43 protein-coding genes, 2 pseudogenes and 1 riboswitch are annotated in these 51,858 nt (G+C 65.2%); of the genes and pseudogenes, 33 read left to right on the top strand and 12 right to left on the bottom strand.

The features are described 5' to 3' along the window. From GBJ34_RS18920 to lexA, 8 genes and pseudogenes are all read left to right on the top strand, one after another. Window positions 1-1,623, top strand: a pseudogene (locus GBJ34_RS18920) (hypothetical protein); the annotation flags it as partial. A 366-nt stretch (window positions 1,624-1,989) separates the two neighbouring features. Further along, the gene (locus tag GBJ34_RS18915) at window positions 1,990-2,571 is read left to right on the top strand and encodes an anthranilate synthase component II (RefSeq protein ID WP_151720749.1); all 582 of its coding nucleotides are present in this window, start codon (window positions 1,990-1,992) and stop codon (window positions 2,569-2,571) included. Beyond that, entirely contained in the window at window positions 2,568-3,584 is a 1,017-nt protein-coding gene (gene trpD / locus GBJ34_RS18910) for an anthranilate phosphoribosyltransferase (protein WP_151720748.1), read from the top strand. Before GBJ34_RS18915 ends, trpD begins: the two co-directional genes overlap by 4 nt. After that, the gene (locus tag GBJ34_RS18905; protein ID WP_318843235.1) at window positions 3,581-4,240 is read left to right on the top strand and encodes a uracil-DNA glycosylase; all 660 of its coding nucleotides are present in this window, start codon (window positions 3,581-3,583) and stop codon (window positions 4,238-4,240) included. Before trpD ends, GBJ34_RS18905 begins: the two co-directional genes overlap by 4 nt. Window positions 4,241-4,302: 62 nt before the next feature. Further along, window positions 4,303-5,115, top strand: a complete 813-nt coding sequence (gene trpC, locus GBJ34_RS18900) for an indole-3-glycerol phosphate synthase TrpC (RefSeq protein ID WP_151720747.1) — start codon at window positions 4,303-4,305, stop codon at window positions 5,113-5,115. Then, window positions 5,112-5,591 carry a cyclic pyranopterin monophosphate synthase MoaC gene (moaC, locus tag GBJ34_RS18895; protein ID WP_192931294.1) on the top strand — a complete coding sequence of 160 codons (480 nt, stop codon included), beginning with the start codon at window positions 5,112-5,114 and terminating at the stop codon, window positions 5,589-5,591. Before trpC ends, moaC begins: the two co-directional genes overlap by 4 nt. Further along, the gene (locus tag GBJ34_RS18890; RefSeq protein WP_151720745.1) at window positions 5,588-6,763 is read left to right on the top strand and encodes a molybdopterin molybdotransferase MoeA; all 1,176 of its coding nucleotides are present in this window, start codon (window positions 5,588-5,590) and stop codon (window positions 6,761-6,763) included. Before moaC ends, GBJ34_RS18890 begins: the two co-directional genes overlap by 4 nt. An 80-nt stretch (window positions 6,764-6,843) precedes the next feature. Beyond that, window positions 6,844-7,533 (top strand): transcriptional repressor LexA, encoded by a 690-nt coding sequence (lexA, locus tag GBJ34_RS18885; RefSeq protein ID WP_151720744.1) that lies wholly within the window; start codon window positions 6,844-6,846, stop codon window positions 7,531-7,533. 128 nt (window positions 7,534-7,661) lie between these two features. Here lexA and GBJ34_RS18880 read toward each other — a convergent pair whose 3' ends face one another. Continuing rightward, entirely contained in the window at window positions 7,662-9,884 is a 2,223-nt protein-coding gene (locus GBJ34_RS18880) for a ComEC/Rec2 family competence protein (protein WP_226341276.1), read from the bottom strand. A 79-nt stretch (window positions 9,885-9,963) separates the two neighbouring features. Here GBJ34_RS18880 and gltX point away from each other — a divergent pair, with 79 nt between their 5' ends. The 4 genes from gltX (at window position 9,964) to GBJ34_RS18860 (ending at window position 14,187) form a co-directional block, all read left to right on the top strand. Next, the gene (gene gltX / locus GBJ34_RS18875) at window positions 9,964-11,364 is read left to right on the top strand and encodes a glutamate--tRNA ligase (RefSeq protein WP_151720743.1); all 1,401 of its coding nucleotides are present in this window, start codon (window positions 9,964-9,966) and stop codon (window positions 11,362-11,364) included. A gap of 81 nt (window positions 11,365-11,445) precedes the next feature. Then, on the top strand, window positions 11,446-12,741 hold the full coding sequence (gene gltA / locus GBJ34_RS18870; protein ID WP_151720742.1) for a citrate synthase: 1,296 nt from the start codon (window positions 11,446-11,448) through the stop codon (window positions 12,739-12,741). 176 nt (window positions 12,742-12,917) lie between these two features. Beyond that, window positions 12,918-13,637 carry a heparan-alpha-glucosaminide N-acetyltransferase gene (locus GBJ34_RS18865; protein ID WP_151720741.1) on the top strand — a complete coding sequence of 240 codons (720 nt, stop codon included), beginning with the start codon at window positions 12,918-12,920 and terminating at the stop codon, window positions 13,635-13,637. A gap of 61 nt (window positions 13,638-13,698) precedes the next feature. After that, window positions 13,699-14,187 carry a PaaI family thioesterase gene (locus GBJ34_RS18860; RefSeq protein WP_151720740.1) on the top strand — a complete coding sequence of 163 codons (489 nt, stop codon included), beginning with the start codon at window positions 13,699-13,701 and terminating at the stop codon, window positions 14,185-14,187. 712 nt (window positions 14,188-14,899) lie between these two features. Here GBJ34_RS18860 and GBJ34_RS18855 read toward each other — a convergent pair. Further along, window positions 14,900-16,003: pseudogene (locus GBJ34_RS18855) on the bottom strand (DUF2235 domain-containing protein); the annotation flags it as partial. A 392-nt stretch (window positions 16,004-16,395) separates the two neighbouring features. Further along, complete coding sequence (locus GBJ34_RS18845; RefSeq protein WP_151720738.1) at window positions 16,396-17,541, bottom strand: type III PLP-dependent enzyme; 1,146 nt, start codon at window positions 17,539-17,541, stop codon at window positions 16,396-16,398. 215 nt (window positions 17,542-17,756) lie between these two features. Here GBJ34_RS18845 and GBJ34_RS18840 point away from each other — a divergent pair, with 215 nt between their 5' ends. Further along, a complete protein-coding gene (locus tag GBJ34_RS18840; protein ID WP_151720737.1) occupies window positions 17,757-18,188 on the top strand; it encodes an Lrp/AsnC family transcriptional regulator in 432 nt (143 codons plus the stop codon). Window positions 18,189-18,270: 82 nt separating this feature from the next. On the opposite strand, the gene GBJ34_RS18835 is transcribed toward GBJ34_RS18840, so the two are convergent. Next, window positions 18,271-18,909, bottom strand: a complete 639-nt coding sequence (locus tag GBJ34_RS18835; protein WP_151720736.1) for a winged helix-turn-helix transcriptional regulator — start codon at window positions 18,907-18,909, stop codon at window positions 18,271-18,273. A 77-nt stretch (window positions 18,910-18,986) separates the two neighbouring features. On the opposite strand from GBJ34_RS18835, the gene GBJ34_RS18830 reads away from it, so the two are divergent. The 5 genes from GBJ34_RS18830 to GBJ34_RS18810 all read left to right on the top strand — a co-directional run bounded on the left by GBJ34_RS18830 (window position 18,987) and on the right by GBJ34_RS18810 (window position 26,070). After that, a complete protein-coding gene (locus tag GBJ34_RS18830; RefSeq protein ID WP_151720735.1) occupies window positions 18,987-19,349 on the top strand; it encodes a DUF1428 domain-containing protein in 363 nt (120 codons plus the stop codon). A gap of 1 nt (window position 19,350) precedes the next feature. Beyond that, entirely contained in the window at window positions 19,351-20,103 is a 753-nt protein-coding gene (locus tag GBJ34_RS18825) for a VOC family protein (RefSeq protein WP_151720734.1), read from the top strand. 166 nt (window positions 20,104-20,269) lie between these two features. After that, complete coding sequence (locus tag GBJ34_RS18820; RefSeq protein WP_151720733.1) at window positions 20,270-23,272, top strand: valine--tRNA ligase; 3,003 nt, start codon at window positions 20,270-20,272, stop codon at window positions 23,270-23,272. Window positions 23,273-23,418: 146 nt separating this feature from the next. Beyond that, entirely contained in the window at window positions 23,419-24,873 is a 1,455-nt protein-coding gene (locus GBJ34_RS20955; RefSeq protein ID WP_226341275.1) for a calcium-binding protein, read from the top strand. Window positions 24,874-24,954: 81 nt separating this feature from the next. After that, the gene (locus tag GBJ34_RS18810) at window positions 24,955-26,070 is read left to right on the top strand and encodes a pyridoxal phosphate-dependent aminotransferase (protein ID WP_151720732.1); all 1,116 of its coding nucleotides are present in this window, start codon (window positions 24,955-24,957) and stop codon (window positions 26,068-26,070) included. 5 nt (window positions 26,071-26,075) lie between these two features. On the opposite strand, the gene GBJ34_RS18805 is transcribed toward GBJ34_RS18810, so the two are convergent. Further along, the gene (locus GBJ34_RS18805) at window positions 26,076-26,504 is read right to left on the bottom strand and encodes a DUF4177 domain-containing protein (RefSeq protein WP_151720731.1); all 429 of its coding nucleotides are present in this window, start codon (window positions 26,502-26,504) and stop codon (window positions 26,076-26,078) included. Between the two features lie 237 nt (window positions 26,505-26,741). Between GBJ34_RS18805 and GBJ34_RS18800 the strand changes: the two genes are divergently transcribed. Further along, window positions 26,742-28,097, top strand: a complete 1,356-nt coding sequence (locus GBJ34_RS18800) for a dicarboxylate/amino acid:cation symporter (RefSeq protein ID WP_151720730.1) — start codon at window positions 26,742-26,744, stop codon at window positions 28,095-28,097. Window positions 28,098-28,174: 77 nt separating this feature from the next. Here GBJ34_RS18800 and gatB read toward each other — a convergent pair whose 3' ends face one another. Next, entirely contained in the window at window positions 28,175-29,686 is a 1,512-nt protein-coding gene (gene gatB, locus GBJ34_RS18795; protein WP_151720729.1) for an Asp-tRNA(Asn)/Glu-tRNA(Gln) amidotransferase subunit GatB, read from the bottom strand. 210 nt (window positions 29,687-29,896) lie between these two features. On the opposite strand from gatB, the gene GBJ34_RS18790 reads away from it, so the two are divergent. Next, window positions 29,897-30,472: a transglycosylase SLT domain-containing protein gene (locus GBJ34_RS18790; protein WP_151720728.1), complete on the top strand. Its 576-nt coding sequence runs from the start codon at window positions 29,897-29,899 to the stop codon at window positions 30,470-30,472. 237 nt (window positions 30,473-30,709) lie between these two features. On the opposite strand, the gene GBJ34_RS18785 is transcribed toward GBJ34_RS18790, so the two are convergent. From GBJ34_RS18785 to cobO, 5 genes are all read right to left on the bottom strand, one after another. Further along, the gene (locus GBJ34_RS18785; RefSeq protein WP_151720727.1) at window positions 30,710-31,237 is read right to left on the bottom strand and encodes a hypothetical protein; all 528 of its coding nucleotides are present in this window, start codon (window positions 31,235-31,237) and stop codon (window positions 30,710-30,712) included. A 300-nt stretch (window positions 31,238-31,537) separates the two neighbouring features. Then, the gene (gene pepN, locus GBJ34_RS18780; protein ID WP_151720726.1) at window positions 31,538-34,114 is read right to left on the bottom strand and encodes an aminopeptidase N; all 2,577 of its coding nucleotides are present in this window, start codon (window positions 34,112-34,114) and stop codon (window positions 31,538-31,540) included. 183 nt (window positions 34,115-34,297) lie between these two features. Beyond that, window positions 34,298-35,752 carry a cobyric acid synthase gene (locus GBJ34_RS18775; RefSeq protein WP_151720725.1) on the bottom strand — a complete coding sequence of 485 codons (1,455 nt, stop codon included), beginning with the start codon at window positions 35,750-35,752 and terminating at the stop codon, window positions 34,298-34,300. Between the two features lie 87 nt (window positions 35,753-35,839). Beyond that, a complete protein-coding gene (locus GBJ34_RS18770) occupies window positions 35,840-36,520 on the bottom strand; it encodes a potassium channel family protein (RefSeq protein ID WP_192931292.1) in 681 nt (226 codons plus the stop codon). Window positions 36,521-36,780: 260 nt separating this feature from the next. Further along, a complete protein-coding gene (gene cobO, locus GBJ34_RS18765; RefSeq protein WP_151720723.1) occupies window positions 36,781-37,425 on the bottom strand; it encodes a cob(I)yrinic acid a,c-diamide adenosyltransferase in 645 nt (214 codons plus the stop codon). A 40-nt stretch (window positions 37,426-37,465) separates the two neighbouring features. Then, a riboswitch (cobalamin riboswitch) is annotated at window positions 37,466-37,689 on the top strand. A gap of 98 nt (window positions 37,690-37,787) precedes the next feature. Here cobO and GBJ34_RS18760 point away from each other — a divergent pair. From GBJ34_RS18760 to cobJ, 7 genes are read left to right on the top strand one after another with little or no spacing between them, the layout of a single operon-like run. After that, complete coding sequence (locus GBJ34_RS18760; protein WP_151720722.1) at window positions 37,788-38,156, top strand: DUF1636 domain-containing protein; 369 nt, start codon at window positions 37,788-37,790, stop codon at window positions 38,154-38,156. 21 nt (window positions 38,157-38,177) lie between these two features. After that, a complete protein-coding gene (gene cobW / locus GBJ34_RS18755) occupies window positions 38,178-39,194 on the top strand; it encodes a cobalamin biosynthesis protein CobW (RefSeq protein ID WP_151720752.1) in 1,017 nt (338 codons plus the stop codon). Window positions 39,195-39,203: 9 nt separating this feature from the next. Then, entirely contained in the window at window positions 39,204-42,452 is a 3,249-nt protein-coding gene (gene cobN / locus GBJ34_RS18750; RefSeq protein ID WP_151720721.1) for a cobaltochelatase subunit CobN, read from the top strand. Further along, complete coding sequence (gene cobG, locus GBJ34_RS18745; RefSeq protein ID WP_151720720.1) at window positions 42,445-43,608, top strand: precorrin-3B synthase; 1,164 nt, start codon at window positions 42,445-42,447, stop codon at window positions 43,606-43,608. The genes cobN and cobG overlap by 8 nt, the downstream gene beginning before the upstream one ends. After that, a complete protein-coding gene (locus GBJ34_RS18740) occupies window positions 43,608-44,237 on the top strand; it encodes a precorrin-8X methylmutase (RefSeq protein ID WP_151720719.1) in 630 nt (209 codons plus the stop codon). Before cobG ends, GBJ34_RS18740 begins: the two co-directional genes overlap by 1 nt. A gap of 2 nt (window positions 44,238-44,239) precedes the next feature. After that, window positions 44,240-45,001 (top strand): precorrin-2 C(20)-methyltransferase, encoded by a 762-nt coding sequence (locus GBJ34_RS18735; RefSeq protein WP_151720718.1) that lies wholly within the window; start codon window positions 44,240-44,242, stop codon window positions 44,999-45,001. Then, complete coding sequence (gene cobJ / locus GBJ34_RS18730) at window positions 44,998-45,741, top strand: precorrin-3B C(17)-methyltransferase (protein WP_151720717.1); 744 nt, start codon at window positions 44,998-45,000, stop codon at window positions 45,739-45,741. Before GBJ34_RS18735 ends, cobJ begins: the two co-directional genes overlap by 4 nt. Here cobJ and GBJ34_RS18725 read toward each other — a convergent pair. Next, window positions 45,711-46,469 (bottom strand): cobalt-precorrin-6A reductase, encoded by a 759-nt coding sequence (locus GBJ34_RS18725; RefSeq protein ID WP_151720716.1) that lies wholly within the window; start codon window positions 46,467-46,469, stop codon window positions 45,711-45,713. The genes cobJ and GBJ34_RS18725 overlap by 31 nt on opposite strands. Between GBJ34_RS18725 and cbiE the strand changes: the two genes are divergently transcribed. From cbiE to cobF, 6 genes are read left to right on the top strand one after another with little or no spacing between them, the layout of a single operon-like run. Then, window positions 46,468-47,646, top strand: coding sequence for a precorrin-6y C5,15-methyltransferase (decarboxylating) subunit CbiE (cbiE, locus tag GBJ34_RS18720; RefSeq protein WP_151720715.1), 1,179 nt, complete (start codon window positions 46,468-46,470; stop codon window positions 47,644-47,646). The two genes, GBJ34_RS18725 and cbiE, sit on opposite strands and share 2 nt — an antisense overlap. Continuing rightward, complete coding sequence (locus GBJ34_RS18715; protein WP_151720714.1) at window positions 47,643-48,017, top strand: cobalamin biosynthesis protein; 375 nt, start codon at window positions 47,643-47,645, stop codon at window positions 48,015-48,017. Before cbiE ends, GBJ34_RS18715 begins: the two co-directional genes overlap by 4 nt. After that, on the top strand, window positions 48,014-48,793 hold the full coding sequence (cobM, locus tag GBJ34_RS18710; protein WP_151720713.1) for a precorrin-4 C(11)-methyltransferase: 780 nt from the start codon (window positions 48,014-48,016) through the stop codon (window positions 48,791-48,793). The genes GBJ34_RS18715 and cobM overlap by 4 nt, the downstream gene beginning before the upstream one ends. Beyond that, on the top strand, window positions 48,790-50,148 hold the full coding sequence (locus GBJ34_RS18705) for a cobyrinate a,c-diamide synthase (RefSeq protein ID WP_226341273.1): 1,359 nt from the start codon (window positions 48,790-48,792) through the stop codon (window positions 50,146-50,148). The genes cobM and GBJ34_RS18705 overlap by 4 nt, the downstream gene beginning before the upstream one ends. Further along, a complete protein-coding gene (gene cobA, locus GBJ34_RS18700; RefSeq protein ID WP_151720712.1) occupies window positions 50,145-50,891 on the top strand; it encodes a uroporphyrinogen-III C-methyltransferase in 747 nt (248 codons plus the stop codon). The genes GBJ34_RS18705 and cobA overlap by 4 nt, the downstream gene beginning before the upstream one ends. A gap of 10 nt (window positions 50,892-50,901) precedes the next feature. Further along, window positions 50,902-51,660: a precorrin-6A synthase (deacetylating) gene (cobF, locus tag GBJ34_RS18695; RefSeq protein WP_151720750.1), complete on the top strand. Its 759-nt coding sequence runs from the start codon at window positions 50,902-50,904 to the stop codon at window positions 51,658-51,660. Window positions 51,661-51,858: the final 198 nt, after the last annotated feature.

Genomic DNA, 51,858 nt, shown 5'->3' with positions numbered 1-51,858 from the left:
TTGGCACACATTGCGAAACGCACTCCCCATCAGCCGATGAAAAGGACTTCGCAGCAGCGCGTCAGCCACGCAACGTGGGGTTCAGACGCCGCTTACCTTGATGCGATGATCCGAGGCGTTCCTCGTTGGAACGATGGCTGGGCGAAATCAACGGTCACCGAGCGTGGTTCCCATTTCGGATATGTCGGAATTGACGAGAGCCCCGAAGCCGTGTTGGACCTTCCTGTGAACGAGATTGTGGCGCGCGCCAAGGATGATCTTAATCGAGACTTCGACAGCTTCACCGAAAAGCGCCCATTCACTGGGCTAGTGAGGACCAACCCCCGCAAGGCCTTGTCTGCCCTTACCCTTGCAGGCAAAGGCAACGACTACCCGCAGTTCCTCTGGTCATCCATGATCAACGAACTGCCTGATGACATTTCCCCCCGGCTGAGAAGGGTCTTTTTGCACCGGCTGACCAGACTTCCAGCCGCAGCAGTCGCAGAGCTGGCTCACACACTGGGGCGATGGCTCGAAATCAACCTGTCGGCAATCTTAGCGTTTGATGAGCAGCTTGGATGGACCGTCTACGATCATGTCGTTGACGGTATCCTGAGCGGCGGAGCGGATGCAGCCAAGAGTGGACTCGGAGAAGTGAGCGTCAGGGCCGAAGTCGTGGAGCGGTCCAGGCGGACGCATGGACATGCGATCAACGGCCCATTCGGCATGTGTACCGAGGCCCTTTATCGCATCGTCCCCGAACAGAAGCAGGAAACCGGTTTTCTCTTGCCGGATCATATCAAGAACCGACTGGAACGCCTCTTCGCTGCACCTGGGGAAGGTTCGGACCACGCGGTTTCGATCACGATGAGAAGGCTCAACTGGCTCATGTTCCTCGACCCACAATGGGCTGAGGACCGCCTTGTTCCGATGCTTGCGTTCGATCATCCGGCATCGGAACCCGCGTGGAATGGCTTCCTGTGTGGTAACCAAAATCCTTTGCTGCCGCTGGCCGAGGTCATCAAGCCGCTCCTGCTTGAGCTGTTTCCTTGGATCGAGGGACTTTCTTGGGATAGCGATCTCTCGAAAATTGCCGCCCAATGGCTAGGCTTCATGCGGGTGTTCCGTCCAGACGAACCCGCTGGCCTCTCAGGAAAGGAAATGCGTTCGGTCCTTCGGTCGATGTCTGATGACACACGAAACCAGTTCGTTTTTTGGTTGGGCATGGTGGGGCAGAACAACGACGACGGCTGGGCCAAATTTGTCGTCCCGTTCATTAATGAGGTCTGGCCGAGAGAACACAGATATCGAACATCTGCTGCGATGCGGGCGTGGATCGGCCTTCTCGATGATACCGGCGACAGCTTTCCGGAAGTATATGAGTCCGTGAAGAAGTTCCTCGCCCCGGTCGAGACGAACGACCATCCCTTCGACAGGTTCACACGCGACATCTATAACGAAGACCCCATAACAGTGCGATACCCTGAGACTACCTTAGATTTGATGAACAGGGTCACCCCACAGACTTTAGCTCGAACATCGTATGCGTTGCCGAAAATTCTGGCCCTGATCGCCGAGGCTGACCCCAAACTGACATCCGACGGGCGCTACCTGCGCCTCATTGATCTGGTTGAGAGTAGTTAGTTCCTAAACAATCTGAACGGCAGACCACCTGCAGAATCCTGACACTGTCAACAAGTACGACATTCTGCCCCCCCGGAGAGCTTTGAATGGAGCACGACTGCTCCGGCCGGGCAGTTCAGGCAGCGCTGCGCTGTGAAACCCTCGAGTTCGCGCATCCTCTCATGCAGGATGCTCCGTCCCAACTGCCGGGTCTGAACAAAGCATAGGACACTCGCAACCTTCGATATTGCCCCTGACAGGGCACGGGCGTAGGGTCCGCGCAACGCAACAGGGCGCTATAGCGCGACGAAATGTGAGTACGGATGTGAGTATCAATCCAGAACTCAAGAAGTTATTTCGTTAAAAATCAAAGCACTAGGTTCAAATATGCTGCTTCTGATCGACAACTATGACAGCTTCACCTACAACCTCGTCCACTATTTCGGCGAGCTGGGGGCGGATATCCGCGTCATCCGCAATGATGCGATGGATGTGCAGGAAGCCATGGGTCTGCGCCCCGAGGCGATCGTGCTGAGCCCCGGCCCCTGCGATCCGGCACAGGCGGGGATCTGCATCCCGTTGACCAACGCGGCGGCCGAGGCAGGTATCCCGCTTTTGGGCGTCTGCCTTGGTCACCAGACCATCGGCGAGGCCTTTGGCGGCAAGGTGGTGCGCTGCCACGAGATCGTCCATGGCAAGATGGGCACCATGCTGCATGAGGGCAAAGGCGTGTTCCGGGGCCTGCCCTCGCCTTTCCTTGCCACCCGCTATCACAGCCTGGTGGTGGAGCGCGAGAGCCTGCCCGATTGCCTTGAGGTCACCGCATGGCTGGAAGACGGCACGATCATGGGCCTGCGCCACAAGACGCTGCCGATTGAAGGCGTGCAGTTCCACCCGGAAAGCATCGCGTCGGAACACGGGCACCAGATCCTGCGCAACTTCCTCGACAGCGCCAAGGTGGCAGCATGAGCGAACGTCTGAAACCGCTGATCGGCTTTGCTGCCACCCGCCCCTTGAGCGCCGATGAAGCCCGCACCGCCTTTGCCGCGCTGTTTGAAGGCGAGGCCACGCCTGCCCAGATGGGTGGCTTTCTGATGGCGCTGCGCACGCGGGGCGAAACGGTGGAGGAATATGCCGCCGCCGCCCATGTGATGCGGTCCAAATGCAATCCGGTGCGCGCACCACAGGGCGCGATGGATATCGTCGGCACCGGCGGTGACGGCAAGGGCACGCTGAACATCTCCACCGCGACGGCCTTTGTGGTCGCGGGCGCGGGCGTGCCGGTGGCCAAGCATGGCAATCGCAACCTTTCGTCCAAATCCGGCGCGGCGGATGCGCTGAGCGAGATGGGCATCAATGTGATGGTCGGCCCCGAAGTGGTCGAACGCTGTCTGGCCGAAGCCGGGATCGGCTTCATGATGGCCCCCATGCACCACCCGGCCATGCGCCATGTCGGCCCGGTGCGGGCGGAACTGGGCACCCGCACGATCTTCAACATTCTCGGGCCGCTGACCAACCCCGCCGGAGTGAAGCGCCAGCTGACCGGCACGTTCAGCAATGACCTGCTGCGCCCGATGGCCGAGACGCTGCAATTGCTGGGGGCGGAAAAAGCATGGCTTGTGCATGGCGGCGACGGCACCGATGAGGTGTCGATTGCCGAACCCAGTCGGGTGGCCGCGCTGGAAGGCGGCGCGATCCGCGAATTTGAGGTGCACCCGGAGGATGCGGGCCTGTCGCCCCATCCGTTCGAGGCGATTGTCGGCGGCACGCCTGCCGAGAACGGCGCGGCCTTCCGCCGACTTCTGGAAGGGGAGACCGGTGCCTATCGCGACGCGGTGCTGTTGAATGCGGCGGCGGCGCTTGTCGTGGCCGATCGCGCGGCCAGCCTGCCCGAAGGCGTGGAGATCGCGCGCGAAAGCATCGATAGCGGCGCGGCGCTTGCCAAGGTCGAGGCGCTGGTCGGCCTGACGGCCCCCGCGTGAGCGCGCTGCCCCGCCCGCCGGAGGCTTGGGCCGATCTGCCGTTCTTCCGTGAAGACTGGCCCGCCTTGCAGGCGAGGCTGGCAAGTGCCCCCGCTTGGCAGCCCACAGCGATCTTTCGCGCGCTGGAGCTGACGCCGCGCAAACATGTCCGCGCGGTGATCCTGGGGCAAGACCCCTATCACACGCCGGGCCGGGCGACCGGCCTTGCCTTCAGCTTTCCGCCGGGCAGCCCGCCCCGGGATTCGCTGAAAAACATCCTGACAGAATTGCAGAGCGATCTTGGCATTGCCCGACCCGACGGCGATCTGACCGGCTGGGCGGAACAGGGCGTGCTGCTGCTGAATGCGGTGCTGACCGTGCCGCTGCATGAGGCTTATGGCCATAAGGGGTGGGGCTGGGAAAAGTTGGTTTCGCAGGTTCTGGCCGCCACCGCCGGAGACGGGCCGCGCGCCTTTGTGCTTTGGGGCAAGCCCGCGCAAAAGGCCTGCGCCAAGCTGCCGCGCCATGCGCCAGACGGCGCGCCACACCTGTTCATCGAGACGCCGCACCCCTCGCCGCTCTCGGTGCATCGCGGCTTTTACGGCTCCCGCCCGTTCAGCCAGGTGAATGACTGGCTGATGGCCCAAGGCGGCGCGCCGGTCGATTGGGCGCGCTGACACAGCCCTCGCGGGTTTTCAATTTTCCGCGCGCGGGCTAGACCTAGGGAAAGGAGACCGACATGAGCACCATTCTCGACCGTATCAAGGCCTATAAACTTGAGGATGTCGCGGCCCGCAAACTGGCCCGTCCGCTGTCCGAGGTCGAGGCCGATGCAAAGGAGGCCCCAAAGCCCCGCGGCTTTGCCGAGGCGCTGACCCAGGCGGCGAATGGCGGCTATGGCCTCATTGCCGAGATCAAGAAAGCCAGCCCTTCCAAGGGCTTGATCCGCGCTGATTTCGATCCGCCCGCCCTGGCCCGCGCCTATGAGGCGGGTGGTGCCACCTGCCTTTCCGTGCTGACCGACGGGCCGTCCTTCCAGGGCGCCGATGAATATCTTGTGCAGGCGCATGACGCGACCAGCCTGCCCTGTCTGCGCAAGGATTTCATCTATGATCCCTATCAGATCATCGAGGCGCGGGCGCTGAAGGCCGATTGCATCCTGCTGATCATGGCCTCGCTGGATGATGCCGAGGCGATCGATCTGGAACAGGTGGCCCTCGCCCATGGCATGGATGTGCTGGTCGAGGTGCATGACCGCGCCGAGCTGGAACGCGCGGCAAAGCTGAAATCGCCGCTTCTGGGCATCAACAACCGCAACCTGCACACCTTTGATGTCACGCTGGACACCACCCGCGATCTGGCGCGCCGCGCGCCGGAGGACCGGCTGATCATCTCGGAAAGCGGGCTGTTCAGCCCTGCCGATCTGGCCGATATGGCGCAATATGGCGTGCGCTGCTTCCTGATCGGCGAAAGCCTGATGCGGCAAGAGGATGTGACGGCGGCGACGCAAAACCTGCTGGCCAATCCGCTGCGCGCGCAGGGCGGCATCTGATGGCGCTCAGCCATTTCGATGCGGGCGGCAAGGCCCATATGGTCGATGTGTCGGACAAGCCCGCCAGCGCCCGCATGGCGCTGGCCGAGGGGCTGGTCGTGATGTCACCCGCCACGCTCGATCTGGTTCTGCAGGGATCCGCAGCCAAGGGCGATGTGCTGGGTGTGGCGCGTCTGGCGGGCATCATGGGGGCCAAGCGCACCGCCGATCTGATCCCGCTCTGCTATCCATTGCCCATCAGCAAGGTGGCGCTGGATCTGGAACCCGACGCGGCCCTGCCCGGCATCAGAGTGCGCGCAACCGTCCGCACCACCGGCCCCACGGGTGTCGAAATGGAGGCGCTGACTGCGGTCTCGGTCGCCTGTCTCACGCTTTACGACATGCTGAAGGCTGCCGAAAAATCCATGCGGATCGAGGGGATACGGCTTGTCGTGAAAGAAGGCGGCAAGTCGGGCCGCTATGAGGCCGCGCCATGATCTCGGTCGCCGAGGCGCTGGATCATGTCCTGGCACTGGCCGCGCCGATGCCGGCCGAATCCGTGCCATTGGCACAGGCTGCGGGGCGCTGGATGGCAGAACCCGCCCTTGCCCGACTGGACCAGCCGCCCTTCGCGGCCTCCGCGATGGATGGCTATGCGGTCGCTGGCGCAGCCGGGATCGGCGCGCGGTTCCAGGTGATCGGCGAGGCGGGCGCGGGCCATGCCTTTGACGGCCATATCGGCGCGGATCAGGCGCTGCGCATCTTTACCGGCGCGCCGATGCCCGCAGGCGCGACCCATGTCCTGTTGCAAGAGGACGTGCGCCGTCACAATGATATGATCACTGTCGAAGTCGCCGGACGGCAGAGCAATGTCCGCCCGCGCGGGGATGATTTCGCACATGGGGCAAGCGTTGCGCCGCGCAGGCTGCGCCCACAGGATCTTGCCCTGCTGGCTGCGATGAATGTGGCGAACCCCCGCCTGCGCCGCCGCCCGGTTGTGGCGGTGATCGCGACGGGGGATGAACTGGTCATGCCCGGCGAGGTGCCCCGCCCCGACCAGATCGTGACCTCCAACACCTTCGCGCTCAAGGCGATGATCGAGGCCGAGGGCGGCATTGCCCGCCTGCTGCCGATCGCGCGCGACACGACCGCAAGCGTCGCCGCCGTCTTCGATCTGGCGGCGGGTGCCGATCTGGTGGTGACGGTGGGCGGTGCCTCGGTCGGCGATCACGATATCATCGCGCGCGAGGCCGAAAGCCTGGGCCTGTCCCGCAGCTTTTACCGGATCGCGATGCGCCCGGGCAAACCGCTGATGGCGGGGCATTTGCGCGGCGTGCCGATGCTGGGCCTGCCGGGCAATCCGGTCTCCGCCCTGGTCTGCGGCCATCTGTTCCTGCTGCCGCTGATCCGCGCCATGCTGGGCGATCCGACCCCCGCCCCCCGCATCCGTCAGGGCGTGCTGGGTGCCAATACCGGACCCGCCGGGCCACGCGCGCATTACATGCGGGCGCAGGTGCAGGACGGCCATGGCGCACCTGTCATCACCCCGCTTGCGCGGCAAGATTCCGCGCTGCTTTCGGTTCTGTGTCAGGCCGATGCGCTGCTGATCCGCCCGAAGGATGACGGGCCGCAAGTCGCGGGTGCGCCTGCCGAATTTCTGGATCTGTAAAACAGCGTGCTTGACACAAAGCGGGAACGCGGGCAGAACATAAAGACAACTGAGAAATAATAGATCGGGGATCGAACCGGATGCTGACACGCAAGCAATTGGAATTGCTGGATTTCATCCGCGTCCGAATGGATCGTGACGGCGTCCCCCCCTCCTTCGACGAGATGAAAGAGGCGCTCGACCTGCGCTCGAAATCCGGCATCCATCGCCTGATCACCGCGCTGGAAGAGCGCGGCTTCATCCGTCGCCTGGCCCATCGGGCCCGGGCCATTGAGATTGTGAAGCTGCCCGAGGCGATGGAACGTCCGGGCTTTACCCCGCGTGTCGTCGCAGGCGACAAGCCGAAAGCCCCGCCCGCCGCGGCCCAGCCGGTGCAGGCCATCCACGCGCTGGAGCTGCCCGTGATGGGCCGCATCGCCGCGGGTGTGCCGATCGAGGCGATTTCCGAAATTTCCCATCACATCGCCGTGCCGGGGTCGATGCTGTCTGGCAGCGGCCAGCATTACGCGCTGGAGGTGAGGGGCGATTCTATGATCGAAGCCGGGATCAATGATGGCGATATCGTGGTGATCCGCGAACAGGGCACCGCAACCAATGGCGATATCATCGTGGCGCTGGTGGAAGGATCGGAGGCCACGCTGAAACGCTATCGCCGAAAGGGCGAGATGATCGCGCTGGAAGCGGCGAACCCGGCCTATGAAACCCGCGTGCTGCCCGAGGCTATGGTGCGGGTGCAGGGGCGCCTTGTCGGGCTGATCCGCAGCTATTGAGCCACGGCGCGCAACAGCTTTGCCGTTTTCACGAGGGCGTTCGCAGCAGGATATGGCAAGGCCGGGAAGTTGACGCTGTACCGGCCGCGCAGATTGGCGCGACGCGCGATCCAGCGATGCACATTACGTCAGCCGTCTGAATCTCGGCCCGGCTGAAGCCCGCCCTGCGCGGTCTGGCCCGCAGGCAGAGCCGTCATCCGATCCGTCCTGACCCGCATCGGTGCGGCCCTTTTCGGCAAAACCAACGGCTCGGGCGCGACCAAAGGGTGCCCCCCCATCGTCCGCGCCGCTGCGCCTTGCCAGATCCTGCGCCCGCCGATTGCGGGGGTGACTTTCAGCCCTGCCGCATCAAGGCGGATCGCCAATCCACCGCTGCGATCCAAATCGGCCAGATCGAAGATCACACAGCCTTCTGGCCACGTTGCCAGCTTTGCGGCGACAATGACCAGATCCGCATTCGCGCATGCTGCCGCCGCTGCGGCGGCCGCGCCCTTGCCCCGCAGATGCAAGCCGCGCCATGCGCCAAGCCGAAATGCCCGCGCATCCTGCGGGCCATCGAAGGCGGCGCGTGCCGCCGCCGCGGGCTGCAAGGCCAGATCGCCGTCATTTTCCAGCCAGCTGCGCGCGGCAAACCCGGCCCCGCGCGGCACCGAAAGCGCCCGACCCTCCGCCGTCATGAGGCCAACCAATGCACCATCCGGGGCGATCAGCAGGTCAGGCCGCGTGGCCCCCGACCAGAGCCAGAGCGCACCGGCGATCACCGCGATTCCGGCCAGTCTGGCGCGCCCGCGCCAGATGACCAGCCAGAGCCCACCCAGCGTCAGCAGGGGCAGCACCCATGGACCCGGCGCGATGACCGGGGTCACCGCCCCCTCCATCGCCCCAACCTCTGCCGCGATGAACAGGATCCATTGACAGCCCAATCCCATGATCCAAAGTGGCAGATCGGCCAGCCCAAAAGGGGCAGCCAGGGCTGCCACCGCGCCCGCAGGCATCACGACGATCCCCATGACCGGGACGGTCAACAGATTGGCAAAAAAACCGAAATCCGCCACGCGGTTGAAATGTGCCGCGCCATAGGGTGCCGTCGCGGCCCCCGCCAATGCCGAAGACAGCACCAAGGTGAACACCGGCAGGCACCAGCGCGGGATGCGGCCACGCAACACGCCGCCCTCCAACGCGCCGAAGCCCGCGATCAGCGCGGTGGTCGCAGCAAAGGACATCTGGAAGCCGGGATCCAGCAGGCTTTCGGGCCGCAGCATCAGCAGCACGATGCCCGACAGTGCCACCGACCGCAGCGACAGCGCCCGCCGGTCCAGCAGCACCGCGCCCAGCATGACGCAAACCATGATGAACGCGCGTTCGGTTGCCACATTCGCCCCCGACAAAAGCAGGTAGAACCAGGCGACACCCAGTGAGACCGCGGCACTGAGTTTCTTGGCGTTGATCCGCAGGGCAAGGGGCGGCACCATGGCGATGCCATGGCGCAGAAAGGCGAAGACAAAGCCTATCAGAAAGGCCATGTTCATGCCAGAGATCGCCAGAAGATGCGCGAGGCTGGAGGCCCGCAGGGCTTCGGTCGCGGCCCCGCTGAGGCCGGAGCGATCCCCGGTCATCACGCCAGCGGCAAAGGCCCCGGCGTCGCCGCCGATGCTGTTCTGGATGCCCGCGGACAACCAGGACCGGGTGCGGTTCACCCATTGCTCGGAACGGCTTGGGGGGGCGAGATACATCACCGGCGTGCGGCTGTAGCCCACCGCGCCAAGGCGTTGAAACCAGGCCATGCGTTGAAAATCGAAGCCGCCGGGTTCGACCATGCCCTGCGGGGCCGCAAGATGGGCCGTCAGTTGCACCCGGTCGCCCGGTTCCGGGCGGGGCATCTCTTCGGGACCATGCAGCGAGATGCGCACGCGATGCGGGATGCGGGCGGGCGCGACATCATCCAGCAGAACCTCGTCCAGCGTCAGGCGCAGCGCATCCGATTGTGACCGATCGATCATCACGATGCGGCCCGTTACTGCGCCGTAATAGCGAAAGTCGAGCACAGGCGCTGCCACCATATGCGCCCGCAGGCCGGCCATCACGCCGCCTGTCGGCACGAGGGCCAAGGCCAGGCAGATCGGCTGCGCCCATTCCGGGCCAAGACGCCAAAGCACCAGGAGCCCAAGAACCGCCGCGCAGGCGACCGCATAGACCCATGCTGCGGGCTCATCAGGGAGCGCAAACCAGAACCCGATCCCAATGGCAAGGCAGACCGGGATCCAGGGAAACAGCGTTCCCCGCGCGCCCTCAAGCGCCGCAATGGGCGCAAGGGCCAGCCGCCCAAGCCGCGCTGTCACCTGCCCCGGCACCTTGTTTCCTGCCCTCCGCTCGCCTATCACCTTGCGCAAAGGCTACGGCCTGTCTGGTTTCCGAAAGGTTAACGCATCCATGAACGCGCAGGTCGTCACCCGCTTCGCCCCTTCGCCCACCGGCTATCTGCATATCGGCGGCGGCCGCACGGCGCTGTTCAACTGGCTTTACGCCCGCGGGCGCGGCGGCAAGTTCCTGTTGCGGATCGAGGATACCGACCGCGAACGCTCCACCCCCGAGGCCACGGCTGCCATCCTGCGCGGGCTGGAATGGCTGGGTCTGGACTGGGATGGCGATGTCATCAGCCAGTTCGAGCGCAAGGACCGACACGCCGAAGTGGCCTATGCCATGCTGGATCGCGGGACCGCCTATAAGTGCTTTTCGACCAAGGAAGAAATCGACGCTTTCCGCGCCGAGGCCGAGGCTCGCGGCAGCTATGCGGTGTTTCAAAGCCCCTGGCGCGACGCCGATCCCGCGACCTATCCTGACCGCCCCTTCGCTGTGCGGATGAAAGCGCCTCGCACGGGCGAGACCCTGATCGACGATCAGGTTCAGGGTGAGGTGCGCATCAAGAATGAAACGCTGGATGATATGATCGTGCTGCGCTCGGACGCAACGCCGACCTATATGCTGGCGGTGGTGGTCGATGACCATGATATGGGCGTGACCCATGTGATCCGGGGCGATGACCATCTGGTCAATGCCGCGCGCCAACAGATGATCTATGATGCCATGGGCTGGGCGATCCCGGTCTGGGCGCATATCCCGCTGATCCACGGGCCGGATGGCAAGAAGCTGTCGAAACGCCATGGCGCGCTTGGCGTCGAGGAATATCAGCTGATGGGCTATCCCGCCGCCGGGATGCGCAATTACCTGACCCGGTTGGGCTGGGCGCATGGCGATAACGAGTTCTTCACCAGCGAACAGGCGATGGAATGGTTCGACCTGAAGGGGATCGGCCGGGCCCCCGCGCGCCTCGACTTCAAGAAGCTGGAGAATCTTTGTGGTCAGCATATCGCGGCCGGCGACAATGCTGCGCTGCTGCATGAATTGCAGGCATTTCTGCGGGCGGCCGATCAGCCCGCCTTGACAGAAGCCCAGTCCGCCCTGATGCTGCGCGGAATGGACAGCCTGAAAGAGCGCGCCAAGACATTCCCGGAACTGATTGATAAGGCTAGATATATTACGTCATCGCGCCCGATTGAGCGCGATGAGGCGGCCGAAAAGGCGCTGGATGCGGTATCCCGTAGTATACTGAAATCATTGACGCCGCGCCTGCAAACTGCTAGCTGGACGAAGGATGATCTTGAGGTCATCCTGACCGGGGCTGCCGCTGAACACGGCATCGGATTTGGCAAATTGGCAGCGCCCTTGCGCGCCGCCCTTGCCGGACGCACTGTCAGCCCCAGTGTCTATGACATGATGCTTGTCATCGGTCAGGACGAGACCATTGCGCGGCTGGAGGATGCTGCGGCCTGATCGCCAGTGCCGTTTCCCCGGTCCGAACCATTCGCCGCAGCGCCGTTCCGGCGCTGCATGCCAACGCAGAGGGATGTGGAAATGGCAGAAGCTACCAAGAGCGCAAAGCTGACACTCGGCGACAAGGTCATTGACCTGCCGATCCTGTCGGGCACCATCGGCCCGGACGTTCTGGATATCCGAAAGCTCTACGCTCAGGGCGACGTGTTCACCTACGACCCCGGTTTCACCTCGACCGCCGCCTGTGACAGCGCCATCACCTATATCGATGGCGATGTGGGCGAGCTGCTGCATCGCGGCTATCCGATCGAGCAACTGGCCGACAAATCGCATTACCTTGAGGTCTGCTACCTGCTGCTGAATGGCGAATTGCCCAATGAAGCGCAGATGAAGGATTTTGAAGGCCGCATCACGCGCCACACCATGGTGCATGAACAGATGCACAACTTCTTCCGGGGCTTCCGCCGCGATGCCCACCCGATGGCGACCATGGTCGGCGTCGTGGGCGCGCTGTCAGCCTTCTACCACGACAGCACCGACATCAATGACGAATGGCAGCGCGAAGTCGCCGCCATGCGCCTGATTGCCAAACTGCCGACCATCGCGGCCATGGCCTATAAATATTCGGTCGGCCAGCCCTTCGTCTATCCGAAGAACAGCCTCGATTATGCGGCGAACTTCCTGCACATGTGCTTTGCCGTTCCGGCCGAGGACTATGTGGTGAACCCGATCCTGGCGAAAGCCATGGACCGGATCATGATGCTTCATGCCGATCACGAGCAGAACGCCTCGACATCCACCGTGCGTCTGGCCGGCTCTTCCGGGGCCAACCCGTTTGCCTGTATCGCGGCGGGCATTGCCTGCCTCTGGGGCCCGGCCCATGGCGGTGCCAACCAGGCCTGTCTGGAAATGCTGCGCGAGATCGGCAGCGTCGACCGGATCCCGGAATATATCGCCCGCGCCAAGGACAAGGACGACCCGTTCCGCCTGATGGGCTTCGGACACCGCGTCTACAAGAACTTCGACCCGCGCGCGAAGGTGATGAAGGAATCGGCGGACGAGGTGCTGGGTCTTCTTGGCATCGAGAACAACCCGACCCTGCAGGTCGCCAAGGAACTGGAGCGCATCGCGCTGGAAGACGATTACTTTGTCTCCAAGAAGCTTTACCCGAATGTCGACTTCTATTCGGGCATCATTCTGGATGCGATGGGCTTCCCCACCTCGATGTTCACCCCGATCTTCGCGCTGTCGCGCACCGTGGGCTGGATCAGCCAGTGGAAAGAGATGATCGGCGACCCCACACAAAAGATCGGTCGTCCGCGCCAGCTTTATACCGGCGCCGTGAAGCGCGACTATGTCGATGTGGCGCATCGCTGAACGCGACCAGAACAGATCGGAAGGGGCGGCCTGCGGGCCGCCTTTTTCATTGTGATATGGGGAATGCGGCCCGCCTGCGCCGCGACACCTCTTGCCCGAAACCTGCCTGTCGCAGATCAACCTGCCGCGCCGCGTTTTGAATTGCACCCGCCCGCGCCCGTTGCGAGAAACAGAGCATGAGCGGCACCCGAATCTGGCTGATCGACCTTGCCCGCAGCATCGCCTTGCTGGGGATGGCGCTGTTCCATTTCAGCTATGACCTGCAGATGTTCGGCCTGTTCCGGCCCGATGGCGGGCAAGCCGCGTTCCTGTGGTATCTGGCGCGGATCGTGGCCGGCAGTTTCATCGCGCTGGCCGGTGTTTCCCTTTGGCTGGCGCAGGGGCGCGTTCTCCGCTGGCCGGCCTTCTGGCGCCGCTGGCGGGTGCTGGTGCTGGCGGCAGCCGGGGTCAGCCTTGCCACCTATCTGGCCATGGGCGAGGCATGGGTGTTCTTCGGCATCCTGCACGCAATCGCGCTGTTCAGCCTGCTGGGGCTTCTGGCCCTGCGCCTGCCTGCCCCGCTGATCCTGCTGGCCGGGGTGGGGGTGTTCTGGGGCAGCACGATCCTGCCCGGCCTGCTGGAATGGAACTTGCCCGCCCTGCGGTTCCTGGGTCTGGGCAGCATCCGAACCGCCACGGTGGATTTCGAGCCGGTCTTTCCGTGGTTCGGCCCCTTCCTGCTGGGGCTGGGCATGGCGAAGGCTTTGGATCGTCTCTGGCCCCGGATCGCGCGGATCGAGGGGCCGGACTGGCTGGCATGGCCCGGGCGACATTCCCTCGCGGTCTATCTGATCCATCAGCCGGTGCTGATAGGTGCGATCTGGCTTTGGATCACACTGTTCGGCCCGGCCCTGTAACGCTGCGTCACATCTGCTGCGCCCCCTTCCCTGCCCCCGTGTCGATTTGCCACCAAGGGGTATGACAACACCCTTCATCGCAAAAAGCCCCGCCGACCTTCCGACACGCGAGCAATTGCTGGCAATCTCGGGCCTCGATTTCATGCGCGCCATGCTGGAGGGACGCATCCCTCATCCAACCATTGCCGGGCTGATGGGCTATCATCTGACCTCGGTTGAGGCCGGACGGGTGGCGCTGGAGGGATCTGCGGGGTTTGAGCACACGAACCCGTTCGGCGGGGTCCATGGCGGCTGGTATGGCACGCTGCTGGACACGGTGCTGGGCTGCACGGTGATGACCGGCGTGCCGAAGGGGCGCTGGTATACAACGCTGGAATACAAGGTGAATATCAACCGCGCCCTGCCCATCGGCACAGAGGTGGAGGCGGTGGCCACACTGGATCATGCAGGCCGCAGCACCGCCGTGGCGCATGGCGAGATCCGGGGCAAGGCGGATGGCAGGCTTTATGCCACCGGATCAACCACCTGCATCATTCTGGGCGCAGATTGATCGAGGGTCGATTCGCAGACGGTTGTTCGATGCGGGCAGGCTCACACGAAGCGCGTTCGCAGGGCACGGGTTGACAGAGGGCTGCTGCGCAGGCGGCTGGTCCACAAATCACGGGTTCACCGGGGGCCGGGATCACGGGGACTGGGGCAGAAGGGACGGGCTCAGGGAGGGACAGGTTCACCGGGGGTCGGGTCTACGGGGAATGATGTCACCGGGGATCGTGTCACCGGGGACTGGCTGACAGGATGCCGCTCACGGGGATGGCGTCAATTCATGCCCCGTCTACGGGTGCCCTGAACGGTTGCGAAGGCCCATGGCCTCCGATCGGCGCAGGCATCGCGACTGGCCCAAACCCGGCATTCGGCATCTCTGCGCCGCGCGCGCCAGATCACTCCCTCAGGGGCCGCGCCACAAGACAGCGCAGCACGCCCGCGCGTGGCCTTGGACCGGCGGCGGGTGCCGGCTCTGCCCCGGTATCCTGCACGGCCCGTTCCGATGGCGTGTGGCCAGGCGGCCGCTCAGCCGACGCGGCTTGCGGCATCCCTGCCTCTGGCACCACATGCTCTGGTCTCGCAGGCTCCGACCTCGCGGGCTTGGGCATTGGCGGTTCTGGCATCGCTGAGTCTGGCATTTGGGATTCGCGCATCCCCGCCTCAAACACCACAGGTTCTGGCCGCCCAGATCCCTGAATCACGGGCTCTGGCAGCACGGGTTCTGACATCTCCGGCTCTGGCAGGATCAGTTCCGGCAGGTGCCACCGCCCCGGCTCCATGGCGGCGGCGGTGGGATGGATGAATTCGGAGGCGTCCGCCCCGACGACCCGCGCCCGTCGCAGCAGGAACGCCGCCCCAAAGCCACGCCATGTGCCCAGCATTGGTGCCTTTGGATCGGTCGGGAATCGGTCACGCCAGCCCTCTGGCAGCATGAGCCCACAGGCGGCCATCCGGTCCAGCATCCAGACCAGCGGGATATTGGCCAGAGGCCGTGCCACCACGAAATCGCCGAGCTGGCCGCCGATATCGGCATGGCCACCGCGAAACCAGACTTGCTCCAACCCGCCTGTCCGGCCTGCCGGACTGTGCCAGAACACGGGCGTGAACACCTCGCGCGTCTCATGCAGCGCCAGCGCCTGAAAGCCATGGCGCACGGAGCTGCCAAGCTGATGATTGTGAAAGGCGTGCCGCCCCTCGGTCAGCATCCACAGCAAGGGCAACCGCAGCCCAAGCGCCTTCACAGTATCCCAGACCCCGACCATCTCGATCGGGGCCTGATCGTGGCAATTCTGTCGCCGAAAGGCACGGGCCGCCGCCCCGTCCGGGCTGCGTTCATAATGGCGATAGGCCAGCGTCACATTGCGCTCGGTCGCGGCGTCATGGCGCAGCAGCCCGACACGGTCGATCACCCCGGCAAGGCTGCGCACCGCATAGGCCCCCCGCGAATAGCCCAGAAGGTAAATGCGGTCACCCGGACGGTAATGGCTGGCCAGATGGCCATAGGCGCGGCGGATCTGCCGATTGATGCCGCGCCCCTGCAAGACCGCCACCGTATCGCGCCAGTGATCCCATTGCAGGCCCGGCTCATAATAGAGGCTGCGGCGCGCGGCCCCCGGCACCGCCTCGCGCAGCAACTGAAACGCCCGGCCCGCATTGCTGTCGCGCCCGGGGTTGAGCGAGGCAAGCGTGCCGTCCAGCACGATGACATGATCGACCGGGCCGCGCACCACACCGCGCGGGGCTGCCGGCGGGATCGCCTCGGGCGGGCGGCGCAGCCAGCGCGACAGGCGCGCGAAAGGGTTGAGGCTTTGCCAAAGGCTCATCCGCCCGCCCCGTTCCGCATCCCGCCGCTATGCAAGCCTGCCGCCAAACCGATCTCCCCTTGCCCGGTTTCGATGAGGCCAGTCACCTGCCCAACCGTCACCTGCCCAACCGTCACCTGCCCAACCGTCACCTGCCCAACCGTCACAGGCCCAACCGTCACCTACCCAAACGTCACCTACCCAATCGTCACAGATCCAACCGTCACAGGCCCAACCGTCACAGGCCCAACCGTCACAGGCCCAACCGTCACAGGCCCAACCGTCACAGGCCCAACCGTCACATGAGCCTAGACCGCAAATGGTAAACGCCCGGTGGAGCAAGTCCAGCCGGGCGTTTGGAAACTATGCGTGAGGATTGGCCGAGCAGCCGCCCCGACCATACCCTGCCGGGGTCACACCTTCAGCGACAGCACCGTCGCGATGGTCAGATCACCAAAGCCGTTGAAACGGGTATTCGTCGCGATGGAATAGGCCCCCATGCCATGGATCACCATGTAATCGCCCTCGGCGATATCGGCGGGCAGCATCAGTTCGCCCGGGATGCGATCCACCGAATCGCAGGTCGGGCCAAAGACGATGCGGCTTTCCAGATCGCCATTGCGCTTGTGGCCGGCCTCGTCGACCACCTCGATCCGGTCGATGATGCCGACCAGCGGCAGTTCCGCTAACGCGCCATAGACCCCGTCATTGAGGAAGACATGCGCGCCATCGCGCACCGCCTTGACCTTGGCGGCATGGGTGAAGGCATCGCCGCACAGGCCCCGGCCCGGCTCACAGATCAGGATCGGACGATCGGCACCAAACGCCTCGGTCGCGACGCGGTCGATCAGGGCAAAGGTGTCCTCGATCTGCGGCAGCACGGCCTGCAGACGGTGGTTCGGGAAGCCGCCCCCGACATTCAGCCGCGCGACCGACACACCCGCATTGCGCCCGATCTCGGCCGCCTCACGGATATAGGATTCCCAGGCATGGGGATCGGTGCATTGCGTGCCGGGGTGGAAGGTCAGCGACGGGATGAAGCCGGCTTCGGCCACACGCGCCAGCAGCTGCGCGGCAAGCTCCACCGTGGCACCGAACTTGGCCCCGAAATTATAGGCAGCCCCCGCCACCGGCAGCTTGAAGCGGACCGAGATTTCGCAATCGTCCGCAGGGACCATCTCGATCAGCTTTTCCAGCTCGGAGGCGGAATCGACCGACCAGCTTTTCACGTTCAGCTCCACCGCCTGCGCGATCTCGGCGCGCGAGCGGACGGGGTTGTTGTAATGCAGCGCCGCATCGGGCGCGAGGCGGCGCACCAGCCGGATCTCGCCGGGGCTTGCCACGTCAAAGCCGCGCACACCGGCAGCGGTCAGGTTCTCGATCACCACCTCGGAGGGGTTGGTCTTGACCGCATAGGTCACCATGCCCGGGAACCCGTCGATGAAACGACGCGCGGTCGCCTGCAACTGGGTGGGGGAAAAGAAGATCACCGGGTTTTCAGGCCGCACATTGCGGATGAATTCGGCGGGGTTGGACCAGATCGTTTTGGAGAGTCCCATCGGCGTGCCCTTTCTGCCAACAGAACGCAAGCGGCCATTGCCCGGAACCCTACCGGGAGCCAGCACCTGCGCGGTCATTACAACCAGGCCAGGTGCGTATGAGCCGCCCTTTTCCTGAAAACGTGGAATGCGCATATGGGGCTAAACTTATCCGATGAAAACTACAAAATCTTAGTGTATGGATGACAGAATGACGAAATATTCGGACAAACTGCATGGATGAAATGGATCGGACGATCATCGGCCTGTTGGGGGCGGATGCACGCATGTCGGTGGCGACGCTGGCGCGGCGGATGAAGGTCGCGCGCTCCACCGTTCAGGCCCGGCTGGAGCGGCTGGAGACCACCGGCGTAATCGCAGGTTACACCCTGAAACTGGGCGAGGCGGCGCGTCAGGGGCGGCTGCGCGCCAGCGTGCTGCTGACCATCGAGCCGCGGGCGCAGGCCGCAATCATCACAAGGCTGAAGGCCATCGGCGAGATCGAGAAGGTCTTTACCACCTCGGGGCGCTATGACCTGCTGTTGCAGATCGCCGCCCCCTCGACCCAGGTGCTGGATCAGGTGCTGGACCAGATCGGGGCGCTGACCGGGGTGGTCAGTTCGGAAAGCCTGATCCATCTGTCGACCAAGTTTGACCGGGCTGTGTGAATATCGGACGGGCCGCGAATTTTCGTCGAAAATTCGTGGCCTCCGAAGCCGCCCCCGAATCCATGCCCCCAAATCCCTGCCGTCAGCGCAGCTGGAACAGATCCAGAAACGCCTGCCCCTCGTTGGGGTCGCCTGCAAAGGTCACCATCCCGGCCACACTGACCCTTAGGGGTTGCGGGCCATAGACGGTGGCCGCCATCGCGTTGGTGCCGGCTGAAAACCGCAAGGCAGCGTCTCCCTCACCGCGCCAGACCCGGAAGTGGCCCGGCGCAGTCTCGATCAGAAACCGCTCCTCTCCCAGATCCATCTGCGCCAGATGCACCCCGGCGCGGTCACGGGCGCACATGGCCCGCATCGACAGCATCAGGGCGGTCGGGCTGATGAACAGGCGCGGATTGTGGCCGGGCTGGCGCGCGCCCCATCGGCAAAGCGCCCGCAATACCGGCCAAAGCCCCTCGCCCGCGGGCGTCAGGCGATAGATCTGCACCCGAACCGGATCGGGCAGAACCTCGCGCGCCACCAGCCCTTCGGCCTCCAACTGCGTCAGGCGTTGGGTCAGCACATTGGCGCTGATGCCCGGCAAATTGGCCCGCAGCGCCCCGAAGCGGCGCGGCCCCAGCATCATCTCGCGCACCACCAGTAGCGCCCAGCGATCCCCGATCAGATCGAGCGCATGGGCCGCGATACAGCCCTCGCCATAGCTTCGGCGGATTTCCGTCATTTCATCTAACTTTTAGTTGCTTTTAATAACTATCATCGTCAGCCTGATCCCGACAAGCCATTTTTCAGGAGGAAACCATGGCCTATATCGACGGATTCGTTATTCCGGTCGCGACGACGAACCGGGACGCCTATCAGGCGCATGAAGCCAAATGGTGGCCGCATTTCCGCGATCTTGGTGCGCAATCGATCGTGGTGGGCTGGGGCGATGATGTGCCGCCCGGCAAACAGACCGATTTCCTGCGCGCCGTCGATCTGAAGGCCGATGAAACGGTTGTTCTGTGCTGGATGATCTGGCCCGACAAATCCACCCGCGATGCCGCCTACAAGCAGATGGAGGCCTTGGCCAGCGAAGACCCGACCGGCTTCATGGACATGCCCTTCGATGGCAAACGCATGATTTTTGGCGGCTTCACTCCGATCCTGATGGAAGGGGTCTGACATGTCGATGCTCGGCAGCCCCTGCTGGTATGAAATCGCCACCCCGGATCAGGCCGCAACACAGGCCTTTTATGGCCCCCTGCTGGGCTGGACCTTTCAGGACGCCGGGATGGCGGGGTTCAGCTACGGCCTTGCCATGGCAGGCGGCGATATGGTGGCGGGGCTCATGCAGCCCGATGCCCCCATGCCCTGTTTCTGGATGATCTATTTCGCGGCCGACGATATCGACGCCACCGCGCGCCGTGTCAGCGATCTGGGCGGCAAGGTGTTCCGAGCGCCGGAAGATATCCCCGGCACCGGGCGTTTCGCCATCCTGATCGATCCGCAGGGCGCGCCCTTCGGGCTGTTGCAGCCGCTGGAAGGGCAGAAGGGCAATGCCTTCGATCAGGCCAAGCAGGGCCATGGCAACTGGAACGAGCTGAACAGCACGGATCCGGTCGCGGCGCTGGCCTTCTATCGCGATCTTTTCGGCTGGCAGGCCAGCACCGCCATGCCGATGGGCGAAACGGGCGACTACCAGTTGTTCGCGCATCAGGGCCGCGATATTGGCGCGATGATGCCGCTGCAAAAACCGGGCACGCCCTCGCATTGGCTGCCCTATTTCGGGGTGCCAAGCGCCACGGCGACCATTGCCAAGACCACCGAGTTGGGCGGCACCATCCATTATGGGCCAAGCGAAGTGCCGGGCGGTGCCTTCATCGCCATGGGACAGGATCCGCAAGGCGCGGCTTTCGCGGTGGTCGGCGGCAAGTGATCTTCGGCCTTTGTTGCCGGGCCGGAAACCTGCTGACCGCACGCCTTGCAACATTATGCCAATGCCTGCCAAAACTCTGCCGCTTTTGGCGGATCCGCACGGGGCGAAGGCTTTCCCTTCGCCCCGGCATTGGCTAAACCAGCCGCAGAATTTGCGGGGAAGCCAGATGCCGATGGAAAAGACCTTCAACGCCGCCGAGGCGGAAGCGCGGATCTCCAGACAGTGGATCGATGCCAAGGTCGGCCGCGCCGGGGCCAATGCCAGGCCCGGGGCCGAGGCCTTCTCGATCATGATCCCGCCGCCGAACGTGACCGGCAGCCTGCATATGGGGCACGCCTTCAACAACACGCTGCAGGATATCCTGATCCGCTGGCACCGGATGCAGGGCCATGACACGCTGTGGCAGCCGGGCACCGACCATGCCGGGATCGCCACGCAAATGGTGGTGGAGCGCGAGCTCGCCAAATCGCAGGCCCCCACCCGCCGCGAAATGGGCCGCGAAGCATTTCTGGACAAGGTCTGGGAATGGAAGGAACAGTCCGGCGGCACCATCATCAACCAGTTGAAGCGCCTCGGCGCCTCCTGTGACTGGGACCGCGAAGCCTTCACCATGTCCGGCAATTTCCGCGAGGCGGTGATCAAGGTCTTTGTCGACCTTTACAACAAGGGCCTGATCTATCGCGGCAAGCGGCTGGTGAACTGGGATCCCCATTTCGAGACCGCGATTTCCGACCTTGAGGTCGAGAATATCGAAACGCCCGGCCATATGTGGCATTTCAAATACCGTCTCGCTGGCGGCGAGACCTATGAATATGTCGAAAAGGACGAAGACGGCGCGGTGACCCTCCGCGAAACCCGCGACTATATCTCCATCGCGACCACCCGCCCCGAAACCATGCTGGGCGATGGCGCGGTGGCGGTGCATCCCTCAGACGCGCGCTATGCCGCGATTGTCGGCAAGATGGTTCATCTGCCGCTTTGTGACCGTCTGATCCCGATCATTGCCGATGAATATCCCGATCCGACCTTTGGCTCGGGCGCGGTGAAGATCACCGGCGCGCATGATTTCAACGATTATCAGGTGGCCAAGCGTAACAACCTGCCCTGCTACCGGCTGATGGATACCCGTGGCCAGATGCGGGCCGATGGTGCCCCCTATGCCGAGGCCGTGGCCCGCGCCCGCGAGATCGCGGCGGGGTCGCCCACCAATGAGACCGAGGTCGACAGCCTGAACCTTGTCCCCGAAAAATATCGCGGGCTGGATCGGTTCGAGGCGCGCAAGCAGGTGGTGGCGGACATCAACGCCATCGGCCTGGCCGTGACGGTGCTGGTGAAGGAAACCGACCCGGAAACCGGATCGGAGCATCTGCGGCTGGAGCCGGTGGTTGAGTCGAAGCCGATCATGCAACCCTTCGGCGATCGCTCCAAGGTCGTGATCGAGCCGATGCTGACCGACCAATGGTTCGTCGACACCGCCAGGATCGTCGGCCCCGCCCTGGATGCGGTGCGCGATGGCCGCGTGAAGATCATGCCCGAGTCAGGCGAGAAGACCTATTTCCACTGGCTGGAGAATATCGAACCCTGGTGCATCTCGCGCCAACTGTGGTGGGGCCACCAGATTCCGGTCTGGTATGGGCCAGATGCGGCGACCATCGCTGATCCCGACGCGGTCGGCGCTGACAGTGTGCCGTTCTGTGCGGCCTCCTTTGAAGACCTTACCGAGATGGTGAAGGCCTATTATCAGCCCTATTGCAAACACGGCGAAACGATTGCGGTTGAGTTGCAGGATCCCGAAATCGGGCAGGTCACGGGCACAACGCATGTCGTGGAGGGTGGAAATCGCCGCATTGTCGTCGAGCTCTACCGCGACCCCGACGTGCTGGACACCTGGTTCTCTTCGGGTCTCTGGCCCATCGGCACGCTGGGCTGGCCAGAGCAGACGCCGGAGCTGCAACGCTACTTCCCGACCTCGGTCCTCGTCACCGGCCAGGACATCCTGTTCTTCTGGGTCGCCCGCATGATGATGATGCAGCTCGCCGTGGTGGAGGATATCCCCTTCCACACCGTCTATCTGCATGGCCTTGTGCGTGACGCCAAGGGCAAGAAGATGTCGAAATCCCTGGGCAATGTCATCGACCCGCTGGAGATCATCGACGAATACGGCACCGATGCGCTGCGGTTTTCCAATGCCGCGATGGCAAGCCTTGGCGGCGTGCTGAAACTTGATACCCAGCGGATCGCGGGCTATCGCAACTTCGGCACCAAGCTGTGGAATGCCTGCCGCTTTGCCGAGATGAACGGCGTCTGGGAAGGCCACAGCACGCAAAATGCGGCACCCGCTGCCACTGCCACGGCCAATAAATGGATCATCGGCGAAACCGCGAAAGCCCGGGCCGAGGTCGATGCGGCGCTTGCTGATTTCCGCTTTGATTATGCCGCGCAGGCGCTTTACGGCTTTGTCTGGGGCAAGGTCTGCGACTGGTATGTCGAATTCGCCAAGCCGCTGTTTGACGGCGATCAGGCCGCCGAGACCCGCGCGACCATGGCCTGGGTGCTGGATCAGTGCATGATCCTGCTGCATCCCTTCACGCCCTTCATCACCGAAGAGCTGTGGGCGACCACCAGCCAACGCGACAAACCCCTGGTCCATGCCGATTGGCCGACCTATGGCGCGGAGCTGATCGACAGCGCGGCGGATCGCGAAATGACCTGGGTCACCGGGTTGATCGACGATATCCGTTCGGCCCGCACGCAGATGCATGTGCCGGTCGGCCTCAAGCTCGATATGCTGGCACTGTCGATGGATGATGCCGCCCGCGCCGCATGGGCCCGCAACGAGGTGCTGATCAAGCGTCTGGCGCGGATTGAATCGCTGTCGGATGCCGCCACCGCCCCCAAGGGCGCCTTATCGATTGCGGCTGAAGGCGCAAGTTTCGCGATCCCGCTCGATGGCATCATCGATATCGCCGCCGAAAAGGCCCGCCTCTCCAAATCATTGGAAAAGCTGGAGAAAGAGATTGGCGGCCTGAAGTCGCGGCTCGACAATCCCAAGTTCATCGCCTCCGCCAAGGAAGAGGTGGTCGATGAGGCCCGCGGCAATCTGGAAGCCCGCGAAGGCGAAGCCGCGCAACTGCGCGCTGCCCTCACCCGTCTGGCCGAAATGGCCTGACCCGCCCCGCGCCAAGCCCATAACCAGCCCGGCCCCGTTCCATGACGGGGCCGGCACATCTTGGTCATTGACCGTCACGCTTGCTTTACCTCTCTGCGCAAGACTGACGGAGTTTACGCCCGTGTTACGATTGAAAAGGATGTTCCATGCCGTTGAAGACCATGATGATCGGGCACAGTCTGGTCGGCACCACCATGCCACAGATGCTGAACCGCCTGCTGGCCCCCACGGGCCGGGCGGCGGATACGCAGGTGATCAACGGCTCGCCCCTGGGCTTCAACTGGGACAATGGTGCGACCGCGCAGGGCGTCAACGCCCGCGCGCTGTTGCCGACCGGGCGCTATGACACGCTGATCCTGACCGAAGGCGTGCCCCTCGACATGGCGCTACAATGGAATGATACCTATCGCCATGCCCGCAACTATGCCGATCTGATCTGGAACGCGACCAGCGGGGCCAGGGTGATGATCTATGAGACATGGCGCTATTGGGGGCCGGATATCTACAATGGCAGCCTACCACGCCTGACGCCCACGCAATGGCGTCAGACCATCGACACGGATCGCCGCAGTTGGCAAAGCATCGCCGACAGCCTGAATGATGTGCGCCCCGCCCATGCCGCCGAGGTGGTTCTGGTGCCGGGCGGCCAAGCCATGGGGCGGCTTTACGACACGATCAGTGCCGGGCATGGCGCGGGCTTTGCTTCGATCAAGGATGTCTTCATTGACAATATCCACCTGAACGATACCGGCAACTGGCTGATTTCGCTGGTGCAATTCAGCGCGATCACCGGGCGCTCGGCCGTGGGTCAGGCGCTGCGGGTCAGCGATCAATGGGGCCAGACCTATGGTGGCTGGTCTGACGCGCAATCCATCCTGCTGCAACATGTGGCATGGGAGGCGGTGGCGCTGACCCCGGGCATGGGGCTGGCTGCTGGTCAGGTGCGCCCGACCCTGCGCATGGGCGGCAATGGCCATGACACCCTGACGACGGGCAGCGGCGATGACCGGCTTTACGGCGGCAGCGGCAATGACCGACTGAATGGCGGCGCGGGACAGGATCTGATGTCGGGTGGCAATGGCCGCGATCGTCTGGATGGCGGCAACGGTCATGACTGGATCTATGGCGATGGCGGCAATGACACGCTGAATGGCGGCAATGGCGGCGACAGGCTGATGGGGGGCTCCGGCAATGACAGCCTGAGCGGTGGCAATGGCAACGACATCCTGTCGGGCGATGCCGGGCGCGATTATCTGGCCGGCAATTCCGGCGCCGACAGGCTTTATGGCCATGCCAATCCCGATACTTTGGCAGGCGGCGCGGGCAATGACACGCTGGTGGGCGGCGCGGGCGGCGACCGCTTCATCTTTCAGCGCGGCGGCGGTGCGGATCGCATCACCGATTTCAGCGTCGCTCAGGGCGACAAGCTGGCGCTGGCCCGCAATCTCTGGTCCGACAGCAAGACCCCGGCCAGCGTGATCTCTGCCGAGGCGCGGGTGACCGACGCGGGCGTGGTGATCGGCTTTGACGATGGCGGAAGCGTGCTGTTGCAAGGCCTGCGCAGCACCGCAGGGCTTGCCGCCACCATCGAGCTGATATGAACGCCTGCGGCTTGCGGGATCTTCCACAGGCCCGTATCCACCGGCTTGCGGAATGCAGGGTTTCCGGCTGATATGCGGGGCATGAGCAACACGCCCCGCTACACCCCGCTTGCCGCCTCCCTGCCCGCTTCGGTGCCCTTTGTCGGGCCTGAGACCGCCGAACGCATGGCGGGCCAGCCCTTCAAGGCCCGCCTCGGTGCCAATGAAAGCCTGTTCGGCCCCTCCCCGCGCGCGATTGCCGCGATGCAGGAGGCCGCGGGTTCGGTCTGGATGTATGGCGACCCGGAAAATCATGATCTGCGACAGGCCCTTGCTGCCCATCATGGCGTGACGCCCGATCATATCGTGGTGGGTGAAGGCATTGACGGGTTGCTGGGCTATCTGGTGCGACTGGTGGTGGAGCCGGGCGATGCGGTGCTGACCTCGGATGGGGCCTACCCCACTTTCAACTTCCATGTCGCGGGCTTTGGCGGCGTGCTGCACAAGGTGCCTTACGCGGGCAATCATGAGGACCCCGAGGCGTTGCTGGCCCGCGCCGCCACCCTGCGGCCCAAGCTGGTCTATATCGCCAATCCCGACAACCCGATGGGCAGCCATCATCCCGGCGCGGTGATCGCCGATATGGTCGCGCGCCTACCCGAAGGCAGCCTATTGGTGCTGGACGAGGCCTATATCGACCTTGCCCCCGAAGGCACCGAGGCGCGGATTGACGCGGATGACCCGCGCGTGATCCGCTTCCGCACCTTCTCCAAGGGCTATGGCATGGCCGGGCTGCGGGTGGGCTATGCGATTGCCGCACCCGGACTGATTTCCGCCTTCAACAAGGTGCGCAACCATTTCGGCATGGGCCGTATCGCGCAGGCGGGCGCGCTGGCCGCGCTGGCCGATCAGGATTGGCTGCGCGAGGTGAAGGCCCGCGTCAGCGCCGCACGGGACGAGATCGCCCGGATCGCCACAGAAAACGGGCTGTCACCGCTGCCCTCGGCCACCAATTTCGTGACCATCGATTGCGGCCAGGACGGGGCCTTTGCCCGCAAGGTGCTGACGGCCCTTGTGGCGCGCGGCATCTTCATCCGGATGCCGTTTGTGGCACCGCATGATCGCTGCATCCGGGTCAGCTGCGGCGATGCCACAGCCCTTGCCGCCTTTGCCGAGGCGCTGCCGCTGGCCCTGATCGACGCGCGCAAGGCAGGCTGAAGGGGTCAGCCGCGCTCTTCGGTCGCAGCCGCACCAAGCGCCGCGGCACCAAGGGTTGGCGCGCGCCCCTCTTCGGCCAGCGCGCTGCCCAGCTTGCGGGCCGTGGCGGGCTGTTCCTCGGCCACACGGATTGGGGCTATGCCGGCAACCGCAGGGGCCACAGATTCGCTGACCTGCGGGGCGGGCAAGGCCGCCTGCGCCACAACGGGGCGGCGGAAGACCAACATGGTCTGATAGGTCGTGGTCTTGCTGGTCAGGCCAGAGCGTTCTTCGCAGGGCAGCGTATCGGCCCGCAGATATTCCCAGCCCTCGCGCGCCAGATCATTCATCACCGCCGACAGCGTGAAGGCGAAACGATCCGCCGTGGTCTTCAATCCACGCGCCTTCTCGCCCTTGCGGGGGGCAGGAACCACTTTGAATTCAAATTGTTGCATCACGCTCTCCGCGCCCGGCCAACGCAGCCGGTGCCAGTTCTGTAACGCCCCGAATGGCCGGGGTCCGCTGCCTTGATAGAAAGCCCCGGGGCCTCGCGCAACTGCCGATCCGGGGCAGGACCCGCCTGCGGCGGTTCCCTGCTTGCGGAAATCCACAACTATCCGTGAGGCGCAGCCGCGCGGTAGCGATGCCCATCCCGCGACAGGCGGGCCAGAGGCATCCAGGGAGGATACCCCATGATCGTGACCCCGTCACAGGCCCCGCAGGGCCGCACACCGCTATACGCGCAACTTTATGTCCAGGTATTGATCGCCATCACGCTGGGCATTCTGCTGGGCCATTTCTGGCCCGATCTCGGTGCCAGCCTGAAACCGCTTGGCGACGCTTTCGTGAAACTGGTGAAGATGATCATCGCCCCGGTGATCTTCCTGACCGTCTCGACAGGCATCGCCGGGATGAGCGACATGAAGAAAGTAGGCCGTGTCGCGGGCAAGGCCATGATCTATTTCCTGACCTTCTCGACCCTTGCGCTGGTCGTGGGGCTGATCGTCGCCAATCTGGTGCAGCCGGGCGCGGGCATGAACATTGACCCGGCCACGCTGGATGCGGCAGCGGTCGCCAAATATGCCGATCAGGCGCATGACAGCACCATCGTGGGCTTCCTGATGGAAATCATTCCGACGACCCTCGTGGGTGCCTTTGCCGAAGGCAATATCCTGCAAGTGCTGTTCATCTCGGTGATGTTCGGCCTGTCGCTGGCGCTGGTCGGCGATCTTGGCAAGCCGGTCTACAATTTCATGCAGACCCTGACCTTCCCGATCTTCAAGCTGGTGGCGATGCTGATGAAATTCGCCCCCATCGGTGCCTTTGGCGCGATGGCCTTCACCATCGGCAAATACGGCATAGCCTCGGTGGTGAACCTCGCCTTCCTCGTCGCCTGCTTCTATCTGACCGCCTTCCTCTTCGTGACCATCGTGCTGGGTGCGGTCGCCAAATATAACGGCTTCTCGATCTTCAAGCTGATCCGCTATCTGAAAGAAGAGCTGCTGCTGGTTCTGGGCACCTCTTCTTCGGAAGCGGCCCTGCCCTCGCTGATCGAGAAAATGGAACGCGCCGGGGCCTCGCGCTCGGTCGTGGGGCTGGTGGTGCCGACGGGCTACAGCTTTAACCTTGACGGCACCAATATCTACATGACCATGGCCGCGCTGTTCATCGCGCAGGCCACCAATACCGACCTGACGCTGGGCCAGGAAATCCTGTTGCTGGCGGTTGCCATGCTATCCTCCAAAGGGGCCGCAGGCATTACCGGCGCGGGCTTCATCACACTGGCCGCCACCCTTTCTGTCGTGCCGACCGTGCCGGTGGCCGGGATGGCACTTATCCTTGGCGTCGACCGCTTCATGTCGGAAGTCCGGGCGCTGACCAACTTCATCGGCAATGCAGTGGCGACCCTTGTCGTTGCCCGCTGGGAAGGTGAGCTGGACCGGGACGCGCTGAACGCGGCCCTGGAGGGCAATCCCCGCCCGGCAGCCGAGCCGCAGGCGCTCGACCTGCCGCCGGCCTTTGCCGACAATGTGGTCGCAGCGGACTGATCCGCGCCACAGCCAAAAGGAAAGGGGCACCCGCGGGTGCCCCTTTTGCGTGTCCTTGCTGACGAATCAGCGGGGGCCTACAGCCCCAGCTTTTGCGCCACCATCGCATTCACCACCGCCGGATCGGCCTTGCCGCCCGTGGCCTTCAGCACCTGGCCGGTGAACCAGCCCGCAAGTTTCGCATTGACCTTGGCCTTTTCGACCTGCGCCGGATTGGCCGCAATCAGATCATCCAGCGCCTTCTCGATGGCGCCAGTATCGGTCACCGCCTTCATGCCGCGCGAAGCCGCAATCTCGGCCGGATCGCCGCCTTCGGTCCAGAGGATCTCGAACAGGTCTTTCGCCATTTTCGAGGTGATCTCGCCCTTGCCCAAGAGGTCCAGCATCCCGCCCAATTGCGCGGCCGAAACCGGGCTCTCGGCAATGGCCTTGCCCTCTTTGTTCAGGCGACCAAACAGCTCGTTGATGACCCAGTTCGCCGCCGATTTGCCGTCACGGCCCTGCGCCACGGCCTCGAAGAATGCCGCACTGTCCAGCTCGGCGGTCAGCACATTGGCGTCGTAATCGGTCAGGCCAAAATCGGCCATGAAGCGCGCCTTCTTGGCGTCGGGCAGTTCCGGCATACGGGCCGCGATATCATCGACCCAGGCCTGGTCGATTTCCAGCGGCAGCAGATCCGGGCAAGGGAAATAGCGGTAGTCATGCGCCTCTTCCTTGGAGCGCATCGAACGGGTCTCGCCCTTGTCCGGGTCATAAAGCCGGGTCTCCTGCACGACCGAGCCGCCATCTTCCAGAATGGCGATCTGGCGCCGCGCCTCATAGTCGATTGCCGCCTGAATGAAGCGGAGCGAGTTCATGTTCTTGATCTCGCAACGCGTGCCCAGATGCGAAAAATCCTGCGTTTCCTGATACTTCTCGTATTGGCCGGGGCGGCAGACCGACACGTTCACATCGGCGCGCAGATTGCCGTTCTGCATATTGCCGTCGCAGGTTCCCAGATAGCGCAGGATCTGGCGCAGCTTGGAGACATAGGCAGCGGCCTCTTCCGGGCCACGGATATCGGGGCGCGAGACGATCTCCATCAGGGCTACGCCCGTGCGGTTGAAATCGACGAAAGACATGTTCGGGTCCATGTCATGGATCGACTTGCCCGCGTCCTGTTCCAGATGGATCCGCTCGATCCGCACCAGCCGCGCGATGCCCGGAGCCAGTTCCACCAGAACCTCGCCCTCGCCCACGATGGGGTGATAAAGCTGGCTGATCTGATAGCCCTGCGGCAGATCGGGATAGAAGTAATTCTTGCGGTCAAAGGCCGAGCGCAGATTGATCACGGCCTTCAGGCCAAGGCCCGAACGCACGGCCTGTTCCACGCAATATTCATTGATGACCGGCAGCATCCCCGGCATCGCGCAATCGACGAAGCTGACATTGCTGTTGGGCTCCGCGCCGACCTGGGTCGATGCGCCCGAAAACAGCTTGGCATTGGAGGAAACCTGCGCGTGGATCTCCATCCCGATCACCAGTTCCCAGTCGTGTTTCGCGCCCGCGATCACCTTCGGTTTCGGCGTTTCATAGGTCAGATCAAGCATCGGATACCCCTCGAAGTCTTGCCCCTTCATAGGCACCGGGCCTGCGCCGGGCAAGGCAGGGCGGGCGGATTTTCGCGCATAAGACCACGCAAAACTTGCCAGACCGCCCCAAGGAGGCGCAAAACCCCGTCCGGCGCGCAAATCGGGCGTGTCGCCACGACGGATGCAGGGATGCAGGGCAAGAGCGGGTGGGTCCGGGCACGGACGGGAATGATGATCGCAGCCGCGATGCTGGTGCTGGGGGCTTGTGTGCCTGCCGCATCCAAGCTGGCCACCGATGTGACGACCCCGCCCCCCATGCGTTGGGACAGCCACCCGCAGGCGACCGAATGGACCGCCAATACCTTGATGGCCGTGGCGCAGGAAGATGATGCCCTGGCCACCCGGGTTCCGGCGGATATCAAGACCTGGTGCCCGGGCTACGAGACCGCCACGCTGATGGAGCGCCGCGCCTTCTGGGCCGGGCTGATCTCGGCGGTGGGCAAATATGAAAGCAGCTATAATCCGAAAGCGGCGGGCGGCGGCGGGCGCTATATCGGCCTGATGCAGATCTCGCCCCGTTCGGCTGCGAATTACGGCTGCGACGCGACCTCTTCCGCCGCACTGAAGGATGGCTCTGCCAATCTGGCCTGCGCGGTGGAGATGGTGGCCCACCATGTGGAGCGTGACGGCGTGGCCGTGGGGGGCGGCAATCAGGGCATCGGCCGTGACTGGATGCCCTTCCGCAAATCCGACAAACGCGCCGAGATGCGCGCATGGGTCAGCCAGCAAAGCTATTGCCAATAAGGCAGGTATGGTGGAGCGATCGCGGCAGGGCCAAGGCCCAAGCACGCCGCGCCACCCAGGCAGGTTTTCGTCTGCCCCAACCCCGGCATTCCTTGCCAATTGCGATATTCCAGCCGTTTAGCGCGAGGATGAACCGCAGTCATACATGTCACCACGAGAATACAAGGGGCCGCCGCAGGCACGCGGAATGCGCCACGGCGCCTTTGTGCGCCGTGGCTTCGTGTTGCGTCCTCGTGGTCAGCGCAGCCGGAAGGCGCGGCTCAGTTCCTCCAGCGCCTCTTTCTGCTGCAAGGACAACTCGCCCCCCTGTGCCGCGACATCGCGCAGCACCGCCATGCAGGGATCGAAGACCTGCGCCCCGCCCAGCTTTGACAGCCGTTTCGCCAGCCGCGTGAAGCCCGGCTGCGCCCCGCCGCATTCGCTGACCAGCCAGCGGCCCAGAAGCTGTGCCTCCTGCGCCTTGGCGAAATCGTGGTTCAGGTGATGTTGCAGGCTGACCAGCAACGCCTCGTGCTGTTCGCGCGACGGCAACCCGCCCAGTTCCATGAAGGCCATGCCAAGGCCGGCAATTGCCACATCGGGTTCCTGCAGACTGTCCACCGGATGCTCGTCATGGCGCCTGCGAAAGCCGAAGCGCCGTGCGGCGGCCATCACGTCGCCAGCCATATCGGCCAGATCGCGCGCGGCATGGGCAGCATTGCGCGCCCGCAACATCCAGAACACCACCCCGCCCGCAACTGCCAGAAGCGCCAGAAAAAATGGCATCACATATCCCCCAAATTTGCGGAATATGGCTCGCATGAACCGCAAGGGCCGGTCAACCCGCAGGCGGCCAATCAATGCCGAAACGCAACGCACAGGGCCAAAGCCGTGCAAAGGGGGCTGCCTGCCCCCGCGGACCTGCGGCCCTTCCCCGGGATATTTGAGAATGGACGACTGGGTTACCCTCCGCTTCATTCCCCTTTCTCAGATCGCCGCATCGCGGGACCCGCGCATTCTGCGCGCCCCGCTGGGCAATTGAATCGCAGGCTCATGTGGTGTGTGGCGCGACCCCCCTGCCCGGCCCTACCCCAGCATACGTCCCACCATTTCGCCCAGATCGCGGCTGAGGCGGGGGCTTGCAGCGATGCGCGCAAGCTGCGCGCGGATCAGGGCCTGACGCGCCGGATCATAGCGTCGCCAGGTCTCGAACGCGGTTGACATGCGCGCCGCCGTTTGCGGGTTCTTTCCATCCAGCCGGATCAGCCAATCGGCCAGCAGCGCGTAACCCGCACCATCCGCGTGATGGAATCCCGCGTGATGGGCCGACAGCGCCCCCATCACCGCGCGGAAGCGGTTTGGGTTCTCCATGGTGAAATCGGGCCGCGCGGTCAGGCGGTTGACGGTGGCAACCAGCGCCTCAGGCGCGGCATAAGCCACCTGAACCGAGAACCATTTATCCATGACCAACCGATCTTCGTGCCATTCGGCCTCGAAATCGGCCAGTTCCGCCGCGCCATGGCCATTTTCGAGCAGCGCCACAAGGGCGGCAAGCCGGTCAGTCATATTCCCTGCCGCCTTGAAACCCGCCTGCGCCGCAGCCCCGCCATCCAGCCGGGTCAGCAGGGCAAGGCAGGCATTGGCCAGCGCACGCCGCCCGGCAGGTCCGGCCTCGGCACTGAAGGGCCCGGGCGTCGCCATCTCCGCCCGCAGCTTGGGCAGAACCGGGTCAAGGGTTTCTGCCAGGGCCTGCCCCATGCGCCGCCGCGCGGCATGGATGGCCGCCGGGTCGGGCACATGGCCAGCGGCGGCCAGGGTCGCCGCCATATCATCCTCGGATGGCAGGCGCAGCGCCAGCGCGCAATAGGCCGGGTCCAGCCCCGCATCCTGCGCGAGCGCGGCAATCCCCGACAGCCAGTCGGCGCTGACACCTGCGCCTGTGGTGACCATCTCGGCCAGAACCTGTTTGGCAAGGCTGCGCGCGGCCTCCCACCGGTTGAAGGGATCGGTGTCATGCGCCAGCAGCAACGCCCGGCCCGTGCGATCCAGTGGGTGGTCCAGCACCACCGGCGCCGAAAACCCGCGCAGGATGGAAGCGACTGGCCGCGCGGCCAGACCTTCAAACCGGAAGCTTTGCACGGGTTGTGACAGTTCCAGCACCGTGGTCGGCACCACCTCGTCGCCATTGGGGTTCAAAAGGCCCACCGCCACCGGGATCAGCTTGGCCCCCTTGTCCGGCTGCCCGGGTGTGGCTGGATTGTCCTGCGAAAGCGTCAGCGTATAGGTCCCTTCCGCCCAATCCTCACTGACCGTGACACGCGGCGTGCCCGCCTCGAAATACCAGCGGCTGAACTGGCTCAGATCGCGGCCCGTGGCATCCTCGAACACCTTCAACCAATCCTCGATCGTTGCGGCCTGCCCGTCATGGCGGTTGAAATACAGATCCAGCGCCTTGGCGTAATCCGCATCCCCCACCAGAAGGCGCAGCATTCGGATCACCTCCGCCCCCTTTTCATAGATGGTGGCGGTGTAGAAATTGTTGATCTCGACAAAGCTGTCGGGGCGCACGGCATGGGCCAGCGGCCCCTGATCCTCGCGGAACTGGCGGGCGCGCAGCATCAACACATCCTCGATCCGCTTCACAGCCTCACCGCGCAGATCGCCGGAGAATTGCTGATCGCGAAAGACGGTCAGGCCTTCCTTCAGGCAAAGCTGGAACCAGTCACGGCAGGTGATGCGGTTGCCGGTCCAGTTGTGGAAATATTCATGCGCCACAATGGATTCGATGCGGGCAAACTCGTCATCCGTCATCGTCTCTGGCGTGGCCAGCACGCATTTGGAGTTGAAGATGTTCAGCCCCTTGTTTTCCATCGCGCCCATGTTGAAATCGTCAACCGCCACGATGTTGAACACATCCAGATCATATTCGCGGCCATAGACCTGCTCGTCCCAGAGCATCGACCGTTTCAGGCTTTCCATGCCCCAGGCGCAGCGATCCTCATCGCCCGGGCGCACCCAGATATTCAGCGCGACGGGGCGCCCCGATGCCGTGGTGAACGCATCCCGATGCGCGCGCAGATCGCCCGCGACAAGGGCAAAGAGATAGGCCGGTTTCGGCCATGGGTCATCCCATTCCGCCCAGCCCGGGCCTTGCCCCACTGGATTGCCGTTGGACAAAAGCACCGGCAGATCGCCCTCGATCCGCACATGAAAGCGCGCCATCACATCGGGGCGGTCGGGATAGAAGGTGATCTTGCGGAACCCTTCTGCCTCGCATTGGGTGCAATACATGCCGTTCGACATGTAAAGCCCCTCAAGCGCGGTATTGCCTTCCGGCACGATCTCGACCTCGGTTTCCAGCGTGAAGGGCCGGTTGGGCAACAGGGCAGCGGGCAGCGTCAGGCCATGCGCGTCAGGGGTGATATCCAAGGCCCGGCCATCCAGCGACAACGCGATCAGCCGCAGCCCCTCGCCATCAAGGCGCAAATCCTGCCCCGGATTGGCCGCCGGATTGGGCCGCAGGTGCAGCCGCGCAAGCACGCGAGTGGCTTTGGGGGCAAGGCGGAAGGTCAGTTCCACCCGGTCCAGCAGGCAGGGCCAGGGCTGGTAATCGGCCAGATGGATCACTTGCGGCGCGGCACCGGAGGGTATGGCAGCGGACATTGGGGGCGGCTCCTTCATTGCTGGCGAAGGCTAACGCCGGGGGCGGAAACTGCAAGTCACCGCATGGTGTTCGCGCGCCAAAGACGCTCATGCACAAGGCGCGGGATGCAGGTCGGTCCTCGTGGTGCGCGCCAGAGAAATCCGCAGGCCAGTGGCCAAGCGTGCAGGTTCAGGATCGGCCTGTCAGCGCGCAAGCGCCAGCACCCCCGGCACATCCAGATGCGTCTCAAGGTGATCGGCCAGACGGTCCAACACCGCCTCGACCTGTGCGGAATGGTTCAGCCCCCCGGCGCGGATGCCCAGATCGGCCAAAAAGGCCGCGCGGAAATCATCGGCCGAAAACAGCCCGTGCAAATAGCTGCCGCTGATCCGCCCGCCCTGCGGCGTGCGCATCGTCGCGCCCTCGGCCCGGCCTGCGATATGGGCGAAGGGCTGCGCGCAATCGGGGCCGGTGGTGCGGCCGATATGGATCTCATAGCCCGCAACATCGAGGCCGGTCGCCGCGTGGCGCGCCTGTACCCGGGCCAGACGTTTATCGGGCGTCATCACGGTCGCCACATCCAGCAGCCCCAGGCCCGGCACAAGGCCCGGCGCACCCTCAATACCCTGCGGATCATCAATGCTGGCCCCCAGCATCTGATAGCCGCCGCAAATGCCAAGCACATGCCCGCCGCGCCGGATATGCGCGGCAAGGTCAATATCCCACCCCTCGCGCCGCAGGGCCTCCAGATCGCCGCGCGTCGATTTCGATCCCGGCAGGATCACCAGCCGCGCCCCGGCCGGGATCGGCTGGCCCGGCAGCACCATGACCAGATTCACCCCCGGCTCGGCTTTCAGCGGGTCGAGATCGTCGAAATTCGCGATGCGGGGGAAGGCAAGGCAGGCAATGGTCACACCATCCCGGTTGCCGCCCGAGGCCAGATCCAGCGCATCCTCGGCCGGCAGAAGATGCGCCTCGACAAACCATGGCAGCACGCCAAAGCCGGGCCAGCCGGTGCGATCTGCAATCAGGCGGTAGCCATCATCGAACAGTCGCGGGTCGCCGCGAAACTTGTTGATGAGGAACCCCCGCACCATCGCGGCATCATCGGCATCCAGCACCGCCTGCGTGCCGATGATCTGCGCGATCACCCCGCCCCGGTCGATATCGCCTGCCAGCACCACCGGCACATCCGCCGCCCGGGCAAAGCCCATATTGGCAATGTCGCGCGGGCGCAGATTGACCTCTGCCGGGCTGCCAGCACCTTCGACGATCACCAGATCATACGCCGCGCGCAGACGGTGGAAACTGTCCAGCACGGCGGCCAGCAACTGTCCCTTCAGCGCGCCATAGCTGCCCGCCGCCACTGTGGTCAGCCGCCTGCCCTGCACGATCACCTGCGCGCCGGTCTCGGATTCGGGCTTCAGCAGCACCGGGTTCATATCCGTCACCGGCTCCAGCCCGCAGGCCAATGCCTGCAAGGCCTGCGCGCGGCCGATCTCGCCCCCATCCGCCGTGACGGCGGCATTGTTCGACATGTTCTGCGGCTTGAACGGCGCAACGCGCAGCCCCCGCCGGCGCGCCGCCCGGCATAGCCCCGCCACCAGCAGGGATTTCCCCACATTCGAGCCGCAGCCCTGGATCATCAGCGCGGGCATGGGGGAATTCCTTTACATGGCCGTGACAAGTTCCTATCTTTCAGGAAAGGAAAGGAGGCCCCCATGATCAAGAAAGTCCATGACGCTTCAATCATCGTTGGTTTCGGCTTCTTTATGGTCGCCGGTCTTGCGACGACGGCGCTTGTCATCGTGCGGCTGATCGCCTGAAGCCCCGCCCGAGGCCTTGATCGCGGTTTTTTGCGCCTTTGCCGGGGTGGCAAGGTAATAGAACACCGCACCGACAAAGATCCCGAGATGCAGATTGCCAAGCAGCGCCTCGATGGCCGACAAAAGCCGCCAGCGCAGCAGCGTCACATCGCCGTAACCCAGCGTTGAAAAGGTCACCAGCGAGAAATAGAGGTGATCGAGCGGCCCGGTGACGCAGTCCATCGTCTCTGGCACGAAGCAAAGCCGCTGCCCATCGATCCCGCGGCCACTGACGCCCACATAGCGATAGGCCAAGGCAAAGCTCGTCACCGTGAAGGATGCCGAGATCGCCGTATCCCGCAGCAGCCGCCCGGCAAGGATTGGCCGCGCTTCGCTATGCAGGAAAATGACACCGATGCAGACGTGATAAAACACGATCACCGCGCCAAGTAACCACAAGAGCGCGAGGGCGAAGGACCATCTATCTGACAGGAAGATCGGCCAACCAAGTGCGGCGGCACAGATCTCGGCCAAAATTCCAAGCGACCAGAAGATCGCCAGAAAACTCATCACGTTGCGGGCCTTGCTGCCCCAATCCGAACCCGGCAGATGCGCGCTCAATCGCCGGCGCATCCCGCGATGGGCGCGATGATACCATGGCAGCGCGGGCGGGCGGGGCGGCAGCGGGCCTGACGATACGCGGGCTGAGGATGCGGGGCCTATCGGTGCAGGGCCTGCTGCTGCCGGACCTGCCGGTGACCTGCCAGGCGGCAACACGCTATGCGGCGCGGGGCCTGAGGCCGCCGGAATCGCTGCTGCCGGGTCAGCCACCGCCGGGCGCGGCGATGCCGGATTGGTCGGTGGCGGGGTCGCCTCCTGCATCAGAACTCCACGCCTGGCTGGGCCTTCACGCCCGCGCGGAACGGATGCTTCACCATGGTCATTTCCGTCACCAGATCGGCCAGATCGATCAGCTCGGGCTTGGCGTTGCGCCCGGTCAGCACCACATGGGTCAGCGGTGGCTTCTCCTCGGCCAGAAATTCCAGCACCTCGGTCAGATCCAGATAGTCATAGCGCAGCGCGATATTGATCTCATCCAGCAGCACCAGGCGGATCGCAGGATCACGGATCAGCTCCTTGGCCTTTTCCCATCCGGCGCGGGCGGCGGCAATATCGCGGTCACGGTCCTGCGTTTCCCAGGTAAAACCCTCGCCCATGGCGTGGAACTGGCACAGATTCGCGAAATGCGTGGTCAGCAAGCGCCGCTCGCCGGTATCCCATGCCCCCTTGATGAACTGCACCACGGCGCAGGGCATCCCATGCGCAACGGCCCGCAGGATCATCCCGAAGCCGGACGAGGATTTGCCCTTGCCCGGCCCGGTATGGACGATGATCAGACCCTTTTCGCCCGTTTTCGTGGCCATCATCCGGTCGCGGGCCGCCTTGATCCTGGCCATCTTGGCGGCATGGCGCGCAACCTCTGCGCCGGTATCCGGGGCCGTCTCCGCCTGCCGATCTTGCGCCATCCGCGACCTTCCTCTGCCTTGACATCCCCCCGCCATTGCGCGCAGTTGGACGCGTGTTGGTTCCTGTCCTACGACAGGTGAAAAGGGAATGCGACAGTCCAATGCGGTTTCCCCGCATCGGGCCAAAGCAGCCGCCCCCGCGACCGTGACCGGATAGGTCTTTCAATGCCACTGTCCCGACCCGGGATGGGAAGGCGAAAGACCGCCGGGGGCCAGCCCCCCGAAATCCGCAAGCCGGGAGACCTGCCACACAAGATGTTCAACGGGCGGACGGGGTGTTCCGCGACCGGATGGTGTCGGGCCTGCGGCCGCGACGCCTCTGGCCCAAGTCTGCGCCCCCGATGCCGATCCTTGAGGGGCCGATGCGCGCAATTGTCCATGTCTGCAGCACCTGCCGGGGCCAGTCTGATTCCGTCCCTGATCCTGACGGCACCCGTGCGGGCGCGCATCTGGTGTCAGCCCTGACCACCCTGCCCCTTCCCGAAGGCGTGGAGATCCGCGTCGTCGAATGCCTGTCGGCCTGCGCGCAGGGCTGCGCCATTGCACTGACCGCACCGGGGAAATGGAGCTATGTCTATGGCCGCATGTCCCCCGATCACGCCGCAGAGATTTTGACGGGTGCCGCGCGCTATGCGCAGGCCCAAGACGGCGTGGTGCCATGGCGCGACCGCCCCGAGATTTTCCGCAAGCAAAGCCTTGCCCGCATCCCCCCTTTGGCCCTTGAGGACTGACCCATCATGACTGACCTGACCATTACTGGCCTGACCAAGATCCCCGTGACCGTCATCACCGGCTTTCTTGGCGCGGGCAAGACCACGCTGGTGCGCCATCTGATGCAGAACCCCGAGGGCCGGCGTCTGGCCATCGTGGTGAATGAGTTTGGCACCGCAGGCGTCGATGGCGATATCCTGAAATCCTGCGCCGATGCCAGTTGCCCGGCCGAGAACATCGTGGAACTGGCGAATGGCTGCATCTGCTGCACCGTGGCCGATGATTTCATCCCCACCATCGAACAGCTTCTGGCTTTGCCGCAACGCCCCGATCATATCCTGATCGAGACCTCGGGTCTGGCCTTGCCGAAACCGCTGCTCAAGGCCTTTGACTGGCCTGCGATCCGCTCGCGCATCACGGTGGATGGCGTGATTGCACTGGCCGATGCCGAGGCGGTGGCGGCAGGCCGTTTCGCGCCCGATTCCGAGATCGGCACGGGTGAGGCCGATCACGACAGCCCGCTGGCCGAGGTGTTCGAGGATCAGATTGCCTGCGCCGATATCGTGCTGCTGACCAAGGCCGATCTGGCGGGCCCCGACGGGATCGAGGCCGCGCGCGCCATCGTCGCGGCCGAGATGCCGCGCCGGGTGCCGGTGCTGCCGGTGACCGATGGCCAGATCGATCCACGCGTCATTCTGGGCCTTGGCGCGGCGGCGGAAGATGATCTGGCGGCGCGTCCCAGCCATCATGACGGTGCCGAGGATCACGAGCATGATGATTTCGACTCGACCGTGATCGAATTGCCCGAGATTGCAGACCCGGCCGCCCTCTGTGCCACGATCGAAACCCTTGCCCGCAGCCATGATATCCTGCGGGTGAAGGGCCATGTCGCGGTGACCGGCAAGCCGATGCGGCTGCTGATTCAGGCAGTCGGGCCGCGCATCCGCCAGCAATATGACCGACCCTGGGGCGATAGCCCGCGCCGCTCGCAACTCGTGTTCATCGCCGAGCACGATCATCTTGATGAGGGCGCGATCCGCGCCGCATTGGGGGTCTAGGCCAGCATCATGCATGTGGTCTTTCGCGAAACCCATGGGCTGGAGGAGGCCGACAGCCCCTTTGACCCCGGCCAGACGCCGGGCGATCTGGTGGTCTTGTCCTTCTCCGACAGCGACCTTGGCGCTTTCGCGGCGGGCTGGGGCCGGGCCAGGGGCGGCTTGCCCGCCACGCGGTTGCAGAACCTTGTGGCGCTGCGCCATCCGGTCTCGGTCGATACCTATGTCGAGCGCACCTTGTCGGGGGCCAAGGCCATCCTGATCCGGTTGATCGGCGGCGCGGCCTATTGGCCCTATGGTCTGGCCTCGGTCGCAGATCTGGCACGGCGGCAGGGCATTGCCTTGGCGGTATTGCCCGCAGACGGGCGCGCGGATGCGACGCTGGATGCGGCATCGACCCTGCCGATCTCCACCTTGCGGCGCTTGCAGGTGCTGTGTGATGCGGGTGGCGCGGTGGCCGCGCAGGCGGCACTGGCGCAACTCAGCCTTGCCGCCGGGCTTTATGCGGGGCCGGTGCCGGGCAGCAAGCATTTGCCCGATTGCGGCTTTTATGATCCGGAGGCGGGGGTGATCGCAGCCCCACCGGGCGATCCAGACCAGCCGCTGGTGCTGGTCAGCTTTTACCGCGCCTATCTGGCCGCCGCCGATACCGGCCCGGTTGATGCGCTGATCGCAGAGTTGCGCGCGCAGGGCTTTGCCGCCTGCGGCGTCTTCGCGCCCTCGCTGAAACATCAAGGCCTTGCTGACTGGCTGCGCCCGTATCTGGCCGCGCGGCCACCTGCAGCCATCATGAATGCCACCGCCTTTTCGGCCCGCGACAGCGATGGTGCCACGCCCTTTGACGGCACCGATTGCTCGGTCTTTCAGGTGGCGCTGTCCACCGCGCGCAAGCGCGACTGGGCCGGATCGCTGCGCGGATTGTCGCCCGCCGATCTCGCCATGCATGTGGTGCTGCCCGAGGTTGACGGACGCCTGAATGCAGGGGTCATCTCCTTCAAGGCACCCGAGCCGCGCGACGCGGATCTGCAATATGCCCGCTTCATCCACCGCGCCGACCCTGAGCGCATCCGCGCCGCCGTCGCCAAGGTGAAGGCCTGGCACGATCTGGCGCAGACCCCGGCTGCCCGGCGGCGCTTTGCCATGGTGCTGTCCATCTATCCGGGCCGCGCGCATCAGATCGCCCATGCCATCGGCCTGGATGGGCTGGCATCCTGCAATGCAGCACTCAGCGATCTGGCGGATGCGGGTTATGCCGTTCAGGGCGAGGTGACCGGCCCGGCCCTGCTGGCCCAGCGCCTGACTTGGCCGCTGGCCGAATACAGGGCCGCGCTGGAAACCCTGCCCGAAGACCTGCGCGCCGACCTCGACGCCGCCTGGGGCCCGCCCGAGACCGACCCGGATTGTCGCGAAGGGCTTTTTCACTTCGCAGCCATCCGGTGCGGTGCGGCGCTGGTCGCGCTGCAACCCGAACGGGGCGAACCCGCCCGCCGAGATGAGGATTATCACGATCTGGCCCGCACCCCCCGGCATGGCTACGTCGCCTTCTATCTCTGGCTGCGTGCCCAAGGGGTGCAGACGCTGATCCATATGGGCGCGCATGGCACGCTGGAATGGTTGCCCGGAAAGGCGGTGGCGCTGTCGCCGGCCTGCTGGCCCGAGGCGCTGACCGGCGATCTGCCTGTGATCTATCCCTTCATCGTCAATGACCCCGGCGAGGCGGCGCAGGCCCGCCGCCGGATTGGCGCGGTGACGCTGGGCCATTTGCCGCCCCCCCTGGCCGATGCCAGCCTGCCCGAAGCCATGGCGGGGCTGGAGCGGATGCTGGATGAATATTCCACCGCAGATGGCCTTGACCCCAACCGCCGCGACCGGCTGATCGGCGCAATCCGGCTTGAGGCGCAGGCGCTGGGCGTCGAGGCCGATCTGGGCCTGCCCCCCGAGGCTTCGATGGCCGAGGCGATCACCCGGATTGACCGCTTCGTCTGCGACATCAAGGAAAGCCGCTTTGGCGAAGGTCTGCATATCTATGGCCGTGGCCAATGCGGCGATGCCGAGCGCGCGGGGCTTTTGCGCGCGCTGTCCGGGCTGCGGGTCGCCCCCGGCCCCTCCGGCTCGCCCAACCGGGCGGGCAGCGATGTGCGGCCCACGGGGCGCAACCTGCATTCGACCGACCCACGGGCGGTGCCGTCGCGCGCGGCCCATGCCCAAGGCGTGAAGCTGGCCGAAGAACTGCTGCGCCGCCATTTGCAGGATCATGGCGACTGGCCGCGCGGGCTGGTGATCGATCTCTGGGGCAGCGCCACCATGCGCACGGCGGGCGAGGATTTCGCCATGGCGCTGCATCTGGCGGGTCTCGCGCCGCTGTGGGATGCCGGATCGGGCCGCGTCAGCGGGGTGGAGGTGGTGCCGCTGGCCCTGCTGTGTCGCCCGCGCATCGACGTGACGCTGCGGGTCTCGGGGCTGTTTCGCGATGTATTCCCGACGCTTGCCACGCTGTTTGAAACTGGCTGTGCGGCCTTGGCCGCGCGCGAGGAAAACCCGCAGGACAACCCCTATCTGGCGCGCGCGCCCCGTATCTTCGGGCCAGAGCCCGGCCAGTTCGGCCTTGGCATGGCGGGCCTTGCCGATACCTTTTCCGAGACGGCGCGGGCCGAGGCGGGCGAGGCCTGGCTTCGCGCCTCCAGCTGGGCAATCGGGGTGGATGGGCAGGCGCGGGCCGACCGTGCGGGGCTTGAAGCCCGGTTGCGCGGGGCGGATGCCTTTGTTCATGCCCAAGACCTGATCGAAAGCGATCTGCTGCTGGCCGAGGATTATGCCCGCCACGAGGGCGGCTTTGCCGCCGCCATGGCGCGCCTTGGCCAAAAGGTGCCCGCGCTCTACCATCTGGACATCACCCGCCCCGATGCCCCACGCGCCCGCGCCTTGCCCGAGGAAATTGCCCGTGTGGTGCGTGCCCGTGCCGCCAACCCGGTTTGGGCAGACGGCATGATGGCGCATGGCTTTCGTGGAGCGGCCGAGATCACCGCCACCGCCGAACATCTGGCGGCTTTTGCGCAATTGGCCGGCGTGGTGGCACCGCATCTGTTTGACCTCTATTACGAGGCCACATTGGGCCGCGCAGATCTGTGCGATTTCATGGCACGCGAAAATCCGGGCGCGCTGGCGGCGCTGCGCGATCTGTTCCGCCGTCTGGCCGAGGCCGGGCTCTGGGTCAGCCGCCGCAACTCCATCCTCGCAGATCTGGAGGCGCGGCATGGCTGATCCGCGCGACACCGGGCAGGGCTTTACTGTGCAGGGCTGGTGCCCCGGCGCGCTGCGCCCGATGGAATCCGGCGATGGCTGGGTGGTCCGGGTGCGCGCGCCGCTGTCGCGGCTGACACAGGATCAGGCGATGGGGCTGGCCGAGGGCGCGCGGCGTTTCGGCAATGGACGGATCGACCTGTCGGCGCGGGCCAATCTGCAATTGCGGGGCGTGACGCCTGCGACCCATGTCGCGCTGATTGAGAGCTTGCGGGGCCTGAACCTGCTGGATGCGGATGCGCGGTCCGAGGGGCGGCGCAATATCCTTCTGTCGCCCTTTGCCGACCGAGAGGCACAAGGAATTGCCATGGGGCTGACAGAAGCCCTGCGCGACTGGCCCGATAATCTCGCCGATCTGCCCGGCAAATTCGGCTTTGCGATTGATTGCGGCCCGGCCCCGCTGATGCAAGGCAGTTCCGCCGATATCAGGCTGGAACGCGCAGAGACCGGCCAGTTGATCTTGCGCGCCGATGGCGCAAGTCTTGGTGCCCCCGTCACCGCGCGATCCGCCCCCGCAGCCATGCTGGCACTGGCCCATTGGTTCATCAGCCACGGCGGCATCCAGAATGGCCGGGGCCGGATGGCCACCCTGATCGCCCGTGGCGCGCGCCCGGATGCGGCCTTGACCGGCACGCTGGCACCGACCCGGGCCGGGCAGACGTCCGGGCCCGGCCCGGTCGCCGGAGGGATGCTTCTGGGCCTGGCCTTCGGGCAGATGCGATCCGAAACCCTCGCAGCGCTGGCAGATCTTGGGCCCTTGCAGCTGACCCCCTGGCGGATGCTGCTGCTGGAAGGGGTGACCGCCCTGCCCGATCACCTTGCCTTCGATGATCTGATCCGAACGGCCGATCCGCTGATGCAGATCGATGCCTGCCCCGGTGCCCCCGATTGCCCGCAGGCCCTGCAACCGACCCGCGATCTGGCGCGGAAGCTGGCGGCGCTGATCCCGAAAGGGTGCCGCCTGCATGTCTCGGGCTGTGCCAAGGGCTGCGCCCATCCCGGGCCTGCCGATCTGACACTGGTGGCCCAGACGGGCGGCTTCGGCCTGATCCGCCATGGCTCGGCCCGTGATCTGCCGCAGCGCCTGCTGCCCCCCGACCTGAAAGGACTGTTCTGATGCCGCATCTCTATGAAACTGACGGTGCGGAGATCTATCGCAACTCTTTCGCCACCATCCGGGCAGAGGCCGATCTGGCACGTTTTTCCCCAGAGGAAGAAATCGTGGCGGTGCGGATGATCCATGCGGCGGGCATGGTAGATCTGGCCCCGCATATCCGTTTCAGCCCCGGCATGGCGGTGGCCGCCCGCGCAGCCCTTGAAGACGGCGCGCCGATCCTGTGCGATGCCCGCATGGTCAGCGAAGGCATCACCCGCGCGCGCCTGCCTGCGGACAATGCCGTGATCTGCACCCTGCATGACCCCGCGGTGCCCGAACTTGCCGCCCGCATCGGCAATACCCGGAGTGCTGCGGCGATAGAGCTGTGGCACCCGCATCTGGCAGGCGCAATCGTCGCCATCGGCAATGCGCCGACCGCGCTGTTCCATCTGCTGAACCTGTTGGAAGATCCCGATTTCCCGCGCCCCGCCGCGATCATCGGCTGCCCGGTGGGCTTCATCGGGGCAGCGGAATCGAAGGCTGCGTTGATGGCCGCCCCCCCGGTGCCTGCGCTCATCATTGAAGGGCGCTTGGGCGGGTCGGCAATCACTGTGGCCGCGATCAACGCATTGGCCTCGCGCAAGGAATGACCATGACCGTGCATCCCCCTTTGGGCCGTATCATCTGCGCGGGGCTTGGGCCGGGCGATCCCGACCTGATCACCCGCAAGGCCGAACGCGCGATCCGAAGCGCCCGCCATATCGCCTATTTCCGCAAGGCCGGGCGGCAGGGTCAGGCGCGGCGCATCGCCGAGGATCTGCTGCCCGAAGGTTGCACCGAACATGCGATGGAATACCCGGTCACGACCGAGCTGCCCTTCGACAGCCCGGATTATATCCGAAGCCTTTCCGGCTTTTATGACGAATGGGCGGCGCGGCTCACGGCACTCGCGCGCACGGGCGAGGATGTGGTGGTGCTCTGCGAGGGCGATCCCTTCTTCTATGGCTCCTTCATGCATCTCTATGTGCGGCTGAAGGACCAACTGACGGTCGAGGTGATCCCCGGCCTTCCCGGCATTGTCGGCTGCTGGAACGTGACCGGCACACCGATGACATGGGGCGATGACGTGCTGACCGTGCTGCCCGGCACCCTGCCCGATGCCGATCTGCGCCGCCATATGGCGGGGGCCGAGGCCTTAGCGATCATGAAGACCGGGCGCAACCTGCCGCGCATCCGGCGGGCCCTGACAGAAACCGGGCGGTTGCAGGACGCCTGGCTGGTGGAGCGTGGCACCATGCCCGGACAGCGCATCCTGCGGCTGGCCGAGACCGATCACGCCGATTGCCCCTATTTCGCAATCGTGCTGGTGCATGGCCATGGCCGCCGCCCCATGGCCGAAGAGGATCTGGGATGAGCGCAGGCTGGATTACCGTAGCGGGCCTTGGCCCGGGCGATGCAGGGCTTGTTACCCCGGAGGTGACGCAAACCCTGGCGCAAGCCACCGATATCGTGGGCTACACGCCCTATGTCGAACGGGTGCCCGCGCGCCCCGGCCTGACGCTGCACCCCTCTGGCAACCGGGTAGAGCCGGAACGCGCCTTGGCCGCGCTGGAGATCGCCGCAGGCGGCGGGCGGGTCGTCATCGTCTCGTCTGGCGATCCCGGCGTCTTCGCCATGGCCGCGGCGCTGTTCGAGGTGATCGAGGCGCATCCGCGTTTCCTCGCGCTTGATATCCGCATCCTGCCCGGCATCACCGCGATGCTGGCCGCCGCCGCCCGGGCAGGCGCGCCTTTGGGGCATGATTTCTGCGCCATCAACCTGAGCGACAACCTCAAGCCCTTCACGCTTGTCGAACAGCGCCTGCGCCATGCCGCGCGCGGCGATTTCGCCATGGCCTTCTACAACCCCCGCTCTGCCAGCCGCCCGCATCAATTTGCCCGCGTGCTGGAGATCTTGCGCGAGGAATGCGAGCCAAGCCGCGAAATGGTCTTTGCCCGCGCGGTCAGCACGCCCGAGGAACGGCTGACCCTCACCACGCTTGCCGAAGCGCACGATGAAATGGCCGATATGCGCACGGTCGTCATTGTCGGCAACGCCGCCACCCGCCGCGTCGGGCGCTGGCTTTACACGCCGCGCAAGGCGGGTGCGGAATGACCTTCGATCCAGTCCAGCACCTGATCCAGATCGCGGGCGACGGGACGCGCGGGGATCGCGGGCCTGTCGATCAGGATCACCGGCAGGCCCAGTGCCCGCGCGGCCAGCAGCTTGGCCTCGGCCCCCGCGCCGCCCGCGTTCTTGGCGATGACATGGGTGATCCTGTGATCGCGCAGCAGCGCGGTATCGCCCGCGACATCAAAGGGGCCACGCGCGATCACCAGACTGGTATCCGGCAAGGGCAGCGTGCCCTCGGGCGGATCGACCAGTCGCAGCAGGTAATGGTGCTGCGGGCGCGCGGCGAAAGCCGCGATATGCTGGCGACCAATCGCCAGAAACACCCGCGCGGGGGCCTCGGGCAGCGCGTTGACCGCCTGCGCCAGATCCGCGACATGGGTCCAGCGATCCTGTGGCCCGGCCTGCCAAGGCGCGCGTTCGTAGGCCAGCAGAGGCACGCGGGCTTCGGCGCAGGCCGCAACGGCGTTCCAGCTCATCCCGGCGGCGAAAGGGTGGGTCGCATCCACCACGCATCCGATGGCATGAACCCGCAGATAGTCCACCAGTCCGGCCACGCCGCCAAAGCCGCCGATCCGCGTGGGCAAGGGCTGCGCGACGGGCGCAGCCGTTCGCCCGGCATAGGAAAAGACCGCATCAAGCCCGCGCGCGGCAAGCGCCTGCGCCAGACGGCTGGCCTCGGTCGTGCCACCAAGAACGAGGATGCGCGTCATGTCTGAGCCCTGGCTGTCAATCATCGGTCTGGGCGAAGATGGACTGGCGGGGCTGCCGGATGCAAGCCGTGCCGCTTTGGCCGCGGCACGCGTGGTCTTCGGGGCACCGCGGCATCTGGCCTTGGCCGGCGTGGACAGGCGTGGCCAAGCCTGGCCGGTGCCCTTCGATCTGGCACCCTTGCTGGCGCTGCGCGGGCAAGCGGTCGCGATGCTGGTTTCGGGCGATCCGTTCTGGTTCGGCGCGGGCGGCAGCGTTGCCGCGCATCTGTCGCCCCAGGAATGGCGCGCCTTTCCCCAGGCCGGGTGTTTCTCGCTGGTTGCCGCCCGCATGGGATGGCGGCTGGAGGAGGTGCGCTGTCTTGGCCTGCACGCCGCCCCCCTCGCCCGCCTGCGCCCGGTGCTGACACGCGGGGCGCGCGCGATCTGCACCCTGCGCGATGCGGCTGCGGTGGCGGAACTGGGGGTGTGGCTGCAGGAACAGGGACTTGCCGCCACCCGCGTCACGGTCTGCGAGGCGCTTGGCGGGGCGCGCGAACGCATCCGTCAGGGCTGCGACTGGCCTGATATTCTGGCCCCGGTTGCGGTGGCCCTTGACGGCACCGATCTGCCACGCGATGCCGGGCTGCCGCAAAGTCCCGGCCTGCCGGATGCGCTTTTCGCAAGCGACGGCCAGATCACCCGCGCGCCGGTGCGGGCGCTGAGCCTTGCAGCCCTCGCCCCCCGGCCCGGCCAATTGCTGTGGGATATCGGCGGCGGGTCAGGCTCGATCTCTGTGGAATGGGCGCTGAAAGGCGGTCGCGCGACCTGTATCGAGCCGCGTGCAGATCGCTGCACGAATATCCGCGCCAATGCGGAAGGGTTTGGCCTGTCGCATTTGATCCGCATCGTGGAAGGCCGCGCCCCCGAGGCGCTGAGTGATTTGGCCAGCCCCGATGCGGTTTTCATCGGTGGCGGCGGATCCGCCGCGCTGATTGCGGACCTTTGGCCAAGGCTCGGCCCTGGCACCCGTCTTGTTGCCAATGCGGTCACGCTGGAAACCGAGGCAACCCTGTCCGAATGCCATGCCCGCCATGGCGGCAGCCTGCTGCGGATCGAGCTGGCCGAGGCCGCGCCCTTGGGCCGGATGCGCGGCTGGCAACCCGCGCGGCCTGTCGTGCAATGGGCGGTCACAAAATGAGGGTTGCGGGCATCGGCCTGCGCAGGGCCGCCACATTGGAGATGTTGCAAGACCTGCTGTCGGATGCCGAGGCCCAAAGCGGTTCTGCGGTCGCGGCCCTTGCTGCCCCCGATTGGCGGGCGGATCACCCGGCGCTGCTGGCCCTTGCCGCTCGCCGCAAGCTGCCGCTGCATCTGGTCGCCGTCGCGGGCATCGCCACCCCGACCCAATCACCGCGCATTCTGGCGCGCCATGGCACCGGATCGGTGGCCGAGGCCGCAGCCCTTGCCGTGGGCCAGCGCCTGATCCTGCCCCGCCTCATCGCTGCCGATGGCATGGCGACCATCGCAATTTCCGACACCGACCCTGACATCCAAGGAATGCCCTCATGACTGTTCATTTCATCGGGGCGGGCCCCGGCGCGGCCGATCTGATCACGCTGCGCGGGCGTGACCTGATCGCCGCCTGCCCGGTCTGCCTTTACGCGGGCAGCCTTGTGCCAGAGGCACTGCTGGCCCATTGCCCGCCCGGCGCGAGGATCGTGAACACCGCATCGCTCAGCCTTGACGAGATCGTGGCCGAGATCGTCGATGCCCATGCGGCGGGTCAGGATGTGGCACGGCTGCATTCCGGCGATCTGTCGGTCTGGTCGGCCATGGGCGAACAGCTGCGCCGGTTGCGCGCGCTGAACATTCCCTGTCAGGTGACGCCCGGCGTGCCTTCGTTTGCCGCCGCCGCCGCGACCCTTGGGGCAGAGTTGACCTTGCCGGGCCTTGCGCAATCGGTGGTGCTGACCCGGCTTGGCGGCCGCGCCTCGGCGATGCCCGAGGGCGAGACGCTTGAGAACTTTGCCCGCACCGGCGCGACGCTCGCCATTCACCTATCGGTGCATGTGCTGGCCGAGGTGCAGGCGCGGCTTTTGCCGCATTACGGTGCCGATTGCCCGGTGGCGGTGGTGTTCCGCGCCAGCTGGCCGGATGAACGGATCGAGATGGCGACGCTTGGCACGCTGGATCCCGCGCTTGGCGAGGGCGGGCGCACCGCGCTGATCCTGGTGGGCCGGACGCTGGGGGCAAATGATTTCGACGAAAGCCGCCTATACGCGGGCGATTATGACCGCCGTTTCCGCCCGGTGGGCAGCGCGCCCCGTTTCCCGGAAAGCGCATGATGGCACCCAAACTGATGCCGCCGGGCCTTATGATCGCCGCCCCTGCATCGAGCAGCGGCAAGACCACGGTGATGCTGGGCCTGCTGGCTGCATTCCGCGCGGCAGGGTTGCGGGTGCAGCCGTTCAAAAGCGGGCCGGATTACATCGACCCCGCCTTCCATGCCGCGGCATCAAGGCGGCAATCGCTGAACCTTGACAGCTGGGCCATGACACCGGGCCATATCGCGCGGCTGCGTTCGGTCGCGGCCGGGGCGGATCTGGTATTGGCCGAAGGCTCCATGGGCCTGTTCGATGGCGTGGCGCAGCCGGGCGAAAGCGGCAGCGGGGCATCCGCCGATATTGCCGCCGCCGCGGGCTGGCCTGTGCTGGCGGTCTTGGACATTTCCGGTCAGGCGCAGACGGCGGGGGCCTTGGCGCTTGGCCTTGCGCGATTCCGCGAGGATACCCGGATCGCGGGCGTGATCCTGAACCGCGTGGCCTCGCCCCGGCATGAGGCCTTGGCGCGCGCAGGATTGGATGCCGCCGGTCTGCCGGTGCTGGGTGCCCTGCCGCGCCGCACCGATCTGAGCCTGCCAGAGCGACATCTGGGCCTGGTGCAAGCGACCGAGACGCCAGAATTGGAGGCGCTGCTATCCGGTTTGGGCCGCTTCATTGCCGATCACTGTGATCTGGCGGCGATCCGTGCGCTTGGCGATAGCAGCAGCGCGCCCCACGCACCAAATGCGCCGCTGCAGCCGCCGGCGGCTCGGATCGCGTTGGCGCAGGATGCGGCATTTTCCTTCATCTATCCGCATCTTATTGCCGACTGGCGCGCGGGTGGCGCGACGATCCTGCCTTTCTCGCCGCTCGCCGATCAGGCCCCGGACCCAAGCGCCGATCTGGTCTGGCTGCCCGGCGGCTATCCTGAACTGCACGCCCCGCGCCTGTCGGGTTGCGAGAGTTTTCGCAATGGGTTGCAATCTTTCGCACGCACCCGTCCCGTGCATGGCGAATGCGGGGGCTATATGGCGCTTGGCGCGGGGCTGACCGATGCCGAAGGGACGCGTTGGCCGATGGCGGGGCTGTTGGGGCTGGAAACCAGCTTTGCCAAACGGCGGATGCATCTGGGCTACCGCCTTGCCCGCCCGCATCAGCAGATCAAGGCCTTTTCCGGGGCCACGCGCCTGCGCGGGCATGAGTTTCACTATGCCACCATCACCGCCCAACCCGATGCGCCCTTGGCCGAGGTGCAGGACGCGACCGGCGCAGCAGTGCCGGAAACCGGGTCGCTGCGTCACATGCAAGAGGGTGGCATGGTCAGCGGCACGTTCTTTCACCTGATCGCCCCGCAAAGCGGTAAGGGGACCCGCGCATGACCGGCTTTGTCTCTTTCGTCTCTGCCGGGCCGGGCGACCCGGAATTGCTGACGCTGAAGGCCGTTGACCGGCTGTCGCGCGCCGATGTCGTGCTGTTTGACGATCTGGCGGCGGGCCCGATCCTGAACCATGCCCGCCCCGGTGCCGATCTGATCGCGGTGGGCAAGCGCGCGGGCAAGGCGCAGCCGCTGCAAGACCATCTCGGGCGGTTGATGATCGATCACGCCCGGATCGGCCAAAGGGTGGTGCGGCTCAAATCCGGCGATAGCGGGATTTTCGGACGGCTGGAGGAGGAGATCACCGCCCTGCGCGCCGCTGGCATCGCGCATGAGATCGTGCCGGGCGTGCCCTCTGCCTGCGCGGCGGCGGCGGCGGCAGGCATCCCGCTGACCCGGCGGGTGATCGCGCGACGGGTACAGTTCGTGACCGGAGCCGATCTGACCGGCGGCTTACCCGAAGGCCTGAACTGGCCCGCCCTGGCAGACCCGGATGCGACAACCGTGGTGCATATGGGGCGGCGCAGCTTTCCGCATCTTGCCACAGCCCTGATCGGGCAAGGGCTTTCGCCCGACACCCCGGCGCTGCTGGCCGAAGGCGTGGGCCATCCCGGCCAGAGGCTGGAACGCAGCACGATTGCGGGGCTTGCCGCCAGCATTGCTGCACAACTGGGCGACAGCACAGAAAGACGCGCGGGCGATCTGCCCGCCCTGATCCTTTATGGCCCGCTTGCGGCGGAAGATTAGGCGCATGACGATGATCCAGCTTTTCCTGATCGGCATCGGCACCGGCAATCCCGGCCATGTCACGCTTGAGGCGCGCGCGGCAATAAACGCCGCCGATCTGGTGCTGATCCCGCTGAAAGGCGAGGACAAGGCCGATCTGGCGGGCCTGCGGCGTGAAATCTGCGCGTCCTGCATCCAGACCCCCTCCACACGGATCGAGGAGTTCGATTTGCCCCGCCGCGATGGTGCCCGCCCGGATTATCTGGGCGGGGTGGACGCGTGGCATGACGCGATTGCCGAGGTCTGGCAGGCCCGCATCCGTGCCCATCTGGCGGCGGGGGGCGGCCCGCGTGTGGCGCTGCTGGTCTGGGGCGACCCGTCGCTTTATGACAGCACGCTGCGGATTGCCGCGCGCGTGGGCCGCGATTTGCCGCTGGATCTGAAGGTTCTGCCCGGCATCACCGCCATTCAGGCGCTTTGTGCGGCACATGCGATCCCGATCAATGACCTTGGCGCGCCAGTCACCATCACCACCGGGCGGCGCTTGCGCGACGCGGGTTGGCCTGACGGCGCAGGGACTGTGGTTGTCATGCTGGATGCGGGTGGCGCTTTCACCGCGCTGCCCCCCGCGGGGATCGATATCTGGTGGGGTGCCTATGTCGGCATGGCCCAGCAATGCCTGATTGCGGGCCCGCTGGCCGAGGTCGCACCGCGCATCCTGGCGACCCGTGCAAGCCTGCGCCAAAGCCATGGCTGGATCATGGATATCTACCTGATGCGGCGCAACTGACCACCGCCTTCGGTTGCCCAGCACGATCCCGGCCTGCCGATCACGCAAAAACGCGGCATTTCACCCGCAAGTTTGCGTTCACGCTATTGAAATCGCACATAGACCCACATTTCCCAAGTAAGGCGCTGATTTCGCTGTCCTGACCATTATATTTCCTATATAAAACATGGTGTTGAAGGCTGCGAGGGGCGCGTTTCA

Origin of the sequence: Gemmobacter serpentinus (assembly GCF_008973825.1) — a bacterium.
Lineage (GTDB): Bacteria > Pseudomonadota > Alphaproteobacteria > Rhodobacterales > Rhodobacteraceae > Gemmobacter > Gemmobacter serpentinus.
This window is presented reverse-complemented; position numbering and strand designations above follow the sequence as displayed.

What these genes read in the sequence shown, in the direction of transcription:
- GBJ34_RS18915 (WP_151720749.1), top strand. Translation starts at nt 1,990, where the DNA reads ATGCTGCTTCTGATCGACAACTATGACAGCTTCACCTACAACCTCGTC.
- trpD (WP_151720748.1), top strand. Translation starts at nt 2,568, where the DNA reads ATGAGCGAACGTCTGAAACCGCTGATCGGCTTTGCTGCCACCCGCCCC.
- trpC (WP_151720747.1), top strand. Translation starts at nt 4,303, where the DNA reads ATGAGCACCATTCTCGACCGTATCAAGGCCTATAAACTTGAGGATGTC.
- GBJ34_RS18890 (WP_151720745.1), top strand. Translation starts at nt 5,588, where the DNA reads ATGATCTCGGTCGCCGAGGCGCTGGATCATGTCCTGGCACTGGCCGCG.
- lexA (WP_151720744.1), top strand. Translation starts at nt 6,844, where the DNA reads ATGCTGACACGCAAGCAATTGGAATTGCTGGATTTCATCCGCGTCCGA.
- gltX (WP_151720743.1), top strand. Translation starts at nt 9,964, where the DNA reads ATGAACGCGCAGGTCGTCACCCGCTTCGCCCCTTCGCCCACCGGCTAT.
- gltA (WP_151720742.1), top strand. Translation starts at nt 11,446, where the DNA reads ATGGCAGAAGCTACCAAGAGCGCAAAGCTGACACTCGGCGACAAGGTC.
- GBJ34_RS18865 (WP_151720741.1), top strand. Translation starts at nt 12,918, where the DNA reads ATGAGCGGCACCCGAATCTGGCTGATCGACCTTGCCCGCAGCATCGCC.
- GBJ34_RS18860 (WP_151720740.1), top strand. Translation starts at nt 13,699, where the DNA reads ATGACAACACCCTTCATCGCAAAAAGCCCCGCCGACCTTCCGACACGC.
- GBJ34_RS18845 (WP_151720738.1), bottom strand. Translation starts at nt 17,541, where the DNA reads ATGGGACTCTCCAAAACGATCTGGTCCAACCCCGCCGAATTCATCCGC.
- GBJ34_RS18840 (WP_151720737.1), top strand. Translation starts at nt 17,757, where the DNA reads ATGGATGAAATGGATCGGACGATCATCGGCCTGTTGGGGGCGGATGCA.
- GBJ34_RS18835 (WP_151720736.1), bottom strand. Translation starts at nt 18,909, where the DNA reads ATGACGGAAATCCGCCGAAGCTATGGCGAGGGCTGTATCGCGGCCCAT.
- GBJ34_RS18830 (WP_151720735.1), top strand. Translation starts at nt 18,987, where the DNA reads ATGGCCTATATCGACGGATTCGTTATTCCGGTCGCGACGACGAACCGG.
- GBJ34_RS18825 (WP_151720734.1), top strand. Translation starts at nt 19,351, where the DNA reads ATGTCGATGCTCGGCAGCCCCTGCTGGTATGAAATCGCCACCCCGGAT.
- GBJ34_RS18820 (WP_151720733.1), top strand. Translation starts at nt 20,270, where the DNA reads ATGCCGATGGAAAAGACCTTCAACGCCGCCGAGGCGGAAGCGCGGATC.
- GBJ34_RS20955 (WP_226341275.1), top strand. Translation starts at nt 23,419, where the DNA reads ATGCCGTTGAAGACCATGATGATCGGGCACAGTCTGGTCGGCACCACC.
- GBJ34_RS18810 (WP_151720732.1), top strand. Translation starts at nt 24,955, where the DNA reads ATGAGCAACACGCCCCGCTACACCCCGCTTGCCGCCTCCCTGCCCGCT.
- GBJ34_RS18805 (WP_151720731.1), bottom strand. Translation starts at nt 26,504, where the DNA reads ATGCAACAATTTGAATTCAAAGTGGTTCCTGCCCCCCGCAAGGGCGAG.
- GBJ34_RS18800 (WP_151720730.1), top strand. Translation starts at nt 26,742, where the DNA reads ATGATCGTGACCCCGTCACAGGCCCCGCAGGGCCGCACACCGCTATAC.
- gatB (WP_151720729.1), bottom strand. Translation starts at nt 29,686, where the DNA reads ATGCTTGATCTGACCTATGAAACGCCGAAACCGAAGGTGATCGCGGGC.
- GBJ34_RS18790 (WP_151720728.1), top strand. Translation starts at nt 29,897, where the DNA reads ATGATGATCGCAGCCGCGATGCTGGTGCTGGGGGCTTGTGTGCCTGCC.
- GBJ34_RS18785 (WP_151720727.1), bottom strand. Translation starts at nt 31,237, where the DNA reads ATGCCATTTTTTCTGGCGCTTCTGGCAGTTGCGGGCGGGGTGGTGTTC.
- pepN (WP_151720726.1), bottom strand. Translation starts at nt 34,114, where the DNA reads ATGTCCGCTGCCATACCCTCCGGTGCCGCGCCGCAAGTGATCCATCTG.
- GBJ34_RS18775 (WP_151720725.1), bottom strand. Translation starts at nt 35,752, where the DNA reads ATGCCCGCGCTGATGATCCAGGGCTGCGGCTCGAATGTGGGGAAATCC.
- cobO (WP_151720723.1), bottom strand. Translation starts at nt 37,425, where the DNA reads ATGGCGCAAGATCGGCAGGCGGAGACGGCCCCGGATACCGGCGCAGAG.
- GBJ34_RS18760 (WP_151720722.1), top strand. Translation starts at nt 37,788, where the DNA reads ATGCGCGCAATTGTCCATGTCTGCAGCACCTGCCGGGGCCAGTCTGAT.
- cobN (WP_151720721.1), top strand. Translation starts at nt 39,204, where the DNA reads ATGCATGTGGTCTTTCGCGAAACCCATGGGCTGGAGGAGGCCGACAGC.
- cobG (WP_151720720.1), top strand. Translation starts at nt 42,445, where the DNA reads ATGGCTGATCCGCGCGACACCGGGCAGGGCTTTACTGTGCAGGGCTGG.
- GBJ34_RS18740 (WP_151720719.1), top strand. Translation starts at nt 43,608, where the DNA reads ATGCCGCATCTCTATGAAACTGACGGTGCGGAGATCTATCGCAACTCT.
- GBJ34_RS18735 (WP_151720718.1), top strand. Translation starts at nt 44,240, where the DNA reads ATGACCGTGCATCCCCCTTTGGGCCGTATCATCTGCGCGGGGCTTGGG.
- cobJ (WP_151720717.1), top strand. Translation starts at nt 44,998, where the DNA reads ATGAGCGCAGGCTGGATTACCGTAGCGGGCCTTGGCCCGGGCGATGCA.
- cbiE (WP_151720715.1), top strand. Translation starts at nt 46,468, where the DNA reads ATGTCTGAGCCCTGGCTGTCAATCATCGGTCTGGGCGAAGATGGACTG.
- GBJ34_RS18725 (WP_151720716.1), bottom strand. Translation starts at nt 46,469, where the DNA reads ATGACGCGCATCCTCGTTCTTGGTGGCACGACCGAGGCCAGCCGTCTG.
- GBJ34_RS18715 (WP_151720714.1), top strand. Translation starts at nt 47,643, where the DNA reads ATGAGGGTTGCGGGCATCGGCCTGCGCAGGGCCGCCACATTGGAGATG.
- cobM (WP_151720713.1), top strand. Translation starts at nt 48,014, where the DNA reads ATGACTGTTCATTTCATCGGGGCGGGCCCCGGCGCGGCCGATCTGATC.
- GBJ34_RS18705 (WP_226341273.1), top strand. Translation starts at nt 48,790, where the DNA reads ATGATGGCACCCAAACTGATGCCGCCGGGCCTTATGATCGCCGCCCCT.
- cobA (WP_151720712.1), top strand. Translation starts at nt 50,145, where the DNA reads ATGACCGGCTTTGTCTCTTTCGTCTCTGCCGGGCCGGGCGACCCGGAA.
- cobF (WP_151720750.1), top strand. Translation starts at nt 50,902, where the DNA reads ATGATCCAGCTTTTCCTGATCGGCATCGGCACCGGCAATCCCGGCCAT.